The sequence below is a fragment of the Phenylobacterium sp. genome, from assembly GCF_037189685.1.
GTDB lineage: Bacteria > Pseudomonadota > Alphaproteobacteria > Caulobacterales > Caulobacteraceae > Phenylobacterium.
In genome coordinates, this window is record NZ_JBBCIT010000028.1 from 115343 (window position 1) to 173013 (window position 57671).

General features: G+C 69.0%; 44 protein-coding genes (2 of these 44 running past the window's edge). 23 read left to right on the top strand and 21 right to left on the bottom strand.

The features are described 5' to 3' along the window. Together WG212_RS16270 and WG212_RS16275 are read left to right on the top strand one after the other, a co-directional pair. A protein-coding gene (locus WG212_RS16270) for an SDR family NAD(P)-dependent oxidoreductase (RefSeq protein WP_337188164.1) crosses the window boundary here: on the top strand, positions 1–227 show its end. The gene continues 697 nt to the left of window position 1, outside the view; only the last 227 of its 924 coding nucleotides appear in the window; its start codon lies beyond the left edge, outside the window; the stop codon is at positions 225–227. An 839-nt stretch (positions 228–1066) separates the two neighbouring features. After that, positions 1067–3190 (top strand): TonB-dependent receptor, encoded by a 2124-nt coding sequence (locus tag WG212_RS16275; protein ID WP_337188165.1) that lies wholly within the window; start codon positions 1067–1069, stop codon positions 3188–3190. Between the two features lie 247 nt (positions 3191–3437). Here the strand turns inward: WG212_RS16275 and WG212_RS16280 are convergent, their stop codons facing one another. The 4 genes from WG212_RS16280 to WG212_RS16295 are packed head-to-tail and all read right to left on the bottom strand — an operon-like array spanning position 3438 to position 8545. Further along, positions 3438–4667 (bottom strand): thiolase family protein, encoded by a 1230-nt coding sequence (locus WG212_RS16280; RefSeq protein WP_337188166.1) that lies wholly within the window; start codon positions 4665–4667, stop codon positions 3438–3440. 5 nt (positions 4668–4672) lie between these two features. Beyond that, complete coding sequence (locus WG212_RS16285; protein WP_337188167.1) at positions 4673–5314, bottom strand: nuclear transport factor 2 family protein; 642 nt, start codon at positions 5312–5314, stop codon at positions 4673–4675. A gap of 11 nt (positions 5315–5325) precedes the next feature. Further along, positions 5326–6285 (bottom strand): fumarylacetoacetate hydrolase family protein, encoded by a 960-nt coding sequence (locus WG212_RS16290; protein ID WP_337188168.1) that lies wholly within the window; start codon positions 6283–6285, stop codon positions 5326–5328. Positions 6286–6295: 10 nt separating this feature from the next. Continuing rightward, positions 6296–8545: a TonB-dependent receptor gene (locus WG212_RS16295; RefSeq protein ID WP_337188169.1), complete on the bottom strand. Its 2250-nt coding sequence runs from the start codon at positions 8543–8545 to the stop codon at positions 6296–6298. A 92-nt stretch (positions 8546–8637) separates the two neighbouring features. Here WG212_RS16295 and WG212_RS16300 point away from each other — a divergent pair, with 92 nt between their 5' ends. After that, positions 8638–9498, top strand: a complete 861-nt coding sequence (locus WG212_RS16300) for an alpha/beta hydrolase fold domain-containing protein (protein WP_337188170.1) — start codon at positions 8638–8640, stop codon at positions 9496–9498. A gap of 2 nt (positions 9499–9500) precedes the next feature. On the opposite strand, the gene WG212_RS16305 is transcribed toward WG212_RS16300, so the two are convergent. Beyond that, positions 9501–10106, bottom strand: coding sequence for a TetR/AcrR family transcriptional regulator (locus tag WG212_RS16305; protein WP_337188171.1), 606 nt, complete (start codon positions 10104–10106; stop codon positions 9501–9503). A 138-nt stretch (positions 10107–10244) separates the two neighbouring features. Between WG212_RS16305 and WG212_RS16310 the strand changes: the two genes are divergently transcribed. The 4 genes from WG212_RS16310 to WG212_RS16325 all read left to right on the top strand — a co-directional run bounded on the left by WG212_RS16310 (position 10245) and on the right by WG212_RS16325 (position 15520). Then, on the top strand, positions 10245–11753 hold the full coding sequence (locus WG212_RS16310) for an AMP-binding protein (RefSeq protein ID WP_337188172.1): 1509 nt from the start codon (positions 10245–10247) through the stop codon (positions 11751–11753). After that, positions 11750–12973 (top strand): MFS transporter, encoded by a 1224-nt coding sequence (locus WG212_RS16315; RefSeq protein ID WP_337188173.1) that lies wholly within the window; start codon positions 11750–11752, stop codon positions 12971–12973. Before WG212_RS16310 ends, WG212_RS16315 begins: the two co-directional genes overlap by 4 nt. A 302-nt stretch (positions 12974–13275) precedes the next feature. Beyond that, complete coding sequence (locus WG212_RS16320) at positions 13276–14568, top strand: hypothetical protein (protein WP_337188174.1); 1293 nt, start codon at positions 13276–13278, stop codon at positions 14566–14568. Beyond that, positions 14561–15520 (top strand): alpha/beta fold hydrolase, encoded by a 960-nt coding sequence (locus tag WG212_RS16325; RefSeq protein ID WP_337188175.1) that lies wholly within the window; start codon positions 14561–14563, stop codon positions 15518–15520. Before WG212_RS16320 ends, WG212_RS16325 begins: the two co-directional genes overlap by 8 nt. A 343-nt stretch (positions 15521–15863) precedes the next feature. Here the strand turns inward: WG212_RS16325 and WG212_RS16330 are convergent, their stop codons facing one another. Then, positions 15864–17345 (bottom strand): leucyl aminopeptidase, encoded by a 1482-nt coding sequence (locus tag WG212_RS16330; RefSeq protein WP_337188176.1) that lies wholly within the window; start codon positions 17343–17345, stop codon positions 15864–15866. 280 nt (positions 17346–17625) lie between these two features. Between WG212_RS16330 and WG212_RS16335 the strand changes: the two genes are divergently transcribed. Then, on the top strand, positions 17626–18672 hold the full coding sequence (locus WG212_RS16335; RefSeq protein WP_337188177.1) for a putative sulfate exporter family transporter: 1047 nt from the start codon (positions 17626–17628) through the stop codon (positions 18670–18672). 4 nt (positions 18673–18676) lie between these two features. Here the strand turns inward: WG212_RS16335 and WG212_RS16340 are convergent, their stop codons facing one another. Then, complete coding sequence (locus WG212_RS16340) at positions 18677–19717, bottom strand: ABC transporter substrate-binding protein (protein ID WP_337188178.1); 1041 nt, start codon at positions 19715–19717, stop codon at positions 18677–18679. 77 nt (positions 19718–19794) lie between these two features. Between WG212_RS16340 and WG212_RS16345 the strand changes: the two genes are divergently transcribed. From WG212_RS16345 to WG212_RS16365, 5 genes are all read left to right on the top strand, one after another. Beyond that, positions 19795–20904: a hypothetical protein gene (locus WG212_RS16345; protein WP_337188179.1), complete on the top strand. Its 1110-nt coding sequence runs from the start codon at positions 19795–19797 to the stop codon at positions 20902–20904. After that, a complete protein-coding gene (gene hutC / locus WG212_RS16350) occupies positions 20901–21635 on the top strand; it encodes a histidine utilization repressor (protein WP_337188180.1) in 735 nt (244 codons plus the stop codon). The genes WG212_RS16345 and hutC (WG212_RS16350) overlap by 4 nt, the downstream gene beginning before the upstream one ends. A 59-nt stretch (positions 21636–21694) precedes the next feature. Then, a complete protein-coding gene (locus WG212_RS16355) occupies positions 21695–22663 on the top strand; it encodes a 2-oxoglutarate and iron-dependent oxygenase domain-containing protein (protein ID WP_337188181.1) in 969 nt (322 codons plus the stop codon). A gap of 252 nt (positions 22664–22915) precedes the next feature. Further along, a complete protein-coding gene (locus WG212_RS16360) occupies positions 22916–25342 on the top strand; it encodes a TonB-dependent receptor (RefSeq protein ID WP_337188182.1) in 2427 nt (808 codons plus the stop codon). Between the two features lie 163 nt (positions 25343–25505). Then, positions 25506–26873, top strand: a complete 1368-nt coding sequence (locus WG212_RS16365) for a TIGR00366 family protein (RefSeq protein WP_337188183.1) — start codon at positions 25506–25508, stop codon at positions 26871–26873. 57 nt (positions 26874–26930) lie between these two features. Here WG212_RS16365 and hutU read toward each other — a convergent pair whose 3' ends face one another. Genes hutU through hutI form a run of 4 tightly spaced genes read right to left on the bottom strand, consistent with a single transcriptional unit; the run spans position 26931 to position 32152 of the window. Next, positions 26931–28598: a urocanate hydratase gene (hutU, locus tag WG212_RS16370; protein WP_337188184.1), complete on the bottom strand. Its 1668-nt coding sequence runs from the start codon at positions 28596–28598 to the stop codon at positions 26931–26933. Positions 28599–28605: 7 nt separating this feature from the next. Further along, positions 28606–29421, bottom strand: coding sequence for an N-formylglutamate deformylase (gene hutG, locus WG212_RS16375; protein ID WP_337188185.1), 816 nt, complete (start codon positions 29419–29421; stop codon positions 28606–28608). After that, on the bottom strand, positions 29418–30950 hold the full coding sequence (gene hutH / locus WG212_RS16380) for a histidine ammonia-lyase (protein WP_337188186.1): 1533 nt from the start codon (positions 30948–30950) through the stop codon (positions 29418–29420). The genes hutG and hutH overlap by 4 nt, the downstream gene beginning before the upstream one ends. Beyond that, positions 30947–32152, bottom strand: a complete 1206-nt coding sequence (gene hutI, locus WG212_RS16385) for an imidazolonepropionase (RefSeq protein ID WP_337188187.1) — start codon at positions 32150–32152, stop codon at positions 30947–30949. The genes hutH and hutI overlap by 4 nt, the downstream gene beginning before the upstream one ends. A gap of 84 nt (positions 32153–32236) precedes the next feature. On the opposite strand from hutI, the gene WG212_RS16390 reads away from it, so the two are divergent. Together WG212_RS16390 and hutC (WG212_RS16395) are read left to right on the top strand one after the other, a co-directional pair. Continuing rightward, on the top strand, positions 32237–33598 hold the full coding sequence (locus WG212_RS16390; protein ID WP_337188188.1) for a formimidoylglutamate deiminase: 1362 nt from the start codon (positions 32237–32239) through the stop codon (positions 33596–33598). Next, positions 33595–34308 (top strand): histidine utilization repressor, encoded by a 714-nt coding sequence (hutC, locus tag WG212_RS16395; RefSeq protein WP_337188189.1) that lies wholly within the window; start codon positions 33595–33597, stop codon positions 34306–34308. Before WG212_RS16390 ends, hutC (WG212_RS16395) begins: the two co-directional genes overlap by 4 nt. Before the next feature lie 26 nt (positions 34309–34334). Here hutC (WG212_RS16395) and WG212_RS16400 read toward each other — a convergent pair whose 3' ends face one another. The 8 genes from WG212_RS16400 to WG212_RS16435 form a co-directional block, all read right to left on the bottom strand. Continuing rightward, positions 34335–35513, bottom strand: a complete 1179-nt coding sequence (locus WG212_RS16400) for an acyl-CoA dehydrogenase family protein (RefSeq protein WP_337188190.1) — start codon at positions 35511–35513, stop codon at positions 34335–34337. Positions 35514–35515: 2 nt separating this feature from the next. Beyond that, positions 35516–36346 carry an enoyl-CoA hydratase-related protein gene (locus tag WG212_RS16405; RefSeq protein ID WP_337188191.1) on the bottom strand — a complete coding sequence of 277 codons (831 nt, stop codon included), beginning with the start codon at positions 36344–36346 and terminating at the stop codon, positions 35516–35518. Positions 36347–36356: 10 nt separating this feature from the next. After that, positions 36357–37589, bottom strand: coding sequence for a cytochrome P450 (locus WG212_RS16410; protein ID WP_337188192.1), 1233 nt, complete (start codon positions 37587–37589; stop codon positions 36357–36359). A gap of 30 nt (positions 37590–37619) precedes the next feature. Beyond that, a complete protein-coding gene (locus WG212_RS16415; protein ID WP_337188193.1) occupies positions 37620–38399 on the bottom strand; it encodes an SDR family NAD(P)-dependent oxidoreductase in 780 nt (259 codons plus the stop codon). After that, complete coding sequence (locus WG212_RS16420) at positions 38399–40048, bottom strand: AMP-binding protein (protein ID WP_337188194.1); 1650 nt, start codon at positions 40046–40048, stop codon at positions 38399–38401. Before WG212_RS16420 ends, WG212_RS16415 begins: the two co-directional genes overlap by 1 nt. Positions 40049–40220: 172 nt before the next feature. Then, positions 40221–41642, bottom strand: coding sequence for an MFS transporter (locus WG212_RS16425; RefSeq protein WP_337188195.1), 1422 nt, complete (start codon positions 41640–41642; stop codon positions 40221–40223). A gap of 8 nt (positions 41643–41650) precedes the next feature. Then, on the bottom strand, positions 41651–44233 hold the full coding sequence (locus WG212_RS16430; RefSeq protein ID WP_337188196.1) for a TonB-dependent receptor: 2583 nt from the start codon (positions 44231–44233) through the stop codon (positions 41651–41653). 55 nt (positions 44234–44288) lie between these two features. Further along, positions 44289–45410 (bottom strand): aromatic ring-hydroxylating dioxygenase subunit alpha, encoded by a 1122-nt coding sequence (locus WG212_RS16435; protein ID WP_337188197.1) that lies wholly within the window; start codon positions 45408–45410, stop codon positions 44289–44291. Positions 45411–45586: 176 nt separating this feature from the next. Between WG212_RS16435 and WG212_RS16440 the strand changes: the two genes are divergently transcribed. The 3 genes from WG212_RS16440 (at position 45587) to WG212_RS16450 (ending at position 50315) form a co-directional block, all read left to right on the top strand. Further along, positions 45587–46537 carry a LysR substrate-binding domain-containing protein gene (locus WG212_RS16440; protein WP_337188198.1) on the top strand — a complete coding sequence of 317 codons (951 nt, stop codon included), beginning with the start codon at positions 45587–45589 and terminating at the stop codon, positions 46535–46537. Between the two features lie 110 nt (positions 46538–46647). Next, positions 46648–47436, top strand: coding sequence for an SDR family oxidoreductase (locus WG212_RS16445; RefSeq protein WP_337188199.1), 789 nt, complete (start codon positions 46648–46650; stop codon positions 47434–47436). Between the two features lie 170 nt (positions 47437–47606). Next, positions 47607–50315, top strand: a complete 2709-nt coding sequence (locus WG212_RS16450) for a TonB-dependent receptor (protein ID WP_337188200.1) — start codon at positions 47607–47609, stop codon at positions 50313–50315. Between the two features lie 56 nt (positions 50316–50371). Here WG212_RS16450 and WG212_RS16455 read toward each other — a convergent pair whose 3' ends face one another. Next, on the bottom strand, positions 50372–51130 hold the full coding sequence (locus WG212_RS16455; RefSeq protein WP_337188201.1) for an SDR family oxidoreductase: 759 nt from the start codon (positions 51128–51130) through the stop codon (positions 50372–50374). A gap of 354 nt (positions 51131–51484) precedes the next feature. Between WG212_RS16455 and WG212_RS16460 the strand changes: the two genes are divergently transcribed. Next, complete coding sequence (locus tag WG212_RS16460; protein ID WP_337188202.1) at positions 51485–51805, top strand: 2Fe-2S iron-sulfur cluster-binding protein; 321 nt, start codon at positions 51485–51487, stop codon at positions 51803–51805. Between the two features lie 83 nt (positions 51806–51888). Here WG212_RS16460 and WG212_RS16465 read toward each other — a convergent pair whose 3' ends face one another. After that, on the bottom strand, positions 51889–52719 hold the full coding sequence (locus tag WG212_RS16465) for an enoyl-CoA hydratase-related protein (RefSeq protein ID WP_337188203.1): 831 nt from the start codon (positions 52717–52719) through the stop codon (positions 51889–51891). Positions 52720–52957: 238 nt separating this feature from the next. Here WG212_RS16465 and WG212_RS16470 point away from each other — a divergent pair, with 238 nt between their 5' ends. The 4 genes from WG212_RS16470 to WG212_RS16485 all read left to right on the top strand — a co-directional run. Beyond that, positions 52958–55333 carry a CoA transferase gene (locus WG212_RS16470; protein ID WP_337188204.1) on the top strand — a complete coding sequence of 792 codons (2376 nt, stop codon included), beginning with the start codon at positions 52958–52960 and terminating at the stop codon, positions 55331–55333. A 210-nt stretch (positions 55334–55543) separates the two neighbouring features. Then, complete coding sequence (locus WG212_RS16475) at positions 55544–56596, top strand: hypothetical protein (RefSeq protein ID WP_337188205.1); 1053 nt, start codon at positions 55544–55546, stop codon at positions 56594–56596. Positions 56597–56758: 162 nt separating this feature from the next. Next, positions 56759–57367: a VOC family protein gene (locus tag WG212_RS16480; protein WP_337188206.1), complete on the top strand. Its 609-nt coding sequence runs from the start codon at positions 56759–56761 to the stop codon at positions 57365–57367. Between the two features lie 211 nt (positions 57368–57578). After that, a protein-coding gene (locus tag WG212_RS16485) for a TonB-dependent receptor (protein ID WP_337188207.1) crosses the window boundary here: on the top strand, positions 57579–57671 show its 5' end (the start). Its footprint extends 2115 nt past the window's final position; only the first 93 of its 2208 coding nucleotides appear in the window; its start codon is at positions 57579–57581; its stop codon lies off the right edge, out of view.

A 57671-nucleotide genomic window follows, 5' to 3' on the forward strand; every position in this document is an offset into this window, starting at 1 on the left:
ACGGCCCCGAGGTGATGCCGTGGGAGGTGCAGATTCGCCAGGATGGCGCCGCGGAGCCCGCCAGCGGCGTCCACGTGGCGTCGAGCAGCATGCTGTCGCGCAACGAGATTCTCGCCGTCGGACAGGAGCAGGGCTGGCGGACGGTCAGGTGCGAACGGGGCGGCGGGCCACGCGCAGGCCGGGCCCCTGAAGCGAGGGGAGCGCGATGTAGGGAAACAGTCTCTTAATTCATATATGAAATAATTTCAGAGACTCGCGGACTCTTCGGCGCCCCTGCAAACGAGGGGAACCCCCGCGCGGACGAACAACGCCGCCGGTGTCGATCGACGAGCCTGCGAAGCAATCGAGCGCCTGGCTGCAAGGGCCCGGAAGTCGCGCCAAGCATGAATGGCCACCGCACCCCGACGGCGGGAAAGCGTCATTCAGGGCCCGGCCGGCGCCCGCCGGAATGCGCCCTTGGATCTTCGGCGCGCCGGCGGCCCCTTCCCGCGTCGCACGACGGCGCGCCTCGACGCCACCGAGCGCCCCCCGTCAAGGCGCGGAGCGCGATCGGCCAATTCCGTTGTGACGCAACGGACTCTTCGGCTTGAACGGATTTGTAGACGCCCTTTGACGGCGCGCGCCCTGGCTTTCGTACGCTTGAACCCCCGTCCAAAAACACGGTTGTCCGCGCTCGGGTTATATTATAGGCTTAAAATAATTTCAGGGTCGGACGACGGATGCTCGCTTCCTCCGTTGGGGAGGCCGGCTCGAGGTCAAGGCGCGGCGGCGAACGGCTCAGGAGGAGACGCGAGCGCTCAATTCGGCCCCGCGCCGTTGAACGCCCGGCGAAATCCTTGGGCTCACGCGATGCTCACTCAATCGAGCGGGCCGCTTACTTCAGAAGTACAGAAAGAAGGGGGAATAAATGGCGGATCGACACGATGAAAATCTCCAGCGGGAGACCTTGAAATTCGCGATGCGCGTCAGTCGCGCGAAGATCCTGGCGCTGCTGACGACCTCTTCCCTGGCGAGCCTTTCGGGCGTCTCGGCCGCGAGCGCCGCCCAGGCGGCTGGCGAGGTCTACGTGCCCGAGGTGGTGGTCACGGCTCAGAAGCGGGCGGAGAGCCTGCAGGATGTTCCGATCTCGATGGAGGTCGTGTCCGGAGCGAAGATCGCCGACTTCGGGGTCACCGACTTCAAGCAGATGATCCGCTTCACGCCCAATGTCTCGGTTCTGACCACGGCGGGCAACGACGTGATCTATATCCGCGGGTTCGGTTCGCCGCCCACGAACTACGCGTTTGATCAGTCGGTCAGCATGTATCTGGATGGTGTCTACGCCGGGAAGAGCCGGCAGGCCCAGGCGCCGCTGTTCGACCTCGAAAGGGTCGAGGTCCTGCGGGGCCCGCAGGGCGCCCTTTTCGGAAAGAACACCCCGGCCGGCGCCGTCAGCCTCGTGAGCGCGGGGCCGACCTCGACTTTCCAGGGAGCCGTCAACGGGCTGTACAACTTCGACCTCGACGGGGGTGAGGTGAATGGATTTGTGGCCGGCCCGATCGGCGACCATCTGGGCGCCCGCCTTGCGGTCCGACTGGTGGATCACAAGGGCTACATCCGGAACGATTTCAACGGAAACAAGGAGCCCAGCAACGAGATGGCGTCGGCGCGGCTGACATTGCGATATGCGCCACGCGACGACTTCGACTATACGGTGAAGGTCGAGTATTCGGACCGCGACGTCAAAGGTGGCGCAAACGTCTCGAGCCCGCTGACCACGCCACAGCAGCCGAACATGTTCCGCTTCGGCGGGGACAGCGCCCTCGGTCTGGAACGTTCGAAAGCCACGTCCTGGCTGGTCAGCGGCACCGGAAACCTGCAACTGGGCGACTTCACCCTGACGGCCCTGACCGGATACTCCTTCTTCCGCGCCAACGTGGTGACGGGATTCGACCAGGCGCTCCCCGGAGGCGGCGTCACGCCGAACTCGGTGTACACCAGCTATCCTGAGCACTTTGAGCAGACGTCACAAGAAATCCGGCTTTCGTCCCCCGACCAGCAACGCCTGAAGTATACAATCGGCGCATACTATGATCGGTCCATCTACCACCTGACTCAGTTCACCGGATTCGATATCCGGTCGATTCCCTACTTCGGCCTGCATCAGAACCGGTTCAAGCAGGTCGCGGAGACTTTCTCCCTGTTCGGTCAGGCCGAGGTTTCGATCACGGAAGCTCTCCGCGCGGTCGGCAGCCTGCGATACACGCAGTCCGATAAGCGCGGGACATTTGGAGGACGTCTGGTCTTTGGCCCGTTCGCATACCGGCCGATCACGACTGCAGTGGGCCGCATCGACGAAGACTACCTCGATCCCTCCATCAACCTGCAGTACGACATCGCGCCGCGCATCATGGTCTATGCAGCCTATGGTCGCGGATCCAAGTCCGGAGGACTTGTGTCGAACACCTATGGGACCACGAACGCGACCTTCACCTTCAAGCCCGAACGGTCGACGAACTACGAGGTCGGCGTGAAGTCGACGCTTGATGACGGGCGGCTGATCCTCAACGCGGCGATCTACAATACCAAGTTCAAGGACCTTCAGGTGTCCACCTACGACCCGGCCCTTCCCGGATTCCGGACGGGGAACGCCGCCAGCGCACACTCGCGGGGAATCGAGGGCGCCCTGGCCTGGCACCCGATGCAGAACCTGGACTTCACCCTTTCGGCCGCCTACCAGGACGTGGAGTATGATGACTATCCTGGCGCGAGCTGTCTCGCGAGCCAGCCCGTGACGCAGTGCAACCCCGCCTCTCCCGCCAGCATCGCGGCCAACAACATCGGCGGGGCCACCATCTCGCACGTGTCGAAATTCAGCGGGAACTTCACCGCGCACTACCGCCACGAGCTGGGCGACGGCAACGTGATCGACTCCATGCTCACGGTGCATGGGCGATCCAAATACTTCAACGCCGACAACCAGCATCCGCTGTACGGCGTTCAGCGCGGATATGCGAAGGTGGACGCCAGGGTCCAGTACGGTCCTGACGACGAGAAGTGGTACGTCGCGCTCGTTGGGAAGAACCTGACAAACGAGAAGACTGTCGGGAGCGCGACCACATTGCCGGTTCCCCTGACCGCCGTGCCAAGGGCGTTCCTCTACCTGGACGAGACGCGAACGATTTCGATCGGAGCCGGGATGAAGTTCTAAGGCCGGCTCAGTTCCTCGTACGGCCCCGGGCGTCAGCGGCTTCGTATGCCGCCACGCCGGGGTAGCCGTCATCGTGGGCGGTCTTCAACGCCGTCCAACCCTCTGCGGTTTGGGACACATAGGCCGCCTCGCAGGCTTCGCGCCGGGCGTGCAGGCCGTTGAGGTCCTGCTCCAGCCCTCCCCCGAGACTTGCGGGTGTAGATCGCGCAGGCGCTGATGGCGCGTCGCGGCGCGCCGCCTCGCAAGCTCATCGGGAGAGGATCGTGACCGCGCAGGCGGCCTCCTCCACGCCCCAGAGACCACCGCCATTTTCGGCGATGGCCACCATGGCGTTGTCGACCTGTCGGCTGCCGGCCTCCCCGCGAAGTTGCGTCACAAGCTCGAAGAGCTGGCCAAGACCGGTGGCTCCGATCGGATGGCCTTTGCTTTCGAGCCCCCCCGACGGGTTGATCGGAAGGCGCCCCCCGATCGCGGTTTCGCCGCGCCGAGCCGCGGCGGCGCCGTCGCCGGGACCGCACAGCCTCAGATTCTCCGCTTGGATCACTTCGCCGACGGCGGTCGCGTCATGGAGTTCCGCGACGTCGACATCCTCGGGACCCAAACCCGCTGCCTCGTAGGCGCGATCCCCCACAAGGCGTCCCAGGTGGCGTTCGAGATCGTCGCTGCCCCGGTTCTCAGAGGACCCGAGCACGCAGGCCCTCACCGCCACCGCGCGGGAGCCCCCTCCCAGGCGCCGCAGGCCTGCCAAGGTACAGACCACCGCCGCCGCCGCACCGTCCGAGATGGGCGCGCACATCGGAAGCGTCAGCGGCCAGACGATCCCGCGCGCCCTCATCACCTCCTCCACGCTGAAAGCCTTGCGGAACTGGGCGCGTGGGTTGGCGACCGAATGGGCGTGGTTCTTCGACGACACGGCGGCGAACTCCTCCACGCTAGAGCCGTACAGCCGCATGTGCTGGCGGGCGAACGCGGCGTAGACATCCATGAAGACGCTGCGCGGCTCGCTGGGCGGCGGCAACATCGCCTCGTCCATGCCGCCCAGCTCGACCAACCGACGCAGGTTGGCCGCCGGATCGGCCACGTCCCATCCGGCGTCGAAGAGAGCGAACGATCGCGACCGGTCGGGATGGGTCATCTTCTCCACGCCCACGGCCAGCACGATGTCAGCGGCCCCGGCGCGCAGGTGGTCGATCGCGCCGTGCAGCGCGGTCGTGGCGCTCGCGCAGGCATTCTCGACGTTTACGATCGGAATGCGTTCGAACCCAAGGGGCCGTAGCGCCGCCTGGCCGCGGATCATGTGCTGGCCTTCGAGGGCGCCCTGTCCGGTGTTGGCGAACCAGACCCCCTCGACAGCCTTGAGGTCGCAGCCCGCGTCCGCCAGCGCGTCGGTGATCGCCGCCGCGGCGAGGTCGCGGACCGTCAGGCCGGAATGGACGCCGAAGACGGTCATCCCGACCCCGGCGGCGAAGATGTCCATCCCGACTAGAGCACCTTGCCCAGCGCGTAGAAACCGGCCCAGAGATCGGCGATCGGCGCGCGCGCCTGCGCAAGGTTGGCGAGGTCGAAGCCGACGTAGACCGGATCGTCCGGGTGACGGGCGCCGCGCGGAAGATTGTTCTCCGGCCCGCGGTTGGCCGCGCCCCGCTCGCCGGCCAGCATGGCGCGCAAGTCCTTGGCCCGATAGAGCCGGTCAAGGTCGGTGGCGGCGGTGCGGATGAGGATCTTCCACACACCGTCGCGCTTCTCGAAAATGTCGAGGTAGCGGCCCTCGTGGCAGAAATCGAGGAATTCGTCGCCCTCGCGCAGGCGGTGGATCACCGCCCACTGCGACTCGCAGAACGCCCTGTCGCCCTCGAGGTCGATGATCGTGTTGGTGATGGCGTGGCGGCTCGCCTCGATCTTCCGCAGCACCGGGATCACGTAGTCGCAGAACTCGTGGGCGTTGCCGCCGAAGAAGCCGTGATCGTCGAAGCCGTCGGACCAGTAACAGTCCTTGAACGCCTGCAGGTCGCAGCGGTCGGCCGCGCGGCAGTAGCGGTGGATCACGTCGCGGATGGCTTCGCGGTCGCGCAGTACGCCCAGTTCCTTTTCCAGGGCCGCCAGGCGGGCCTCGACGTCGCTCATCAAGTTTCTCCCTAAGCTTGTCCGGCGGCCAAGACGCGGTTGCGGAGGCGGCCGATGCCGACGATTTCCAGTTCGACCTCGTCGCCGCTCTCCAGCAGGCGATCCTGTTCGAGGCCGCAGCCGCCACCGACCGTGCCCGACCCGAGGATCTCCCCCGGGTGCAGAGTCTCGCTGGTGCTGATGAAGCTGATCAGGTCCTCGAACGAATAGGTCATGCTGCTGGAGTGCCCCTCCGAGCGGACCTCGCCGTTCACGCGGGCGATCATCGCGGCGTCGTACGGATCGAACTCATCGGCGGTGACGATGCAGGGGCCCATGGCGTTACCGTTGTCGAAGTCCTTCGACTTCGACGGGCCGAGCCCGCTGGTCATCTCGAAGCCCTGGGTGTCGCGGGCGCTGAAGTCGTTGAAGATCGTGAAGCCGAAAATGTGGCCGGACGCATCCGCCTTCGAGATGTCGGTCCCGCCGCGGCCCAGGACGCAGCCCATCTCGAGCTCGTAGTCCATGGCCTGGGAATAGGCCGGCCAGACGACCGTCGTCCCGGGGCCCGTCACCGCGAACCGGTTGGCCTTGTAGTAGATCGGCCGCACCTTGAAGACCTCGGCCATGCCCTTGTGGCGCAGGCTGGGCTCGGTCAGGCCGGCCCGCCGCATCGCGGCCTGCGTCGAACCGATCAGGTGGCCCTCGAAGCACATGCAGTCTCGCAGCTGAACCGGCCGCGGCAGCGGCGCCAGCAGTGTGACGTCGGCGAGCGGCCGGGCCATGTCACTCCGCACGCCGACCAGCTTCCGAGCCTGATCGAGGCCGGCCGCGCCGGCCTCGATCAGATGCTGCATCGACTCGAAGTCCTCGCGGGGGAAGCCCGCCGCGGCGGCCTGCGCCGCCTGCAGGTCGAGAACGCCGTTGTCGTCCAGCAGCACGCCGAGACGACTGCGCGTCGTTCGCGGTTCGACGAAGGTGACGAGTTTCATGCGGCCCTCGCTAGAAGTCGTAGGCGACCTTGGCGCCGAAGGTCCGCGGCTCGGCCCAGATGTTGCGCTGGGCGTTGCCGGTCGAATTGAGCGCCTGGCGCCGGTAGCGCTGGTCGGTCAGGTTGCGGCCCCAGACGCCGACGGTCCAGTTCCCCACGACGTAGTTGGCCGACGCGTCGAAGAGACCGAGCGCGTTGTCCGTCGAGTTGGGGTCGACGGTGTTGTTGTCGGTCTCGAAGAAGATCTTGCTGCGCCACGCGTAGGACAGGCGCGCGCTGGCGCGGCCCGGCCCGATGTCCTTCTCCAGCACCGCCGCGACGCTGTAGGAACTCTTCGGCGCGCGGGGCATCCGGTTGCCCGTGAAGTCCAGGCCCGGCCGGAAGACGTAGTCCTTGAAGCGGGCGTCGAGGTACGCGTACGAGAAGTCGAACGAGAGCATGTCGTTGACGATCGCACGGCCTTCCAGCTCCAGACCCTCGATCTTGCTGTCGGCGGCGTTGCCCACGACGATCAGCGAGGCGACCGGCGGCGGCGCGGGCACGAGGCGCAGCAACTGCAGATCCTTGTAGTCGATGCGGAACGCGGCCGCGTTCAGGCGCAGGCGCCGGTCGAAAAGCGTCGACTTGATCCCGATCTCGTAGGACTTGGCGTCCTCGGGGTCCGCGACTTGCTCGGCGGCCAGCGCGGTCGTGGCGAAGAACTGGAAGGCGCCGACCTTGTAGCCGCTGGCATAGGTCGCATAGGCCATGATGTCGGGCGTGAACTTGTAGCTCAGGCTGAGCGAGGGATCGAAGGAATCCCACTTGCGGGGCACCTCGAGGAGGAACGGCACGACGCCGATCTTCACCGGCGCGGTGTTCTGGGAGTCGTACAGGACGTCCTTCCTGTCTTCGCTGTAGCGGGCGCCGAGGGTGGCGGCGAACTTGTCGGTGAAGTTCCAGGTGAACTGCCCGAACAGCGCGACACTCTCCGAGACCGCCTTCACGTGGAAGGTCCAGGTCGTCGGGCCCCCGCCCAGGACGCGCAGCAGCGCCGCGGGCCCGAACACCAGGTTGTCACGCCGGTCGTCGATCTCGCGGCCGTAGTAGGCCCCGATGAGCCAGCTGGCCTTCTCGCCTTCGTAGCTGGCGCGGAACTCCTGCGAGAACTGCTCGGCGTCATCGGTGACGGGGTTGGTGTAGAACGGCAGGGAGCTGCCATCGATGTCGTTGATCTCGTCGATCTTCAGCTTCCGCGCCGCCGTGATCGACGTCAGCGTCACCTCGCCCACCGTGTAGTCGGCGGTCACCGAGGCTCCGTACATCTTCTTCTTGAGGAAGATGTTGGTAACGTCGCTGTACGGACGCAGCACGTCGTCGGTGACCGGCGGCACGGTGAAGCCGGGCGCCAGGGCGCCGGGGCCGAGGCCTTGCGCGAGCGGCTCGGTGACCAGGATCAGCGGCGGGCCGTCCATGTGCGTGTAGTCGGCGGCGAGCTTGATCTGAAGGTCTTCGGCGGGCGCCCAGTTCAGCTTGCCGCGCAGGCTGATGGAATCCTCGCTGCCGCCCCGCACGCCCGTGTTCACGCCGGCGAGGCTCCGCGTCGGCTGATAGCCGTCGCGGTAGTTGTAGGCCACGCTGAGCAGGCCCTGCAGCTTCTCGGGCACGAGGGACCCGGAGACGGAGCCCGAGAGATTGTAGAGGTTGTCGCCGGAGACCTTCGAAGCGCCGATCCCTGCTTCGAAACGGCCTTCGAAGGTGTCGGTCGGATCGCGGGTGATGATGGAGATCGCGCCGCCGATCGTGTTGCGGCCATAGAGGGTGCCCTGGGGTCCCTTCAGCACCTCGATGCGCGCCACATCCTGGAGTTCGACCAGAAGGCCGCCGAAGCGCCCCTGGTAGACGCCGTCGATGAACGTGCCGACCGAAGGGTCGCTGCCGCCGTCGTAGGAGCGCGTGCCGATCCCGCGAACATAGATGAGCGGCCGAGAGCGATCGGGCGCCTCGAAGTACACGTTCGGCGCCACGCGGGAGATCTTGGCGATGTCGGTGTAGCCGGCGTCGGCGAGGGCTTCGCCGGTGTAGGCGCTCACCGACTGGGGAACCTCCTGCAAGGACTCCGCCCGCTTGCGCGCGGTCACGACCAGTTCCTCGATGGTGGAGGAGTCGCTGGCCGCGTTCTCCGCGGCCGCGGCGACGCCGGCTGGGCCGGCGCTCAGCGCCGCGACGGTGGTCAGCAGCAGCGCACGGTGACGCAAGTCTCGCGCAGGATGGCAGCGCATACAGTCCTCCCCCTAGTTATCGAACCGCTTCTCAAGAGCGATCTCGCTTGGTACTAAATTGGGTACAATATTACCCTTCAGAGGTCAACAGCATGCCTAGCCCCGAATTGCAGGCCTTCATCGAGGAGGTGCGGCGGACCCGGAGAGCCCTTCTGAACAGCGACTACGACCCGGTGGCTTTCCGCACGGCCCTGCCGCCATCCGCGCTGGAAGCCGCCTCTCATATCGAGGCCCTGCGGTGCGCACGGATCGAACACCGCCCGCCCGAACGCGACGGCCGGCTGTTGGCGTATGTGAGCGGCGGCGGCTTCTGCTTCGACGCCAACGACTCGCACCGCGCCTTCGTCGATGACATCGCCGGCCGCATCGGCGCGAGCGGCTGTCTGGTGCGCTATCGCCTGGCGCCCGAAGCGCCCTTTCCCGCCGCGCTCGACGACGTGGACGAGGCGCTCGACGCCCTGTTGAGCCGGCGCCGGCCGCAGGAGGTCTTGCTCGCCGCCGACTCAGCCGGCGCTGCGCTGACGCTCTCGGCGCTTATGCGCCGCCGCGATCGCGGCCAAGCCATGCCGGCCCGTCTCGTCTGCCTGTCACCGCTGACCGACATGGCGATGACCGGCCGCTCCAACGTGTCCAACGCCGAAGCCGATCCACTCTTCGGCCCCCAGGCCGTCATCCACAAGGTCTGCAACTACCTGCAGGGCGCGCTGCCCACCCGGCCTGACGCGTCACCCTACTGGGGCGACCTGACCGGCCTTCCGCCGTGCCTGGTGCTCGCCGGCACGACCGAGGTGATGCGCGACGACTCCGTGCGCCTGGTCGACAAGGCGCGCGCCGCGGGCGTCGAGGCCGACCTTCAGCTCGTCGAGGATGCGCCCCACACCTTCCCGCTGATGACCCTGCCGGAGTCGCTGGCCGCGCGCGACGTCATCGCAGGGTTCCTGCGGGGCGACTGACGTCAGGAATCGGCGGTCGGCGCAACGATGCCGTTCAGGAGCAACACGTAGAATTCGGAGAAGGCGTCGCTAAAGCCGATGCCGGCGCGGTCGAGCACCTCGGGTTCGTTGATCCGGCCGACGGCGGCGAGGAACATCTCCGCGACCAAAGCCGAATGCACGGCGCGGAACCGGCCCCGGCGGATCCCGTCCTCGATGATGTCGCGCAGCACGTTCGTGCGCTCGCGCTGATGGTTTTCGAGCAGCGCCATCGCCGGGCGATAGCTTTGCAGGTCTTCCAGAAACACACCGCTGGCCGTGCGCGATTCGGCCACGCCCGGCTCCAGGTAGGCGACCAGGCGGCGCTCCGGGTCATCGTGCTCCAGCGCACCGGCCCAGCCCAGGTGGCGGATGCGGTCCAGCCACCGCTGGACGACCAGAAGGAACAACTCCTGCTTGCTGGGCGCGATCTCGTACAGGGTCCGCTTCGAGCACTTCAGCCGGCCCGCCAGGTCGTCGACCGTCACGCTCCGGAAGCCTTCCTGCATGAAGAGACGTTCCAGGGCCTCGACGAGATCGCGGTGACGCTCGCTGCTCGTGGGCAAGCGGTCCGGCCGGGCTTGCGGCATGGTCTGCGGTCCTCCTAGCCGACCGGCGCCACGAATAGCCCGTCCTCGCCCGTCCGCCAAACGCGGCGCCTTCAGCTCTTTACAGGTAATTTAGTACCCATAATAGTACCGCAACATTCTTTTGGGGGCGGAAGAGTCATGGATGAATTGACGTCGGCGGCGCTGCTCCTGAGCGCAATCCGCAACCATGGCGACCGGCCGGCGATCACGTTCGGTGGAACCACCCACACCTATGCCGACATCGACGCCGCCTCCGACCGGGTCGCGGGCGCCCTGGCGGCGCTGGGGATCGGCCGCGGAGACGCGGTGGCCCTGCATCTCCGCAATGGGCCGGAGTACGTCCTGAGCGAACTCGCGATCCAGAAACTGGCGGCCATCCGCGTCCCGCTGAACGAACTCATGGCTGCGCCGGAACTCTCGCACTGCCTCGAGCACAGCCTCGCGAAGGCGTTGATCGCCCACACCTCGCTGCCGGAACCCGACAGCACAATTCCCGGCCTCATACGGATCAGCGTCGCGGACGAGGCGGCGCAGCGGCCCGGCCAGATCGCCTGGGAAGACCTCCTGTCCGGTTCGCCGCTGTCCACGCCGACGCACGCCGCCGCCGCGGACACCGCGATCCTCGCCTATACGGGCGGCACCACGGGACGGCCGAAGGGCGTGCGGCACAGCTACGGCCGCATGGCGATAAACCTGCTGGCGCATGTGGTCTGCGGCGACATCCGGAGTGACGAGGTGATGCTCCTCACCACGCCTCTGCCGCACTCCGCCGGATATCATCTGGCCGCCTGCCTGCTGCAAGGCGGCCGGGGCGTCCTGGAGCGGCGGTTCGACCCCGTGGGGGTGCTCGCCACCATGGCCCGGGAAGGGGTGACCTGGACCTTCGCGGTCCCGACCATGCTCTACCGCCTGCTCGACGGCCTCGGCCCCGACGCGCCCGACATCTCCCGGCTGCGCACCGTCGTCTACGGCGCGGCGCCCATGAGCCGGCAGCGGCTCGAGGAGGCGTTGCAGCGCCTGGGGCCGGTGTTCGTGCAGATCTACGGCCAGACGGAGTGCCCGAACTTCATCACCACGCTCAGCAAGCAGGATCACGCGCGGGCGGACCTGCTCGCCTCGTGCGGCCGGCCGGTCCCGTTCGTGCAGTTGCGGATCGCGCCGGGCGACGACACCGAAGGCCAGGTCGGCGAGGTCGAGGTGCGCTCACCCTACCTGCTCGAGGAATACTTCCGGGATGCGGAGGCCACCGCCGCGGCGGTGGAAGCGGGCTGGCTGAGGACCGGCGACATCGGCTTCCTGAACGACGGCTACCTGTTCCTGGTCGACCGGGCGAAGGACATGATCATCAGTGGCGGCATGAACGTCTATTCCACCGAGGTCGAAGCCGCGCTGCGATCGCACCCCGCCGTGGCGGAGGCCGCGGTGGTCGGCGTGCCCGACGCGGACTGGGGCGAAGCCGTCACCGCGATGGTCGTGACCCGCGATCCCGTCACCGAGCCTGAACTCAAGGCCTTCGCGCGCAGCCGTCTGTCGGCCTACAAGACGCCCAAGCGCATCGTCTTCCTGGGCGGCCTGCCCCTCACGGCCTACGGAAAGATCGACAAGAAGGCGCTGCGTCAGCGCCTCGTCGAGGGGCGCGCGCCGTGAAGCCGCAGGCGCTCGGCTGGCCGCTCACGGTCCTGTTCCTGGCGAACCTGGTGGCCAGCATCGACCGCACCGCGCTGGCGGCCCTGCTTCCGGCGATCAAGCAGGACATGACGCTCAGCGACACCCAGCTCGGCATCCTCACGGGCATCGCGTTTTCCGCCTTCTACGCGATCTTCGGCCTCCCCCTCGCGGCGCTGGCGGATCGCGGCCACCGGCCCCGGCTGATCGCAGCGGCGCTGGTGTTCTGGAGCCTGATGACCGCCGCCACGGGGCTCGCGAAGGCCTTCGTCCACCTGGTCGCCGCCCGGATGATGGTGGCCGTCGGCGAGGCGGGTGGCGTCCCGGCGTCGCACTCCCTGCTGAGCGACCTCACGCCCGACCACCGCCGCCCGGCGGTGCTCGCGATCCACACCGCTGCCGGCCCACTCGGCTCGCTGCTCGGCCTGGCCGGCGGAGGTCTGCTCGCGGCCACCCTGGGATGGCGCGACGCCTTCGTCGTCCTCGGCCTCGTCGGCCTTCCCGTCGCGGTCCTGACCTTCTTCCTTCGCGAGCCGCGCACTGCGGGCGCCCGGGCGGACGGGATCGAACCACGCCCGAAGGCCGGGACGCTGCTGGGTCGTCGCTCCTTCCAGTTGCTGCTGGGCGGCTTCGCGCTCGGGTCGTTCGCGATGAACGGGCTGCTGCAGTGGCTGCCCAGCTACCTCGGGCGCGCCTTCGAGATGGACATCGCCCGCGTCGGGGTCCAGTTCGGTCTTGCCTACGGCCTGGGCGCCATGGCCGGCATGCTGGCCGGCGGCGCGGTCGCGGGGCCGCTCATGCGCCGCGACACCGGCTGGGCCCTGCGGCTCGCCAGCATCTCCTACCTCGTGGGCGCGCCCTGCCTGCTGGCGTCGCTGCTGGCCCCCAGCGCGCCGATCGCGCTGGCGCTCATCTTCCTGGGCTCGGCGTCGGCGTCCGCCGCCTATGGCCCGGCCTTCGCGATGATCCAGATCATCGCCGAACCCCGCCTGCGGGCGTTCGCGACCGCCTCGTCGCTGTTGGTCTCCAACCTCGTCGGCGCCGGGCTCGGCCCGCTGGCCGTCGGGATCCTCAGCGATAGCCACGGCGGCGCGCCGGCGCACGCGCTGCGCTTCGCGCTCGTCAGCCTCTTCCCCGTCCTGATCTCGCCGGCGCTGCTCTACTGGCTGGCCATGAAGCGGCTTGCCTGGGAGACCCGGTAGGACTGGACGCGGATGTCGCGCCAGCAGCAGACAATGGAAGGAGCGGACGTTCGAACGCCCGGCGCAGCTCTGACCGCTCTCGCCCCCTGGCCGACGTCCCGGGCTCGGCCGGTTTGGCCCCACCCGCCCAGACGTATCCGCTCAGGCGTATCCGCCGCCAAGGTAGGCGCCCGCGCCGGCGGCGGACGTCGCCATCGTCGGGTCCGTCGCGACTCCCATATCGGCGAGGCGCGGTCTCTTCCCGTGGTTGCCGACTTGGCAGTAAGCTCGGCTTGCGGGCGTGCTGAACAGTAGTGGACGCGATGGACCTTGTGGAAATGCGACTCCAGGGGATCCGTCCCCTCCGAGGTCTGGGCAAGGTCGCGCGCGAGCTGGGGACGCCGCTCACCCTCATCGGCGGGACGGCTTCGCGAGCGGCGATGCGACTCGCGCGGCGGCCCGGCGGACGGTTCGATCTCTTCGACCTCGTGCCGTTCAGTTCCGACATCGACCTGGAGTACGACGACGGCCCGGAACGTGGCCCCGAGGTGTTGCAGGCGATCCACGAGCGCGTGCCGTTCGCCAGTTGGTTCCGGTGGTCGCTGATCGATCGCGAGCGGGCGGCCAAAGCCGCGGCGCAGCGCGAGATGAGCACAGTCGTGCCGCTGCGGCGCATACGATTTTCGACGCACTGCCCGCCGGAGATCAGCCCGGAGGCGCTGAGCGACCTGGAGACAGGCCGGGTGAGCTTCCGGCGCCATCCGAGGTTCGAAGCGTTCGCGCACGATGGACAGGCGCCCGACGCTGAGATCTTCGGGCTGATGATGGCGCTCAACGTCGAGGCGGATATGCGCGCGGTGGACGGGGCCGCCCCCGGCCTCGACGAGACAGATGCGCTCGAATGGCTGCAGAAAGACGGCTGGAACGACCTGGTCAGGATCCTGGGCGACCCGCGCCTGATCGGGCGGTTCTGGACCTTGTTCGCCACTCGCTGGTCGCTGGCAGGCCCTGAGGGACCGGTCTTCGAAACGCTCACCCGGATGGCGAAGGACGTGGGAGTGCTGGGGAAACTGAACTTCGATCCCCGGTCCGACGCTCCGATCGGGCTTTCGAAGCTCAGCCGGGCAGGGCTGTTCCGCGCGCCTCAGCTGACGCCGGAGGTGTTCACGGGCCCCCAGGCGGCAAGCTCTTTCATCGGGGTAATGAACGATGTGATCGGCGCCATGGGCCTTACCCGCCGCATCAAGGCTCCCGAGGAGGCGATCGACCCATCGCTCGAACTCGTCGCCGTGGCGCCGTGGGTCACGATCGAGAAGTTGCCCAAGGACGGCGAGGTGTCCAAGCCCGTCGACGCCTTCGAAAGCGGTCTGGACGACGAGTTCATCCAGTTGTCGTGGCCGCACCAGGGCCGGATCAGCAAGAGCGGCCTCACGGCGCAGCTTCTGCCCTACGGCCAGCGGTCCAGCTCGACGTCGTTCTCATCCGTGCCGGCGGTGGGCGGCGTGGTCGGGGAGAGGGCCTGGATCCGCATCCGGCTCGACGATCTTTCGGATGGCCAGGACAGCACCGGCCCCACGACGGCCGGTCTCGTCATCCTGCAGGCGCGTCATGATTGAGCCCGCGCCCCGCCATGGGTTGCGGGAAGTGCGGCCCGGCTCGGACTCGCACGCTGTCGTGGTGCTGCACGGCATCCGGCAAACCGCGCAGGACGTGCGGCCGTTCGCCGAGATGATGAGCGATCGCCTGCATGGCCCCAGAATCCTGGTCTACGGCTATGACCACACCCATGCGCTCGTACGGAACGGCAGGGTCCTGCACGAACGCCTCGAGCGTGAGTTGCCGAAGGGGCGCATCGACCTCGTCGGCTACAGCATGGGCGGCCTCGTCGCCCGGTTGGCCGCGAGCGAGGACGCGGCCTCGAGGATCCACACGGTCGTCACGCTGGCGACCCCGAACCGGGGTTCATTGTCGAACACGGAACTGACCGCCCTCGGGCAGATCGGTCGACAGGCCTTCGAGACGCTCCTCTCGCCGCTCATTCCACGCAGCGAGGGCGTCAAGGACCTGACCAAGGCCCGAGAGATCATGCGGCGCCGCAGAAAGCGGCTGATGAACGGCGACCGCGCCTTCACCTTGGACGGCGACAAGCGCCGTTACGTCAGCATTCCGGCGCTCTGGTACAGCGAGGACAAGGCCGTCTTCCAGTTCGGCCCGTCGCTCACGATGTCGGGCCTGATGGCGGCCTTCAAGCTGGCCGCCCTGAAAGTGAAACTGGAGGCGATGAAGAAGTCGCACGACGGCATCGTCACCGAAAACTCCAACAACCTGACACTGGCGGACGGCAACGACTGGGCCGAGTTCCACCTGACCAAGCCGGGCGCGTCAAAGGCGCCGCCGCTATGCCACGCCGTCATCGACGACTGCGACCAGCATGACCATATGTCGGTTCTCCGCGAGGAGGCGGTCGCCGAACTGGTGTGCGCCCTGATCGACACGGCGGACTGGCGGAACCTGAAGACCGATCGCCCCGGACTCGTCAACGCCCGGCTGCATCCCTTCGATATCTAGGCGCGCCGACCCCCAGCCCCGGGCGACCGCCTGATCCGCCGCGACCGGCCCCCTGTCGACAACACCGGCCTGCAGCGCCCTCACCTCGCTGAAGCCGCTTACCGACACGATACAGCCTGTCACGCCCTTCCGATTCTGCGCCGGGATGCGCGTCCCAGCGTGGACGTCGTGATGGCGGCCGGTTCGCTCCGGCTGCGTCCACCGCCACACGGTCAGCGAACTCGGCTCCGTCGGGTCGACTCGCTGCTGGAGCCCGTTCACGCGGCGGGATTTCCAACCAAGGTCCAGGATGGGTCCAGCAGCGTCGAACTGCGAAACACCTCCCGGCAGCGTATGCGCGACATCAGGATTCGAAACGCCGGCGCACCAGTTCATCCAGGAGGCGCACGCCGAAGGCGTTCACCCCCGGCCCGGACGCGAGACCCGCCGCACGCGTATCCCAGACCGGCGCCGAGATATCCAGGTGGGCCCAGGGGCCGCCCCCGGCGAACCGGCGAAGGAACCGGGCGGCGATGCTCGCCCCCCCTTGCCGCCCGATACCCAAGGCCACGTTCCGGACATCGGCCCACGGCGTCTCGATGTGCCGATCGTAGCTTTCCGGCATGGGCAGGCGCCATAGTTGCTCGCCGCAGTTCCGCCCCGCCGAGAGCAAGGCGTCCGCCAGGTCATCGTCCTCGCAGAACAGGCCGCCGTAGTCCTGGCCCAACGCGACCATCACCGCCCCCGTCAAGGTGGCGAGATCGACCATCGCCCGAGGCTTGAAGCGCGTGTGCGCGTACCAGAGGGCGTCCGCCAGGACCAGCCGCCCTTCCGCGTCGGTGTCCACGACCTCGATCGTCTGCCCCGACATCGAGCGCACGACGTCGCCGGGACGCTGCGACGCCCCATCGACCATGTTCTCGGCGAGCGCCAGCACTGCGACGACGTTGGCGCGGGCGCGACGACGCGCCAGCGCCACCATCGCGCCGGCGATCGCGCCGGCGCCGCCCATGTCCCACTTCATCTCCTCGAGGCCGGCGGCGGGCTTGATCGAGACGCCGCCGGTGTCGAACGTCACGCCCTTGCCGACCAGCGCGAGGGGCGCTTCGTCCGGGTCGTCGGCGCCGGTCCAGCGCAATACCGCCAGGCGGGTCCCCGCCGCGCTCCCGGCGCCCACGCCGATCAAGGCGCCCATCCCCAACGATCGCAGTTCCTCTTCGGCGAGCACCTCGACAGACAGTCCGGGGCGTTCGAGCGACAGGAGACGCTCGCCGAACGCGACGGGCCCCAGCACGTTGGCAGGCTCCGAGATCAGATCCCGTGCGAAGAAGACGCCTTCGCGAAGAGCATCCAGCGGGGCGAAGGCGGCCCGAACGGCCGCCACGTCCTCGAAGACGGTCTCGAGCCGTGACAGGGACGCGGACCTGGCGACGTCCGGCGTCGTCCGGTGCCGTTCGAAGCGATAGCCCGCGAGCGCGGCGCCAAAGGCGGCGAAGGCCGCCGGCGCAGGATCGCCGCTGGGAAAATCGAGGATCAGCCGACGCGCCCCGAAGGCCTCCGCCGCACGCAGCGCCTCTGCACCGGCCCGCTCCGCCGACCGTTCGCTCCAGTCGAGTTCACGCCCTGCGCCGACCAGGATCACCGCAGCCCCACCGGCCGCGGAACAGGCCGGCAGGGTCAGGGCGCCTCGCGCGCCGGTGAACCGGCCGCCCAGCGCCTGCCGCAGCACGCCCGAGGCCGTGTCCAGCCTCTCGGCCTGGGGGGACAGCGCCGCCCCCTCGAAGACGACGACCGCCAACGCATCACCCGGCCCCGGCTTCATGCCGGTCACGAACTCGATGTCCAACCCCTGCCTCCTGCATCCGGCCGCCACGATATCCGCGCGACAAGCCCAGCGTCGCGGCCAAAGCGGGCCGCCGCGCGGAATTGCCCATCCCGTCGGGCGCCGTCGGCGCTGCGCAAAGGCGCGGCGTCGGGCTTGGATGGCGATCCGTCCCGCCCTTAATGTCTAGACATTATCAGACAAGCAGTCGAGCATGATGGCATCGCGGGGGACCCATGCGGCGCAGCCGGACCGATCAGACCCATCACCGAACACGGCCGCGCAGCGGTCGGGGCGCCGGCGCATGAGACCTGCGACGCCGCCGGAGCCGGCGCTGGATACGGCAAGCGGGTGGCTCGGGCTGGCGCGCCTCCACGCCCCCGGCGTCGTCCTGACCCTCATCATAACCTGGGCGGCGTTCGGCCTCAGGACCGTCGAGAGCCTGCAGGCGCTCAGCCCCCTGATCCTCGCGATGATCCTCGGCATGGCGATCCGCAACCTGATCGGCGTGCCCGACGCAGCGCGGATGGGCGTCGTGTTCAGCCAGAGGCGCCTGCTCCGCATGGCCATCGTGCTCCTCGGTCTACAGTTCACCATCGGCCAGATTGCGCTGATCGGCCTGCCTGGCCTGGGGGTCGCCGTCGCGGCGCTCGGCGCCACCTTTCTGTTCTCGCTCTGGCTCGGACGGCTCCTGGGGATCGAGCGCGGCTTCGCCGTCCTGATCGCGGGCGGCGTCTCGGTGTGCGGCGCATCGGCGATCACGGCGTTCAACACCGTGGTTCGCGCCGACGACGAAGACGCCGCCTACGCCGTCGCCGCGATCACAGCCTTCGGCGCCCTGGCGATGTTCGCGTTTCCGCTCGCACCCGCCCTGCTGGATCTCACGCCCCGGGCCTACGGCGTCTGGACGGGCGCCGCGGTGCACGAGATCGCGCAGGTCGCCGGGGCCGGATTCCAGAACGGTCCAGCCGCGGGCGAGGCGGCGATGGTCACCAAGCTCAGCCGCGTCGTGCTCCTGGCGCCCCTGGTGCTGGTCTTCGCCTGGGCGTCGCGGCGGACCTGGGCGTCGGGCGGGGCCGGGCCGTCGGCCGCCGCCGCGCCCCCCTGGTTTCTGTTCGGCTTCATGGGGGCGGTGGCGTTCGCGAGCCTGATCCCCCTGCCGTCGCTGATCGTCAAGACTTCGGCGGAGCTCGTCACCTTCCTGATGACCATGGCCCTGGCGGCGATGGGGCTCGAGGTGGACGTCACGCGCCTGAAGCGCAAGGGAGTCCGGCCGCTGGTCCTGGCGGGCGCGGCGTCGCTCTTCATCGCAGGCCTCTCCCTCGGCCTGGTCAAAGCCTGGGGCGTGTGAACGCCTACCCGCGCAATGCGCGGGCCGCCGCCAGCGGTCCCGGGACGATCAGGGCGTCGAAATCGACCGCCGGCGGTATGAAGCCGCCGTCCACGAGATGATCGTATTTGGCGCGCAGCAACGTGACCCGGCCGGGTTCGAGCGAGACATCCAACTGACCATAGATACGGTCGGAGTAGGCCGCCTCGACGAAGTCCTCCGGCAGTCCGGTGTCCACCGCGATGATGCGGCGCATCTCCTCGACGTTGTTCCGCGCCCAGGCGTCGGCGTCCAGCAACCGCGCCAGCCAGCGCGCCACGATGTCGGGGCGTTCGTCCACCAGCGCGCCGCTCGCCGTCAGCACCAGGGGGTGTCCATGCTGTGTATCCCCCTCCCGCTCGGGCGCGGCGAGGTCGATGACCGTCGTCAGGCCGAGGAAGGCGTCCAGGATCGCCCCCATCGCCGCGTCGCTGTAGAGGACGTCGACCTCTCCCGCCATCAGGGCGCGAACCTCTTCCCGCTGGACCGCAAACTGGCTGCGCGCGCCCCACAGGGACTGGCCGGCGCCGCTGCCCGTGACAGCATCGTCCGCATAGGCGCGGCGGATCTCGACCTCCACGAGTTCGACGTCGTCGAACGAAAGCCCGGCCAGATGCAGAGCGTGCCGGTATCCGGCCAGGACCAGGGCGCGCCACCAGTCGGTGTCGTCGTTCAGCCGCCGCGGCAGGGAGAACCGGCGGCCGCGCAGGTCCTGCGGCCCGCGGACGCCGGACTCGGGCAAGGCGTAGAGCGCCGCGGCGCGATCCGGCCAGGCGACGCCCAGCACCTTCAGGTCAGACCCCCGGGATGCGGCCACGAACGGCGGGACGTACCCGCCGAACCTGAAGGAGTTCGCCTGGGTGTGATTGTAGTGGGAGAGGTGGACGGCGCGATCGTTCGAAGAGGCCAGGGACCGCACGTCTATTCCATCTGGGCGGAATTCGTCCGCCAGCCAGCCGTTCCGGATCGCGACGGACGCAGCGGTCGGCGCCGGACAGCGCGTGAACCAGAGGGTGTCGATGGACATCGGAGCCTGCCTTGACAACTGTATATACAACTGAACAGACTTGCTCATGCCTCCGCAAGCCCTCGATGGATGAAATCTTGACGATGGACGCTCTCAGCGGTCGACAGGCCGCCGCCGCGGCCGAAGGCGCTCGCAACCTGCTGATAGACTGTGCACAGGTCAAAGCCGGCGACGATGTCCTGCTTCTCACCGAACCGCCCGGCCTCGGGCATTACGACGACGACCTCGGCCCGTATCTCGCCACCGCCGCGGAAGCGCTGGGCGCAAGGACCCGCCTCCTGGCCGTGCCGCCGGTGGCCGGGCCGGCTGAGACGCCCGCCGAGGTCATGGCGGCCATCGGCGCGGCCGACCACGTGATCTTCCTCACGCGCACCGGAGACCAGCTTCGCTTCCACCCTCTTCCGGGCGTGGGCTCCAAGACCATGTGCTACGCCCTGGACTTCGAGTACCTGGAAGACCGGTTCGCGACGACGCCCTTCGCGCTTATGACCGAACTCCAGTCCCGGTTGTCGCGCCGCCTCGCCGCCGCGGGCAGCTATCGCATCACCTGCCCGAACGGCACCGACCTGGCCGCGAAGATCGTTCCCGACGACGCCCGCGCAGGCGACTTCACGGTGCGGACCTTCCCGGCGATGATCCTGCCGCCATTCCCGGCGACGGCGGCCAGCGGCGTGCTCGCCGTCAGCCACGCCCTGACCTCGACCTACATCCACGACTATCCCGACAGCGTGATTCCCCTGCCCGAGACGGTGCGCCTGACGATCGAGGCCGGCCGGATCGTCGGCATAGGCGCCGAGCCTGCGCTCGCCGCCAGGATCGAGCGACAACTCACGCGCGTGGCGGATCTGTTCGGCGGCGAGGCCCGGAGCCTGAACTCCTGGCATTGCGGCCTGAACCCGGCGACCTACTACGCGAGCCCGGCCCTGACCAACATCGACCGATGGAGCGGGATCGCCTTCGGAAGCCCTCGCTACGTGCATTTCCACATGTGCGGCGATGCGCCGGGCGACGTCTGCGGGCAGGTCTTCGACGCCACCATAGAACTGGACGGCGAGGTCATCTGGGACCGGGGCCGGCTCGCGTTCTTCGAAAGCCCGGAGAATCGCAGGCTGATCGAGAGCTTCGGCCTGGACCCTACGTCGTTCACCACCCCGCGGCCCCTGGGGCTCGAAGGGGCGTCCTCGTGAACTCCGCGGCGAAGACGCGATCGCCCCCGCTCTACGAGCAGGTGAAGGAGGAGATCCTGTCGCGGATCGCCAGCGGCGAGTGGCCGCGCGGCGCGCGCCTGCCCTCGGAACATGAACTCGTCGAGCGGTTCGGCATCTCGAGGATGACGGTCCACCGCGCCCTTCGGGAACTCTCCGACAAGGGCGTGATCGAACGCTTCCAGGGCGTCGGCAGTTTCGTGGCCGCACCCACGCCGCGATCCGACCTCGTGTCGATCAGCGACATCAGCGAGGAGATCCACAAGCGGGGCAACAGCCATCGGGCCCAGGTGGTGGAACTGGGCGCCATCCGGACCAACATCGAACTGGCGACCACCTTCGAGCTGAATGTGGGCGCGAGGATCTTCCACTCGGTGGTCGTCCACTTCGAGGAGGATTCGGCCATCCAGCTGGAGGAGCGGTTCGTGAACCCCACCTTCGCGCCCCACTACCTGGAGCAGGACTTCACCCAGATGACGCCCGGCCGATATCTGCAGGACGTCGGCGCGGCGACCGAGGTCGAACAGATCCTCTATGCCGCCCTGGCGGACGAGCGCACGCAGGCTCTCATGGGTGTCGGCGCCGACGAGGCCTGCCTGCTGCGCATGCGGCGAACCTGGGTGGACGGGGTCGCCGCCACCAAGAGCTTCTTCATCTATCCGGGATCCCGCTACAGCCTCGGAAGCCGCTACAAGGTGCCGGCCACGACATAGAATCGAATTGCCTATACAACTGAACAGCGCCTAGGCTCCGACCTTCGGAGGAGGTCCAGATGTCAAGCGCCGCAATTCCCCTTATCGATTTCGCTCCCGCCCGGTCGGGCGATGCGGCGGGACTGGCCGCCGTGGCCCGGCAGATTCACGAAGCCTGCACGGCGAGCGGCTTCTTCTACATCACCAACCATGGGGTGCCGCAGGCGGTCATCGACCGGGCCGTCCGGGTGATGCGGGCGTTCTTCGATCGGCCGGCGGAGGAGAAGCGCGGGGTCGCGGTGAACAGCATCCACCGTGGCTGGCACGAAATCGGCGGGGCCTTGATGTACCAGGCCAAGAAGCCCGATTTCAAAGAGTTCTTCGGCATCGGACTCGAACTGCCGGCCGACGACCCTGACGTCCTCGCCGGGCAAGCCCTTCGCGGCCCCAACAACTGGCCTGCGTTCATGCCCGAGGTGCAGGAAGCGTTCTACGCCTACTACGAGGCCATCGGCGTCTGCGGGCAGGATCTTCTGCGCGCCGTCGCCGTCAGTCTGGACATCGACCCGGACTTCTTCGTCGGCCGCTATCGGAAGCGGATGCAGCGCACGCAGGCGGTGTTCTATCCGCCTCAGCCCCCCCAGATGGGCGACGATCAGTTCGGCGTGGCTCCGCACACGGACTATGGCTGCATCACCCTGCTCTGGCAGGACGATATCGGCGGCCTCGAGGTGCGCAACCTCGACGGCCGGTGGATCGACGCCCCGCCGATCGACGGATCGTTCGTGATCAACGTCGGCGACCTGCTCGCGCGGTGGTCGAACGACAGGTTCGCGTCGACGCCGCACAGGGTCGTCAACCGATCCGGGAAGAAGCGGATGTCGATCGCCACCTTCTACGACCCGGACTACTCCGCCGTCGTCGATCCTCTCGACCTCGGCCTCAAGAACGCGACGGCGCGCTACGAACCCGTGGCCGCGGGCGACTACATCCTCGGGCGGATCGACGACTCCTTCAAGTACCGGTCACAAAGCACGAACGTCGCATAACGAGAGGCGGCGCCGGCTCTGGCCAAGCTTATTCCTATTTGATAGATAGACTTTAGACGCACCAAATTCGTGCATACATGCCTATACAAATGCACATATGATTGCTCCAGGTTTTAGAGGGGTTTCGGAGCAGGAAAGTCTCGCCGCTGCGAGTTGTCTAGATAACTATCGTCCGGACGCGGCGGGCAGGGGCCTTCAGGAGTGGCGTCATCAGAAATCGGACGGCAGCGTCCAATAGAACGGGGAATCTGAATGAAATACGCCTTCGCACAGACGAGCCTTCTGGCGCTCGCCGCGAGCCTCGCGGCCGCACCTGTGTACGCTCAAGGCGGCGCAGGCGAGACGGCCATCGACGAGATCGTCGTCACCGGCACCAAGCGCGCCGACGTCACGGCCCTGTCGTCGGCCACGCCGGTCGACGTGGTCAGCGCAGAGGCTCTGGGAACGAACGGTTCCCCCACGCTCGTGCAATCCCTTCGCACCCAGGTTCCGTCGGCGAGCTTCTCTCAGGTGGGGGGCATCATCGGCGCACGCCTGGCCAACTCGGTGTCGCTTCGCGGCCTGCCGGCCGGCAACACGCTGGTGCTCGTGAACGGCAAGCGCCGCAACCCGACCGCCAAGATCTCCACCGGCAACGAATGGAGCCGCGGCTCCCAGCCGGTCGATCTCAACGACCTGCCGCTCGAAGCCGTGGCGCGCGTCGAGGTGCTCCGCGACGGCGCCTCGGCCCAATACGGCTCCGACGCCGTGGCCGGGGTGGTCAACGTCGTGCTCCGGGGTAACGAACCCGGCGGCTTCGTCAGCGCCACCTATGGAGAGTTCTACAAGGGCGACGGCGTCAGCCGTGACGTCGCGGGATGGTACACGGTTCCCCTGGGCGACAGCGGCTTCCTCAATGTCACCACCCACCTTCGCAACAGCGGCACGACGGATCGCGACAACCCCGACATCCGCACCTACTTCTTCCCGGGCGACCCCCGCGAAGCGCTCGTCGATAAGGATTTCGGCTTCTACGGCAATCCCAACGCGCGCTCGGCGGTCAGCAGCTTCAACAGCGAGTACGATCTGGCGGAGAACCTGACCGTCTATGGGTTCGGCACGGCCGCGTACCGGAAATCGATCACCAAATACATGATCCGTCCGGCGGCGGACAACAACGTCCGCGCGCTGTTCCCCGCAGGTCGAATGGCCCAGGTGGCCTACATCTTCCGAAACTACGACGTGGCTGGCGGGCTCAAGTACGACGCCGGCGCCGCGGGGACCTTCGATTTCAGCCTGGAGTACGGCCACGGCCGGCAATCCTCCAGCATGTACAACTCCCAGAACGCCACCTTCGGCCTCGCCACGCCGGACGACTTCTTCCTCGGAAACTACAATCAGGAACAGTTCAACGCGCAGCTCGACTACGTGCGCGAGATACCCGTCAGCTTCTCGAAGTTCCCCATCACGCTTTCGGCCGGGGTCGGCTATCGCGAAGAGACGTTCTCCATCGACGCGGGCGACTTCGCGTCCTACGCCGACGGCGGCGTGCCGATCCTCGACGGCCCCAACGCCGGGCGCCGTCCGAGCCCGGGCGCGGCCGACTTCGCCGGGCTCCAGCCCGCCGACGCGGGCAAGTACAACCGTGAGATCCTGAGCGCCTATCTGGGGCTCGAGCAGCAGTTGACCGAACAGTTCCAGCTCGGCGCCGCCGTGCGCTTCGAGGACTACTCGGACTTCGGCTCGACCGTAACCGGCAAACTCTCCGGCCGGTACGACTTCACGCCCGCCATCGCGGTCCGCGCCAGTGTCTCGAACGGCTTCCGCGCGCCCAGCATGGGGCAGGTCGGCGCGTCGCAGACCACCTCGCTGTGGATTCAGCCGCCGACCGGCCCTCAGTTCCTCGGCGTGTCGGCGTTCTATCCGGTGACGAACCCGGTGGCGCGCGCGCTCGGCGCGCAGGATCTGGAGCCTGAGAAGTCCACCAACTTCTCCGCGGGTCTGGTTCTGCGCCCCGCGCCGGGCCTGTCGCTGACGGTGGACGCCTACCGGATCGAACTCGATGATGTAATCCTGCCGGTGGACAACCTGACCGGGGCGGCCATGGCCTCGATCCTGGCCGGCTTCGGCGTGACGAACGTCAGCGCGGTCCGCTTCTTCGCCAACCAGGCCGACATCACGGTCAAGGGCGTGGACGTCGTCGCGCGCTACAACTGGTCATGGGACGGCGTCGGCGAGTTCGGCGCCACCCTGGCCGCCAATTTCAACGACGTCGGTATCGACACGATCAAGGCGAACCCGCCGGCTCTGGCCGGCACCGGCCTCGTGCTGGTGGGCCGCGTGTCGCAGGGCTACCTCACCCAATGGGCGCCCGACAGCAAGGTCACGGCGGCGCTGAACTACACCTCGGGCCCGTTCGCCGTGGACTTCACCGCGGTGCGCTACGGCAAGTACAAGAACACCGTCGCCAATCCCGCCAACGATCAGGTGTTCAGCGCCCAGTGGGTGGCCAAGCTCGCCGTCTCCTACAGCTTCTGGAACCAGACCAAGATCACCGTGGGGGCCGACAACCTCTTCGACAGCTATCCCGACCGTCCGCTCCCGCAGAACCGCTTCAACGGGTTCAACAACTACGATCTCGTGGCCCCGGAAGGCGGCAACGGCGGATACTACTACGTCTCGGTCAGCAAGCGCTTCTGACCGGTCGATGCGCGGGCCGGGCTCCTGGCCCGCGCATCCGACGGTTTGATGTCTCGGCGCGACGGGATCGGGCGCTATCGTCCTCTTCCGCCGCGCCTTTGCCACATGCCCCGCTCCGCGCGTGCCCCGGCATGCCCGAGGCGCCCATAGAGGAGGTCGCGGCGTGAAGCTGCGGATGCCCCACACGCTGGCGCTCCTGCTGGCCGTCATGGTGCTGGCGCTGGTCGCCACCTGGTTGCTGCCGCCCGGCGTCTATCAGATGGCCGAGGCCGCGAACGGACAGAAGGTCGTCGTTCCCGGCACCTACGCGGCTTTCCCCGATCGCACCTATCTGCCGCCCTGGACCCTCTTCACGATCATTCCCAAGGCGTTCGCCTCGGCCCAGGGCGTGATCTTCTTCGTCATCCTGATGGGCGGCGTGTTCGGCGTCCTCCAGAAGACCGGCGCCATCGAGGCGGCCATCGGGCGGACCATGATCCGCTTCCAGGGACGCCAGACCCTGCTGATCTTCTTCGGCATGGCGATCTTCACCCTCCTGTCGGCTTCGTTCGGCATGGCCTCGGAGTACATCGCCTTCACGGCGATGCTCGTCGCCCTGTGCGCCGCCGTCCGGCTGGACGCCATGACCGCCAGCGCCATTCTGCTCGTGGGCTATGGCGTCGGCTACGGCGCCTCCACCACCAACCCCTTCACCGTCGTGGTCGCCCAGGAGATCGCCGGCGTGCCGATCGGCTCGGGCCTGTGGTTCCGGGTGATCGTTCTGGCGTTGGCGTTCCTGGTGGGCTTCCATCACGTCTGGAGCTACGCGCGCCGGGTCCGCCTGGACCCCGCGCGCGCGCTTGCCCCGCCGCCGGCGACCGACCGGAGCGCGCCGTCGGACTTTCCGCCCATGACCCTCACGCGCGCGCTCGTCCTGGGTGCGCTCGGCCTCACCGTCGTCGCGCTCGTCGCGGGCATCGTCCTGGCCAGGTGGTCCCTGCCTCAGGTGGGCGCGCTCTTTCTCGGCCTCGGCTTCAGCGCGGTGCTGATCGCGCGCCTCAGGATCGACGAGGCCTGCGACGCCTTCCTCGCCGGGGCCGCCAGGTTGACGGGCACGGCCCTCCTCGTCGGTGTCGCCCGCGCGATCGGCCTGATCCTCGAGGACGGCCAGGTTCTGCATACCCTCGTGTTCATGACCGCGACGCCGCTGGCCGCCCTGCCGGCCGAGGCGTCGGCCGTCGGCATGTTCCTGATCCAGGCGTTCCTCAACGTCTTCATCCCGTCGGGCAGCGGGCAGGCGTTCGCGACCATGCCGATCATGGCCCCGATCGGAGATCTCGTCGGCGTCTCGCGCCAGGCCTCGGTCCTGGCGTTCCAGTTCGGGGACGGCTTCACCAACCTGATCATCCCCACCAACCCGTTCCTGATGGCGATCCTGGGCCTGACCGGCGTGACCTACGGCGCCTGGGTCCGCTTCGTCTGGCCGCTGATGGTGAAGCTGATGCTGCTGTCCTCGGCCGCGATGGTGGCCGCCGTCGCCCTCGGTCTCTGACGCCCACGACCTCTGGCCTCCTGGCCCCCCGAAGCCACGGCTTCGGGGGGCCAGGCTTCAGCCGAGGATGCCGGGCAGGTCGAGCTTCTTCTCGCGCGCGACGTCCAGCGCGACCTCATAGCCCGCGTCGGCGTGGCGCATGACGCCCGTCGCCGGGTCGTTCCAGAGCACGCGCTCGATCCGCCGCGCCGCCGCCTCGGTGCCGTCGCAGACGACGACCATCCCCGAATGCTGCGAGAAGCCCATGCCCACCCCGCCGCCGTGGTGGAGGGACACCCAGGTGGCGCCGGAGGCCGTGTTCAGCAAAGCGTTCAGCAGCGGCCAGTCCGAGACCGCGTCCGAGCCGTCCCGCATGGCCTCGGTCTCCCGGTTGGGCGAGGCGACCGAGCCGGAATCGAGGTGGTCTCGGCCGATCACGATCGGCGCCTTCAGCTCGCCGCTCGCGACCATGTCGTTGAAGGCCAGCCCCAGCCTGTGCCGATCGCCCAGGCCCACCCAGCAGATGCGCGCCGGCAAGCCCTGGAACTTGATCCGGCGGGCGGCCATGTCGAGCCAGTTGTGCAGGTGCGGGTTGTCCGGGATCAGCGCCTTCACCTTGGCGTCCGTCCTGGCGATATCCTCCGGATCGCCCGATAGCGCCGCCCAGCGGAAGGGCCCGATCCCGCGGCAGAACAGCGGGCGGATGTAGGCCGGCACGAAGCCCGGGAAGTCGAAGGCGTTGGCCACGCCGGCTTCCTTGGCCATCTGGCGGATGTTGTTGCCGTAGTCGACCGTCGGCACGCCCGCGGCCTGGAAGTCGAGCATCGCCTGGACATGCTCGGCCATCGACGCCTTGGCGGCCTCCTCGACCTGCTTGGGGTCCTGGGCCCGCATGGCGAGCCAGCGCTCCAGCGTCCAGCCCCTGGGCAGGTATCCGTTGACCGGGTCGTGGGCCGAGGTCTGGTCGGTGAGCAGGTCGGGCCGCACGCCTCGCCGATACAGTTCCGGAAGCACCTCGGCGGCGTTGCCGAGCAGACCGACCGAGATGGGCTGCTTGTCGTGGACCGACTGCTCGATCCAGTCCAGCGCCTGATCGAGGTCTTCGGTCGACCGGTCGAGGTATCCCGTGCGCAGGCGCATCTCGATGCTCGACGGCTGGCACTCGATGGCGAGGCACGACGCGCCGGCCATGACCGCCGCCAGCGGCTGCGCGCCGCCCATCCCGCCCAGACCGGCCGTGAGGAGCCAGCGCCCGGAGAGGTCGCCTGCATAGTGCTGGCGACCCATTTCCACGAACGTCTCGTAGGTGCCCTGAACGATGCCCTGGGCGCCGATGTAGATCCACGAGCCCGCGGTCATCTGCCCGTACATCGCCAGGCCGGCGCGATCGAGTTCGTTGAAGTGATCCCAGGTCGCCCAGCGGGGCACCAGGTTCGAGTTGGCGATCAGGACCCGGGGCGCGTCGGCGTGGGTGCGGAACACGCCGACCGGCTTGCCGGACTGCACGAGCAGCGTCTCGTCGTCTCCGAGCCTGCGCAGGACCTCGACGATCCGGTCGAAGCTCTCCCAGTCCCGCGCGGCGCGGCCGATGCCGCCATAGACGACCAGCTCGTCCGGACGCTCGGCGACGTCCGGATGCAGGTTGTTCATCAGCATCCGCAGCGGCGCTTCGGTGAGCCAGCTCCGCGCCGAGCGCTCGGCGCCGGTGGCGGGGCGGATGATACGATTGGGATCCTTGCGGGTCATACAGGCCTCAAGACTGGGCGAAGGCGAGACACGCCTTCAGAACATTCACGAGCGCCGCGCGCATGGGCGCGGCCCGGGTCTCCGCGTAGGGCGTCGGCCAGGTCTGGGGCGTCGGCGGCTCGCGCGGATCGTCCATGTAGCCGCGACAGGCGAGCTCCATCTGGATCGCGTGGACGCCCAGGTCGGGCCGCCCGTAGCGGCGGGTCGTCCAGCCCCCCTTGAACCGGCCGTCGATCACATGACTGAACGGCGGGGTGTCACAGGCCGCCGCTACGGCGGCCGTCAGCGCCGCATCGCAACTCCGGCCCTGGTTGGCGCCCAGGTTGAAGTTCGGCAGCTCGCCCTCGAACAGCCGGGGGATCACCGACCGGATGGAGTGGGCTTCGTAGAGGACCACGGCGCGGTGGCGGTCGCGCAGCCGTTCGATCTCGGCGGCCAGCGCGTCGTGATAGGGGTCGAACCACGTGGCGCGCCGCGCCTCGATCTCCGCCGGACCCGGCTCGGCGCCCGGACGGTACAGGGGCTCGCCATCGAAGGTGGTGGTCGGGCAGAGTTCGGTGGTGGCCTGCCCCGGATAGAGGCTGGCGCCGGTGGGATCGCGGTTCACGTCGATCACGGTGCGAGATATCCGCGTGCGGACCGTCGTCGCGCCCAGGTCCGTGGCGAAGTCGTAGAGCCGGTCGATCCACCAGTCGGCGTCCTTCCGCGCGAGCCAGGGGGAAACCAGTCGCGGCTCCAGCTCGGGCGGGATTTCGACGCCGGTGTGCGGAAAGCTGACGATCAGCGGCGCTTCGCCGCGACGCACTTCGAGCCAATCGGTCATGCGACCCCCGGCAGAACCACTGCGCCCGCCGCGCGCACGACGTCCCCGGACATCACCAGCCCGTTCGCCGTCTCCATGTCGGGATGGAAGTGGCGGTCCTCGTCCAGGCGAGGGATCCGGCTCCGCAACAGCCTGCGCACCGCCTCGAGGGGCGCGCTGGACGCCAGCGGCGCGTGGAAGTCGCATCCCTGGGTCGCCGCCAGCAGCTCTATGCCCAGAACGGCGCCGGCGTTCCGCGCCATCTCCAGCAACCGGCGGGCGCCGTGGGCGGCCATCGAGACGTGGTCCTCCTGGTTGGCGGACGTCGGGATGGAATCCACGCTGGCCGGATAGGCGCGCTGCTTGTTCTCCGAGACCAGGGCCGCGGCGGTGACCTGGGGGATCATGAAGCCCGAGTTCAGGCCCGGCTTCGGCGTCAGGAAGGCCGGCAATCCGGAAAGCGCCGGATCGACGAGCATGGCCACGCGCCGCTCGGCCAGCGAACCGATCTCACAGATCGCGAGCGCGATCATGTCGGCCGCGAACGCCACGGGCTCGGCGTGGAAGTTGCCCCCCGAGAGCGCCTCATCGCCCTCGACGAAGATGAGGGGGTTGTCGGTGACGCCGTTGGCCTCCGTCGCCAGGGTCGTCCCGGCCTGGCGCAACAGATCCAGGACAGCCCCCATCACCTGCGGCTGGCAGCGCAGGCAGTAAGGGTCCTGCACGCGCTCGTCGTCCACCAGGTGCGAGGCGCGGATCGCGGACCCGGCCATCAGGCGGCGCAGCGCTTCCGCGGTCTCGATCTGTCCCGCGTGTCGGCGCAGGGCGTGGATGCGGGGATCGAAGGGCGTATCCGACCCCTTCGCCGCTTCGATGGACAAGGCGCCGGTCACCAGCGCCGTCTGGAACAGGCTCTCGGTCTCGAAGAGCGCCGCCAGGGCGTTCGCCGTTGAGAATTGCGTCCCATTCAGCAGCGCCAGCCCTTCCTTGGGACCCAGGGTGAGCGGCGTCAGGCCCGCGGCGGAGAGCGCTTCGGCGGCCGGCATGCGGGCGCCTTCGAAATCGATATGCCCCACGCCGATCATGGCGGCGGCCATATGCGAGAGGGGGGCGAGATCCCCCGAAGCGCCGACCGAGCCCTGGGACGGCACGACCGGCATGAGCCCCCGCGTCAGCATGGCCTCCAGCATCGCCGTGGTCTCGAGCCGCACGCCCGAGGCGCCCTGCGCCAGGCTCGCGAGCTTGAGCGCCATCATCAGCCGGACGACGGGCTCGGGCGACGGATCGCCCACGCCGGCCGCATGCGACAGGACGATGTTCCGTTGCAGGGTCTCGAGGTCCGCCGCGTCGATCCGGACGCTCGCGAGCTTACCGAAGCCGGTGTTTATCCCGTAGATCGGCTGGCCCTTCGCCAGGATTCGCCGGATCGCCTCCGCGCCCGCCAGAATCGGCGCGTGGGACGCCGGATCGAGCGTCGCAGCGGCGCCGCGATAGATCGCCCGCCACGCGGCGAGCGCCGTCTCGCCCGGACGCAGGACCGTCACTGTCATTCACCCCTCCAGACGCGCGCATGGAGCGGGTTGAATCCCATGCGGTAGACAAGTTCGGCCGGCCGCTCGACATCCCAGATCGCCAGGTCGCACCGCTTGCCGGCCTCCAGCGAGCCGGTCTCGTGGAGCAGGCCCAGCGCACGCGCCGCTTCGCGCGTGAACCCGGCCAGGCATTCCTCGACCGTCATCCGGAAGAGGGTGGCCGCCATGTTCATGGCCATCAGCGGCGAGGTGAGCGGCGAGGTGCCCGGGTTGCAGTCGGTGGCCAGCGCCATCGGCACGCCGGCCGCGCGCAGCGCCTCGACCGGCGGACGCCGCGTCTCGCGCGTGAAGTAGAAGGCGCCGGGCAACAGCGTGGCCACCGTGCCCGCGCGCGCCATGGCGGCGATGTCCGCCTCGGTGAGGTGTTCGAGATGATCGGCCGAGAGCGCGCCGAACGCGGCCGCCAGGGCCGCCCCCTGGAGGTTCGACAACTGTTCGGCGTGCAGCTTCACCGGCAAGCCGTGCGCCCGCGCCGCGCTGAACACACGCCGGACCTGCTCGGGCGAAAACCCGATGGTCTCGCAGAAGGCGTCCACGGCGTCGGCCAGTCCGGCGGACGCCACGGCCGGTATCATCTCGTCGCAGACGAGATCGACGTAGGCGTCGGGATCGTCCCTGAACTCGGGCGGAGTCGTATGGGCGCCGAGGAACGTGACGCGCACCCCCACCGCGCGCACGTCGCCGAGCCGCCGCGCCACGCGAAGGCACTTCAGCTCATGCTCGCGCGAAAGCCCGTAGCCGGACTTCACCTCGACGGTGGTGACGCCTTCGGCCAGGAGGGCGTCGAGGCGGGGCAGCGTCGCGGCGAGGAGCGCCGCCTCGGCGGCGGCGCGGGTGGCCGCCATGGTCGAGACGATCCCGCCCCCGGCGCGGGCGATCTCCTCATAGCTCGCCCCGTTCAATCGCAGCTCGAACTCGTGGGCGCGGTCGCCCGCGAACACCAGATGGGTATGGGGGTCGATCAGGCCGGGCGTGATCCAGCGTGCTTCGCAGTCGACGACCTCGGCCGCCTCGAACCCCGGCGCGCCGTCGGCCGGGCCTGCGTAGAGGATCCGGCCGCCGGACGCCGCGACCAGGCCGCGATCGACCACGCCCAGGCCCGGCCGCCCTGGGGCGAGCGTGGCCAGTCGCGCGTTCGTCCAGACCGTGTCGCAGCGCAAGCGATCACCCTCGCCACACATGCACGCCTCTTGCAGCGCGCGCCAATAAGTATAGACATATTTTCATCCGCCAGGGGTTGTCCAGTGACCAGAGCGCATTTCTTCTTCGACCAGGCCCTGCTTCCGACCGGGTGGGCGCGCGGCGTTCGAATGGAGGTGGACGACGGGATCATCGCAGCCGTGGACGCCGGCGCCGCGATCCGGCCGGGCGACCTCCGCCACGGCGTCGCCCTCCCCGGTCTGTGCAACCTCCACAGCCATGCGTTCCAGCGCGGCATGGCGGGGCTGGCCGAGATCCGCGGTCCGGCCGGCGACACGTTCTGGACGTGGCGCGAGGTGATGTACCGGTTCCTGGACCGGCTGGACCCGGACATGGTCGAGGCCATCGCCGACCTGGCCTTCGCGGAGATGCTGGAAGCCGGCTTCACCCGCGTGGGCGAGTTCCACTATCTGCATCAGGCGCCCGACGGCGCGCCGTACGACAACCCCGCCGAACTGACCGACCGGATCGTGGCGGCCGCGTCCGACACGGGGATCGGCCTGACCCTGCTGCCGGTCTTCTACGCGCATTCGGATTTCGGAGGCGCGCCGCCCAAACCCGGCCAGCGCCGGTTCATCCACACGCTGGACAGCTTCTCGCGGCTGCTGGACGCCAGCCGCGTCGCCGCCAGGCGACTGCCCGACGCGCGCGTCGGGATCGCCCCCCACAGCCTGCGCGCCGTCACGCCCGATGAACTCGCCGTCCTGCTGGACGCCGCCGGCGACGCGCCTGTCCACATCCACGCCGCCGAGCAGGACAAGGAGGTCTCCGACTGCGTCGCCGCCCTGGGCGCGCGGCCGGTGGAGTGGCTGATCGCGAACGCGGCGGTCGACGCCCGCTGGTGCCTGGTGCATGCGACCCAGATGACGGCCGCAGAGACGCGCGCGCTGGCCCTGAGTGGGGCCGTGGCGGGACTATGCCCCGTGACCGAGGCCAATCTGGGGGACGGCGTGTTCGCGAGCGAGGCGTACCTGACCGCCGGCGGACGCTTCGGTCTGGGGACGGACTCCAACATCCACATCGACGCCGCGATGGAGCTCCGCAGCCTGGAGTACGCACAACGCCTGTCGACGAAGGGCCGCAACGTGCTCGCCGACGCGCCGGGCGCCTCGACCGGCGTCAGCCTGTTCCAGAAGGCGCTGGCGGGCGGCGCCCAGGCGCTCGCCACCGACGCCGGGCTCGCGCCCGGCGCGCCGGCCGACTTCCTGACTCTCGATGAGAATCATCCGAGCCTCTTCAATCGCCACGGCGACGCCCTGCTCGACAGCTGGGTCTTCGCGGCCGGCCGTGAAGCTGTCGACGGCGTATGGCGGCGAGGTCGTCAGGTGGTGCGCGACGGTCGGCACGTGCGGCGCGCCGAATTCGTCGAACGCTACAGGCTCGCGCTGAGGAGGCTACTGGATTGACCGCGTCGCGGCCGCTGCATCAGCGAATTCGCGGGGACATAGAAACGCGCATCCGCTCGGGCGAGTGGCCGCCGGGCTACCGGGTTCCGTTCGAGACCGAACTGATGGCCGAATACGGCTGCGCGCGGATGACCGTCAGCAAGGCGATGTCCTCCCTCGCCGACGCCGGCCTGATCGTCCGGCGGAAACGCGCGGGCTCGTTCGTCGCGCCGCCCAAGATGCACGCGCCGGTGCTGAACATCCCGGACATCCAGTCCGCGGTGCTGGCGCGCGGCGAGGCCTACACCTTCCGCCTCCTGTCGCGCCGGATCCGGGCCGCACGCCGCAACGACGCCGACGAACAGGCGCTGGCGGCGGGGGGCCGGCTGCTCGACCTCGAAGGTGTGCATGACGCCGCGGGCCGGCCGTTCGCGCTCGAGCGCCGCCTGGTGAGCCTGAAGGCGGCGCCGGACATGGCGAACGCGGCCTTCACCGAGCGTCCCCCTGGCGCCTGGCTGCTCGAAAACGTGGCCTGGACGGAGGCCGAAAGCCGCATCGGCGCGGTGAACGCCGACCCTGAAATTTCGCGACGCCTCGCCCTCGACCCCGGCACGGCCTGCCTCGTGGTCGACCGGAAGACCTGGCGGACCGGAGAGCACGTCACCCGGGTGCTGCAGATCTTCCCCGGCGAGGTCTTCAACCTCGTCGCCCGCTTCGGCCCGGACCCCTGATCCGCGGCAGCGCGCATCCCCACGCTCTACCTGGCGGGCAGTCCCAGGATGCGCTTGGCGATGACGTTGTCCTGGACTTCGGTGGTGCCGCCATAGATCGACTTGGCCTTGTCGGCGAGCCAGTCGCGGACGGCGTCCAGTTCGTCGGGCCCATAGGCGTCGCCGGACCAGCCCAGGCCCTGTCCGCCGAGGATCTCGATCAGCAGTTCGCGCCGCCTGGCCGAGACCGCGGCCGCCGCGTTCTTCACGACCGAGTCCAGGCCGGCCCTCGCCTGGTCGGCGCGGCTTTCGGCGCGCAGGCGTTCCAGCATCAGCGCCAGGGTGCGCGCGTCGACATCGTGGGCGGCGATCCGCGCGCGCAGGTCGCCGTCGCGCAGCCGCCCGTCGGCGTCCGTCCCGCCATAGGCCTTGGCGCGCGCGGCCAGCGACACCGCCCCGGCTCCGCGCGCTCCGCCGATCCCCGTGCGCTCGAACTGCAGGAGGCGCTTGGCGATCGCCCAGCCGCCATTCAGGGGACCGACCAGGTTCTCCTTCGGGACGGCCACATCCGTGAAGAACACCTCGCAGAAGGTCGACCAGCCGTAGATCAGCGGAATCGGCCGCGCCTCCACACCGGGCGAGCGCATGTCGATGAGCAGGAAGCTGATGCCCTCGTGCTTCTTCGTGGTGTCGGTGCGGACGAGACAGAAGCACCAGTCCGCGTAGTGGGCGCCGCTGGTCCAGAGCTTCTGGCCGGTCACCCGGAAATGGTCGCCGTGATCCTCGGCCCGGCACTGGAGGGCGGCGAGATCCGAGCCCGCGCCGGGTTCGGAGTAGCCCTGACACCAGCGGGTCTCGCCGCGGGCGGCGGGCGGCAGATGCCGCCGCTTCTGGGCTTCGTCGCCGAACTCCAGGAGTGTGGGACCGAGCAGGCTGACCGACATGCCGACGATGGGGTTGGCCGCGCCGATCCGCGCCATCTCGTCGGCCAGCACGCTGGCTTCGTCACGCGACAGCCCGCCACCCCCGTAGGCCAGCGGCCAGGTGGGGACACCCCAGCCCTTCTCGCCCATCCGCCGCTTCCAGGCGACATGGTCCGGATGGGTGTTGGGCGGGCCGTGGACATCCACGGCCTGCAGGGCGGGATCGGCGGCCAGCGCCACGGGAAAGTTGGCGGCCAGCCAGTCGCGCGCCTCGCGGCGGAAGGCGGAGAGCTCTCGTGACATGGTCAGTCGCCCAGGGCCTCGGGCCAGTCCTTCGTCTTCGAGAGGGTCCACGCCGGCGGCCTCCGCTCCACGAACGACATGACGCCCTCGCGCGCATCGGGCTGGCGGCCGGTCCAGTCGAACATCTCGCGCTGGAGGCGGGCCGCCTCGGACCAGCCTTCGGTGAGGAAGTCGTACATCAGCCGCTTGGTGATCGCGACCGACGCGGGCGCCGTGTTCTCGGCGATGTCGCGGGCCAGTCCGAGCGCCGTCTCGAGAACCTGCTCGCGCGGAACCGATCGGTGCGCCAGCCCCATCGCCTTGGCCTCGGCGCCGTCGAAGATGCGCCCCGTCAGCAGGACGTCCATCGCCGGCCCATAGCCGATCATCCTCGGGATGGTCCAAAGCAGGTCGGCGTCGGGCATGACGCCCCGGCGGTTGAAGACGAAGCCCAGCTTCGCGTCCTCGGCCACCACGCGAAGGTCCCACATCATCGGCAGGGTCAGGCCGGCGCCGACGGCCGCGCCGTTGATGGCCGCGATGATCGGGGTGCGCATGCGATAGGGTTGGACCTTCTTCGCCATTCGCGCGGCGTCGGCCTCCGAGCCCATGCCGCCGCTCTCCGCCCCGGCGAAGGTGTCGCTTCCGCCCGACAGGTCGGCGCCGGCGCAGAAAGCCCGGCCTGCGCCCGTGACGACGACGGCCCGGACGGCGTCGTCGGCCTCCGCGGCGGCGAACGCGTGGTTGAGCTCGGCCTGGAGCCGGAACGTCCAGGCGTTCATCCGCTCCGGCCGGTTCAGGGTGACGAGCGCCACCGGCCCGCGACGCTCGACCAGAATCTGTTCGTAGGTCATCTCGGCGGCCTCAGGCGTGGAGCCGCACGGGCAGGCGTTCATAGCCCTTGATGAAGGTGGAGTAGACCCGCTGCGGAGCCTCCATGACCTCCACGCGCCCGAAGCGTTTGAGCACTTCCTCCCAGACGATCCTGAGCTGGAGCTCGGCCAGGCGGTTGCCGACGCAGCGATGCACGCCGAACCCGAACGACATGTGCTGGCGGGGCCGCTCGCGATCGATGACGAACGCCTCGGGATTCTCGATCACGGTGTCGTCGCGGTTGCCCGAGACGTACCACATCAGCACCCGGTCGCCCTTGCGGATGGTCTTGCCGTGCATCTCCACGTCGGCCAGCGCCGTGCGCCGCATGTAGGCGATCGGCGTCTGCCAGCGGATCACCTCGGGCACCATGCTGGCGAGGAGAGCGGGATCGGCCAACAGCTTGTCGTACTGTTCGGGGAAGTCGTTGAGCGCCACCACGCTGCCGGTGATCGAGTTGCGGGTGGTGTCGTTCCCCCCCACGACCAGCAGAAGGATGGTGCCCAGGAATTCCTCAGGCGTCATGTTCCGCGTCACGTCGCTGTGGGCCAGCATCGAGATCAGGTCGTTGCCCGGATCCGCATTGACCCGCTCGTTCCACAGGCGGGCGAAGTAGGCGCCGCATTCCATGAGTTCGGCCTGGCGCTGCTCGGCGGTCGCCACATAGGCGGAGCCTGGCTCGCTGGACGCCACATTCGACCACCGCGTCAGCTTGCGCCGCTCGTCGAACGGAAAATCGAACAGGGTCGCCAGCATCTGGGTGGTGAGTTCGACCGACACGCGGTCCACCCAGTCGAACGTCTCGCCCACCGGCAGGTCGTCCAGGATCTCGGCGGCGCGCGAACGGATCAGGCCTTCGAGACGGGCAAGGTTGTGCGGAGCCACGATCGGGCTGACCACCTTGCGGTGGGCGTCGTGACGTGGAGGGTCCATCGCGATGAAGCCCATGTTCTGGAACTTGGGCTTGTCGCTGAGGGCGATGCCATCCTCCGACGAGAACACCTGATGGTTCGAGTTCACCTCCAGGATGTCGGCATAGCGCGTGACGGACCAGTAGGGGTTGGGCTCGCCGGCCGCGCACCAATGGATCGGCGCCTCCTTCCGCAGGCGTTCGAAATAGGGCCACAGGGTGTAGTCGCGGAAGAGTTCGCGCCGGTGGACGTTGATCTCCTCGAGCGGCGTCGCATAGGCGTCCGCCCGGGCGGCTTCCAGGGTGTCGATCACGGGCGCCTCCGGGTCTGTGGGCGGGAAGGTTCAGGCATTGCGCACCATCAGCCCGCCATCGACGCGGAGGGTCACGCCGGTGACATAGGACGAGGCGGGGAGGCAGAAGTTGAGGATCGCGTGCGCCACTTCGGCGGGATCGCCATAGCGGCCCAGCGCGGTGCGGCGCCGGGCGTAGATGGTCTTGTTGTCATCCGGGATGGCGGCGGTCATGCCGGTGTGGATCGGCCCCGGGCAGATGCAGTTGACCGTGATGCCCTCGCGCCCCAGCTCGACGGCCAGCGATCGCGTCAGGCCCGTCACACCCGCCTTGGCGGCGGAATAGATGCTTCCCGGCGAACTCGCGCCGAGGGCTTCGGTCGAGGCGATGTTGACGATGCGCGGGGCCTCCGAGCGGCGAAGGTGCGGCAGGGCCGCCCGGATCATCCGCTGGTGCGAGCCCAGCAGGATGGGCAGCAGGAAGTCCCAGGCCGCGTCGTAGCGGCCGTCGTCGATCTTGAGCACACGGGTCGTACCGGCGTTGTTCACAAGGATGTCCAGCCCGCCGAAGCGCTCGGCCACGGCGGCCGCGACCGTCTCGATCGCCTGGCCGTCCGCCACGTCGAGCGCCCATCCGACCGCCTCCCCGCCCTCCGCGCGGATTTCCCCGGCCACACGATCGGCGTCCTCCTGGGCCCGGTCGGTCACCGCGACCCTGGCGCCTTCCCGCGCGAAGACGTGGGCGGTGGCGCGGCCGATGCCGCTGGCCGCGCCCGTGATCAGCACCACCCGGCCCTGCACCGAGCGGCTGAGCTCTGCGACGAACGCCATCAGCGCGCCTCCGCGGCGGCAAGGGCCTCGACGGCCGCGGCTCGGGCCCAGGCGTAGTCCGCCTTGCCGTTGGGCGCACGCCGCACCTCCCGGACGAACACGACGGCGCGCGGGCGCTTATAGTCCGCAATCCGGGCGCGGACGGCGGCGATCAGACCTTCCTCGTCGGGAGCGTCCTCCGAGGCCGTGGAGACGACCGCGACGATGCGCTCGCCGAACCGCGCGTCGGGCAGGCCCACCACCAGCGCGTCGGTCACCGCCGCGTGCGCCTTCAAGGCCTCCTCGACCTCCTCGGGGAAGACCTTCTCGCCGCCCGTGTTGATGCAGTTCGACCCGCGGCCCAGCAGGATCAGCCCCCCATCGGCGGCCACCTTGGCGAAGTCGCCGGGGAACGAGTAGCGCTGTCCGTCGATCACCCGGAAGGTGGCGGCGGTCTTCACCGAGTCCTTGTAGTAGCCGATGGGCGAGAAGCCGCCGTTGGCGATCAGGCCGACCTCGTCGGAACCGGGCGTGACTTCGCGGCCGTCCTCGGTGAAGACCCTGGTGCTCGGGTTGGCGACAAACCGCGCCGTCTCGCGGGGCGGATGGGCGCGCGAGACCGTCGAGTTGGCCATTCCGCCCTCGCTGGCGCCCATGCTGTCGGTGATGGTGATGTCGGCGAAGCGGAGGAGGCCCTCCTTCATCTCGCGCGAGAACATCACGCCGGACGACAGGATGCGCCGAAGGGACGACACGTCGTAGGGCCGTCCCGCCGCCTCGGCCGCTTCCAGCGCGGCGAGCATCGGCCGGGCGAACGCATCGCCCACGATGGTCAGGTCGCTGATCCGTTCCGCCGCCACCAGCCGCCAGAGCGCGTCGGCGTCGAAGCCCGTGTTGCGGAAGACGACGGCGCAGCCTCCCAGCGCGTGGGGCAGCAGCACCCCGCCGTTCAGGCCGGTCCCGTGCATCAACGGACACGCCGGAGCGCTCACCGGCGCGCGGCCGTCGGCCTGGAGTTGGCGCACCGCGATCTGAAGCTGTTCGCGGGTGGCAGGCCGCGGGAGACCCACCCAGTCGAAGCCGGCCAGCATCGCGCGGCTGTAGTCGCCCTGCCGATACATGACGCCCTTGGGCATGCCGGTGGTGCCGCCCGTGTAGAGCATCCAGATGTCGTCTTCCGAATAGTCCCCGGGCGTGAGCGGTGGATACGTCTCGACCAGGGTTTCCAGGCGCGCCGCCCGGGTCAGGCGGAGATCCGAGTCGTCGTCGATCTCGACCAGAAGCTTCAACCCGGAGAGCGCCGGCAGCACGGCGTCCAGCCGCGGCCCGAACTGGGCGTCGAAGATGACCGCCTCGGCGTCGGCGTTGTCGAGGAGATAGGCGAGTTCCTGCTCGGCGTAGCGATAGTTCACGTTCACCGGCACGCAACGCGCCTTGACCACGGCGTAGAGCGCTTCGAGGTAGGCTGCGGAGTTGTATCCGTAGATGGCGACCTTCGAATCGGGCCCGAGACCGGCCGCCACAAGGGCGCTGGCCACCCGCGCGGCCCGTTCCTCGTAGCGGCGCCAGGTGCGCCGGAGCGGGCCCTCCACGACCGCCGGGGCGTCCGGGACCGCTTCGGCTATCGCATCCCACACGGCTGCGAAGTGCCAGGGCATCGACGCGCTCATCGCAACGCCCCTTCGCCGCCGGTCACGTGACGCCACATACCGCCTCTTCCTCCCCCTGAAGCCGGCGCATGCGACCGCGCCGACGTTTGCCCAACCGTGTCAGAAGCCCCCGTCCCCACAAGCGAAACGGATGACCGGACAGGTGAGCTGGGTTCAAGCGTGGCCCCCGGCGTCACCCCCGGGCCTCCAGCGCGCGGGTGACCTCGGCTTGCCGGCTGCGGCTGAGCGCATAGGGGATCATCAGCAGCATGCCGAAGACGACGACCACCGCCACGCAGGGGCCGTAGGTGATCCCCAACCGCTCCAGCGCGTCGGCCGGCACGGCGCCCGGCTCGGCCTTCTGCGGAAAGCGGATCACGTCGATGACGACGCCCGCCACGGCCCCTCCTACGCCCAGCGAGGCCTTGCGGCAGAAGGCGACCACGCCGAAGAAGAGGCCCTCGGGCCGGCCGCGGTGCTTCAGGTCGTACTCGTCGGCCAGGTCGGCCACCATCGCGGCCGAAACCACCACCGAAACCGAGCCGATGGCGCCCGACAGGAACGCCGCGCCGATCAGCAGGGCGAGCAGTTCGGGCGCTCCGTTGGGCGGCGCGAGGTCGACGAGTCGCAGGATCGTGGGACCGACGCCCAGCCCGACCGCGCCGGCGATGCTGCCGACATAGGCCACTTTCTTGTCGAGGCGGTGCGCGGCCGGGCGCGCCAGCGGAACCCCGAGCATGAAGCCCAGCATCGACGCGTAGAAGATCCACTGCACCTCGCCCGGCGGCAGCCGCCAGAAGTAGGTGTTCATGTGCAGCGCCAGCGCGCCCTGGACGCCGTTGTAGGTCGACATGATCAGGATGGCGCCGAACAGCGCCCGGAACGACGGGGACCGCACCGCGCGGCCCAAGGCCCGCAGCAGGCCCCCGTCGCCCTTCGCCGCGCTGGCCGGATGCTCGGCGGCCAGGCGCAACGCGACCCTCTGGGTGCCGAGGGCCGAACCGATGACGAAGACGATCACGAGCAGCCCCAGGGCGGCGGCGAAGGCGGGATAGGCCGACGGGTCGAGCTGGCCGTTCTCGAAGCCCTCGCGGTTGGCGAAGAAGACCGCGAAACCCAGCCCCATGCCCACGAGGCGTCCGACATAGCCGAAGAAGACCCTCGATCCTCCGATCGCCACCCGCTCGGCGAAGTCGCGGCTGAGTTCCGCCCCCAGCGCCATGTGCGGCACGAAGTAGAGCGTCATGGTCAGCCGCGCGAGGATCGTGAACCCGGTCAGCCACAGGAACAGCGGGAAGGTCGCCAGGTCGGGCGGACTGAACAGGCAGACCAGGGCGATCGCGAGCGGGACCGGCGCGGCGTAGAGGAACGGATGCCGCCGCCCCAGCCGCGTGCGCACCCGGTCCGACCAGTCGCCCACGATCGGGTCCGAGACCGCGTCGAACATCAACGCGATGAACAGCGCCGCCCCGGTCAGCGTCCCCGGCAGACCCACGACCTGGACATAGAAGAAGAACAGGAACGTCTCGAGCGCGGCGCTCTTGATGCCTTCTCCGACCTCGCCCACGCCGTAGATCAGCCGCGTCCGGAACCCCAGTCCCACGCCCTGCGACATGCCGGAGCCTACTCGCCGAAGGCGTAGCGCAGCTCGACGCCATAGGTGCGCGGCTCGCCGTAGATCTTCACCGAGTTCCCCAGCGAGTGGAGCTGGGTGATCGTCGTCAGGCCATAGTTGCGGTCCGTCAGGTTGTTGACGAAGAGCGCCGCGCTCACGTTTCCACCGCCGATGCGCTTCCAGTCGGCGCGCAGATTGATGCGCTCGAACGCCTTCTGGGAGATCGCGTCCCGCGTGACCTCTCCATACTGCTGCACGGTCCGCTCGGCCGTGTCGCTGAAGTAGCGGCGGGACTGCATGTAGACGGTGGCCTGGACGCTGGCCTCGCCCAGCCGCTCGTCGATGGGCAGGGCGTACTTCACCGTGGTGCTGCCCTGGTGCCTGGAGACGTTGGCGAACGGATTGTTCGAGAGATCCAGCAGGCACAGCGCGGCCGTCGACTGCGGCAGGCAGCGGGCGTCGCCAGGCCGGATCAGGCCGAAGGGGTCGGCGGCCGTATAGTCGGTGAAGCGCGCGTCGGCGTAGGCGTAGTTGAACGACAGGCTCCAGGGCCCCGTCATGAACTGGCCCTGCAGTTCGAGGCCGTCGATCTTCGCCGCCGCGGCGTTGACGATGTAGCTCACGGCGATGTTGTTGACCGAGGCGGCGAAGGTCCGCTGGATGTCGCCGTACCGCGTGGAATAGGCGGCGGCGTTCAGCCGGCCGACGACCGGGCCCAGGCGGAAGTCGTACTTGGCGCCCAACTCGTAGTCACGGACCGACTCCGGCGCGTAGGTGGGCGTGAAGTTCGGCAGGCCTATGGCCAGGGACCCCAGGTTCACGCCGCCCGGCCGGTAGCCCTTGCGGGTGGCGGCGTAGACCAGCAGCTCGGGGGTGACCTGGGCGTCCAGCGAGAGGGTCGAATTGTACCCGTCGCTCTTGGTGAAGCTGCGCGTCCGGGCCCCGGGGACGATGCGGCCGGTCGGAATGTCCGTCAGAGCGGTGCGCGAGAGCACCTCGGCCCGGTCCCACGATTTCCGCACGCCGCCGGTCAGGTGCAGCGCCGTGAGGAACGGGGCCACGCCGCCGATGTCCAGCGTGCCCTGGGCGTTCACCGCACGCTGGGTCGTGAGGCCGCCATCCGGGAACGGGAACGAGGGATTGTAGCCCAGCGTCGCCAGCGTCACGCCTGAGTTGACCCGGTTCATGTTGCGCACGCCGTCGGGGTTCTGCACGCCGGGCGCGCGCTGGTAGAAGCCGCCCAGGCTCCAGACCAGCAGGCCTTCGCCCACCTCGCCGCGGAGCTGGGTCTCGTTGGTGTAGACCTTCTGGTAGGGGCCGACGCCGAAGACGACCCGGTTTCCGACCTGCTGGCCCGACACAGTGAAGGCGTAGGCCGACGCGGGCGAGACCGAGAGCGTGTTCTGGATCAGCCCGCCCAGGCCGTCGGTGTTCCAGAGCGTGGCGCCCTTCGCCGCCTGGAAGCCGAAGATGTTGCGCAGGGTGACGGTGGTGAAGCCCACCTTGCCGAAGTCGATCTCCGACTGGTTCACGAAGGTGAGCTTGCGCAGCGTCTCGCGCAGATCCAGCGAGGGATCGTGCGGCGTCGAACGCACCGCGTCGCCGCCCTGGCTCGTACGGGCGAACTCGGCCTCCAGCGCCGGGCGGAACGTCGCCGCGATCCGCAGCCGCTGGTCGATGCAGGCGTTGAGATTCGGCGACAGGCCCGCGGCCACCGCCTGGTTGCAGGCCGCGCCGAAGGCGGCGGTCCCGGCGGTCAGCCCGTTGGGCGCGTTGATGTCGGCCGGCAGGTTGAACAGCCCGAGCGTCGGATTGATCGCCGAGAGGATGGGGGCGCTCGGAGCCTGGTCGACATCGTAGTAGTCGAACACCGAATAGGTGCGGAACCAGCCCTTGCGCCATTCGGCGCTGACCCTGGCGTTCTCCGTGTGGGTCTCGTTCAGCCGCGCCGAACTGCCGAGCGCCTTGGTATAGCCGTCGAGGTGATTGCGGTGGACGGCGATCCGGATCGCCAGTTCGTCCCTGACGATCGGGATGTTCAGCACGCCCGTGATGCGGCTCAGCCCCCGGTTTCCCTGGGCGACGTCGAACGATCCCGCCAGGCTGTCGAGGTCCGGGCGCACCGGGGTCACCAGCACGGCGCCTGCGGTGTTCGCCCGTCCGAACAGTGTGCCCTGCGGCCCGTTCAGCACCTGGACGTTCGCGATGTCGTAGAAGGGCGCGGCGCTCTCGGTCGGACCGCCCGGGATCTCCGCGAAGTACACCTGGGTTCCGCCTGCGAGGCCCCGGATCGAGAAGGCGCCCGAGAGCCGGCCCAGGGCCGTCGTCATCTGCACCGAAGGCGCCGCGAACATCACATCGGTGACGCTGACGATCCCGCGCTCCTTCGCGGCCTCGCCGCCTATGGCGGTGACCGCCACGGGCACCTTCTGGATGTTCTCGTCGATGCGGCGGGCGGTGACCACCACCTCCTCGACCGCGGGCGGCGCATCGGCCCCTTCGGCCCAAACCGGCGTCGCGGCTCCCGCGAGGGCGACTCCGGTCATCAGGAACGCAAGGCGCGATGGCCCCTGGACGGACTGTTTCCGCATGGCTTCCCCCTTAGTTGTTGTCTGGTTTCGGCCCCGCAGCGGCGCGGGGACGTGGTCAGGCCGTATCGGCCAGCGCGGCGTGCAGGGTCCTGTGGAAGTGGGTGATGGCCCCTTCGAACCGGCCGAACACGAACGTCTCGTTGCCCCGGCTGGAAAGGCCCCGCTGGATCGACTCCACGATCATCCGGTCTTCCTTTTCGCCCTCGAGCCCGAACGCGATGCCCTTGTCGATCGCCTCGCGGTGGACGGCCAGATCCTCGGCGCGCGCCAGGGTGTAGCGGTGGTAGTGGGTGAGCCCCGGCGCGACGGGTTCCAGGACCACCATCAGAATCCGCCGGGGCAGGGTGGCGATCATCACGTTCGGGAACAGGTGGTACAGGTAGGTGAGCTTGCTCTCGGTGTCCCAGGTATCCTCGGGTGCGCCGCGCAGCCGCTCGATCGTACGGTACGGGAAGGTGACGCGGCTGTTGGCTCCGAACGCCTCGACCAGGGCCAGGTTGTCGAACTGCGCCGGGTAGAAGGTGTCCCTGTGCGTCGCGTAGATATGGTAGCCCTCGAGGAAGCCCTCGGCGCAGACCTTCCAGTTGGCCTGGGTCTCGCGCAGGACGTCCGAGATCAGCTCGTGGGTCGGCCCGAACAGCGTGGGCAAGGTCGCGACATAGGCCGCGTCGTCGCGATCCCCGGGCTCCTGGTTGATATAGATCAGACCGCCGTGCTCATACGCCCGGACAGGCGTCAGGCCATGCCTCGCCTTGTCGAGGCCTGGGAAACCATGCTCGCCGGGGATGCCGCGCAGCGCGCCGTCCAGGCCGTAGGTCCAGCCGTGGTAAGGGCAGACGAACGACTTCTGCTGGCCCGCGCCGCAGGCGACCTGCGCACCCCGGTGCCGGCAGGCGTTGCGGAAGGCGCGCACGACGCCGTCGGCGCCGCGAACGGCCACCAGCGGCACGCCCGCGGCGTTCCGCGCCAGGTAGGAGCCCGGCGCGGGCAGCATGGCCGAAGGGCAGAAGGCGACGGGAATGCGCCGCATGAGCGCCCGTTCGGCTTCGAACCGCTCGGCGGCGAGATAGTTCGCGACCGGTTCGCGCCAGATGTCGGAACTGAGGTCGGTGGTGCCGTTGTCGATATGGTCGAAGACCCGGGCGACGACCTCGGTCTCCGCGAGCAGCGTCGTCATTCGCGGCCGTCCCCCTGTAAACTCGGGTGTTGAAACAATGGCCCGAGAACGCGTCAGAAGGCCCTGAGCGACAAGCGAAACAGGCGGCGGAATAGCTGAGCCCGGCTCATCTATGGAGGGGCCCCGGCGACGGGCCGGCTTGACCTGCGGACCCGGCCCGGCTCCGTTTGCCGCCGATGTCCAGCAACCCCACATCCACGTCTCCCCGCCAGCAACGCGCGGTCGAGGCGCCCCGCGCGCCGACACATCTGACCTCGGCCCTGCTCCTGTCCCTTCAGGCGTTCGACTGGGCCGTCCGGCTCGGCAGTTTCCGCGCGGCCGCGACGGCGCTTCACCTGACGCCCTCGGCGGTCAGTCACCGCATACGCAACCTGGAGCGGGTGATCGGAGACCGGCTGTTCACCCGCGCGAACCGGATGGTGCGGCCCACCCGGGCCGGCGTGGCGCTGGCGGCGATCACGGCGGGCGCGTTCACCGAACTGGCCCGCGCGACGGCGCACAAGGACCTTTCGCCGTCGCATACGCGGCTGAAGCTGGCGGTCATGCCGGCCTTCGCCTCGGCATGGCTGCTGCCGCGGCTCGGCGGATTCGTCACGGCCAATCCCTCCGTGGAGATCTCGATCGAGAACGTCAGCCGGGGCATCGACTTCGAGACCGAACTGTTCGACGCCGCCATCTGTCCCGGAGACGGCGACTGGCCGGGCCTGAGCGCCACGCACCTCATGGACATCTTCACGACGCCGGTCTGCACCGCCGAGATGGCGCAGAGGCTGAAGCTGGGCGCGCCGGAGGACCTCGAGCGGGCCACCCTCATCCAGGTGACGACCTACCCGCTGGCCTGGCCGCTCTGGTTCAGCGAGGCCGGCGTCGGCGAGATCAAGCCCAGACAGACGCTCTGGGTCGACAGCTACACGACGGCGCTCCAGGCCGCCGAGCAGGGCATCGGCGTGGCGATGGGACTGGAGCCGCTGGTCTCGGAACGGCGGGACGGCGAGCCTCTGCGACAGCCGATCCCGATCCGCCACCCCAACGGCAGCTACTGGCTGGTCCACCGGCCCAACGACCAGGGCCGGGCGGGCCTTCGCGCGTTCCGGCGCTGGATCATGAGCGAGTTCGCCGAGGATTGAGGTCGAGATGAGCGCGACTCATCGATCGCTGCGCCCGTTTCGCTTGTTGCTCCCACCCCCGCGCCTATCACCCGACGGGCAATCGCACAGGCGGCGGCGCGGAGCGGAAGATGAAGATCGCGGGCAAGGTCGTGGTGGTCACCGGCGGGGCCGACGGGATCGGCGCGGCGCTCTGCCACCGCTTTCACGAGGAAGGCGCGGCGTTCATCGCCGTGGCCGACCGCAATGAGGACCGCGCCCGCGACGTCGCCCGGACCGTTGGCGGCGCGGCATACGCCCTGGATGTCGCCGACCGCGCCGCCATCGAGGCCCTGGTCCACGAGGTGGAGGCGCGCCACGGCCGTATCGACCTGTTCTGCTCGAACGCGGGGGTCGGTGACGCCGACCCCGACCCCGCCTGGGCCGTCTCGGCGCCGGACGAGACCTGGAACAGGCTCTGGCATATCAACGTCATGGCCCATGTGTACGCCGCACGGGCCGTTCTGCCGGGAATGGTCGCTCGTGGCGGAGGATATCTGCTGCAGACGATCTCGGCGGCGGGCCTGCTCTCGCAGGTGGGCGGCACGGTCTATTCCGCGACCAAGCACGCCGCGGTGGGCCTGGCCGAGTCGATCGCCATCGCCCACGGCGGCCAGGGCGTGGGGGTCTCGATCCTCTGCCCGCAGGGCGTGGACACGGCGATGCTGCGCAACAGCCGGCAGGGCGCCGATCGGCCCGACGGTGTCCTCACCCCCCGGGAGGTGGCCGACAGCGTGATCGAGGGCCTGGAGGACGAACGCTTCCTGATCCTGCCGCACCCGCAGGTCGCGGGCTACATGCAGCGCAAGGCGGCCGACTACGACCGGTGGCTGGGCGGCATGCGCAAGCTGCGTGCGCGGATGCTGTCGCGCAACCCCTGATCATCGCCGCCGCCAGGGGATCGGTGAATCCCCGTCACCCATGCGATCACGCGTTTCGCTTGTGACCGGCCGGCCTGCTGGCGAGGTTCAGCTCGCGTCCGACGGTGGATGCGAAGCGCCAACGGCTCCAACCGCAGAGAGCCGAGTCTTGCAGCAAAAGGGGGATTCAGATGGCCAGGATCTGGCTCGTTTCGGCGTCGACGGCCGTGCTCGCGGCGACCTTCCCGCAGGCCGCCGCCGCGCAGGGCGACTCCATTCTCGAAGAACTGATCGTCACCGCGCAGAAGCGCGAGCAGTCGGTGCAGGACGTGCCGATCGCCGTTTCGGCGTTCTCTCAGCAGGCGCTGAAGGCCCAGGGCATCGACGGCCCGGGGAACCTCGTCCAGTCGGTCCCCAACCTGACCTTCACCCGCCGCTCGCAGCGCACCAACTTCCAGATCCGCGGGGTGGGCGCCCAGCTCGTGGCTACGGGCGGCGACGACGGGGTGGGCATCCACCACAACAACGTGCCGCTCACCTCCAACCGGGCGGCGGACGCCGAGTTCTACGACGTCGAGCGCGTCGAGGTGCTGCGCGGCCCCCAGGGCACGCTCTATGGGCGAAACGCCACGGGCGGCGTCGTCAACGTCATCACCAACAAGCCGGTGCTGGGCGACTTCCAGGCCGATGTCACCGCCGAATTCGGCAACTACAACAGCATGAAGCACCAGGGCTTCCTGAACCTTCCGCTGGGGGACAAGGTCGCCCTGCGTGTCGCCGCCTTCGGCCTGGATCGTGACGGGTACACGACCAACACCCTGAACGGCCAGGACATCGACAGCCGCCAGATCTGGGCCGGCCGCGTGACGCTGGCCTTCGAGCCTGGCGAACGGTTCCGCGGATTCCTGCTGTGGGACTCCTTCGCCGAAGACGACACCCGCGGCGCGCGCAAGCAACTCTGCGCCAAGGACCCGGGCCTCACGTCGGTGCGCGGCGTGCCGACCGGCGTCGCCCAGGCCGTGCTGACCTCGGGCTGTCTGCCGGTGTCGGTCTTCGACGACGCGAGCTACGGGTCGACCAACTACCTGGCCACGTTCCCGGGCATCATCGGCCGGCAGGTGGGCCTCCAGACCGTGGATGCGTTCGGCGGCAAGACGATCTCCCGCGACCTCCGCGAAGCCGAGGTCTACGGGCGGCCGGTCTACAGGCCGCGGGCCGAGATCTATGAACTCAACCTCGAATGGGACGCGACCGACGCCCTCAAGATCACGTCGCTCACCAGCTACAACGAGAACGAGACCTACAGCCTGGGCGACTTCGGCGCCGTGCGCGCCTCGGTCCCGTTCGCCCCCTCCCCGCTCGCGCCTGCCGGCCTGCTGACGGACGGCCAGTTCGGGACGACCGATCGCGCCCAGAGCCAGTCGGGGAGCGTAGGCCACGCCGAGCAGTGGACCCAGGAGCTGCGGTTGCAGTCGAACTTCGACGGGCCGATCAACTTCAACGTCGGAGGCATCTACCTCGACTACAAGGCGACCTCGATCGCCTACTTCGCGTCGAACATCGCCACGGCGGCGGTGCGGGTGATCAACCCGGCGGCCTATGTCGATCCGCTGAGCAACCCCGACTTCACCGGCCACAACTACTTCGTGAACGAGACCGAGTACGACCTCACGTCGAAGGCGGCGTTCGGGGAGGTTTACTGGAGGGCGGCCGACGACCTGCGGGTGACGGTGGGCCTGCGCTACACCGACGACAAGAAGCGCACGCGGGGCTCCGGCGCCACACTGTTCGCGGCGGGCCGCGGCCCGCTGTTCGGGCCGTACCAGGATGTCCGCTTCAAGGAACTGACCGGCCGATTCAACGTCGACTGGTCCCCCGACCTGTCGTTTACCGACGACACTCTCGTCTACGCGTCCTACGCCAAGGGCTACAAGGGCGGCGGCTTCAACCCGCCCGGCGTCGTCGCGCTGGGGCTGGCCGCCTCGTACGACCCCGAATTCGTCAACGCGATCGAGGTCGGGGCCAAGAACACGCTGCTCGACGGCCGGCTGCTGCTGAACGTCACGGCCTTCCACTACGACTACAAGGGCTATCAGATCGCCCGCAGCGTGAACCGGTCGATCTTCAACGAGAACGTCGACGCGACGATCAAGGGCCTGGAATTCGAGAGCGTCTGGGAGCCGTTGGACGGCCTGCGGCTCAACGCCAATCTCGGCTACCTGGACACCCGCATCAAGGACGGACGGGGCGTCGACACGTTCAACCGCACCCAGGGCGACCCGACCTACATCTACGGCAACTCCACCGCCGGCGGCTGCATCCTGAACGCCCAGGGCGTCGCGGCGGTGCTGCAACAGGCTGCGGGCCCCGCCGCCCTGGCGGCCGTGGCGTGCAGCGGGCCGGCGGCGCTCTCCACCCGCCTGGCCACCGCCGGGATCGCACCCGCCACGGCGGCGGCCCTGTCGGCCGGCGTCTACAGCTACGGCGCCGACGTCGCCCTCTATTCCTCCGGCGCCGGCGAAGGCGTGATCCAGGACCTGAAGGGCAACGACCTGCCCAATGCGCCCACATGGACGGTCTCGCTCGGCGCCCAGTACCGCTGGGTGTTCGCCAACGGCTGGAGCGCGACGCTGCGGGGCGACTACTATCGGCAATCCTCGACCATGATGCGCTACAACAACGCCGCCTTCGACAGGGTCCGCGCGTGGGACAATCTGAACGCCAGCCTGATCGTGGATCTCCCGGAACATGACCTGTCGATCCAGGCGTTCGTGAAGAACATCCAGAACAGCGACACGATCGTGGGCTTCGACATCGCCGACGAGAACGTGGGCGCGACCCGCGAGGTGATCGTCCTCGACCCGCGACTGTACGGCGTGTCGATCACCAAGCGCTTCTGACGCGGCCCTCCTCTGAAACAGCCGCCCCGGGCCGGTCCGCTCGGGGCGGTCTTCCGTCAGGCGGTGTGGCCGCCATCGATCACGATGGACTGTCCGGTCATCCAGCCGCCGGCCCGCGACCCCAGGAAGACCGCGGCGCCGGCGATGTCGTCCGGTTCGCCCAGCCGCCGCAGGGGCGTATCCCGGCTCGAGCGTTGCTCGGCCTCGGGGGTATCCCAGAGGGCCTTGGCGACATCGGTCTTCACCAGTCCGGGCGCGATGCAGTTCACCCGGATGTTGTGAGGCGAGAGCTCCTGGGCGAGGTTCCGCACGAGTTGCATGTCCGCCGCCTTCGAGATCGCGTAGGCGCCCAGGACACCCGTGCCTCGCAGGCCCGCCGTCGACGAGACGATGACGATGGCGCCGCCGCCGCGCGCCTTCATCTCGGGCGCCACCATGTGGATCAGCCAGTGATTGGCGACGATGTTGTTGTCCAGGACCTTGCGGAAGGTCGCGTCGTCGATGTCGGCCATCGGCCCATAGTAGGGGTTGGAGGCCGCGTTGCAGACGAGGATGTCCGCCGGACCGAACACCTCGCGGGTGGTGTCCACCAGCCGGCGCAGGTCGCTCTTGGACGAGATGTTGGCCGGAACCGCGACAGCCTGGCCCGGCCGCTCGGCGCTGATGGCCCGCGCGGCCGCCTCGCAGGCGTCGGCCTTGCGCGACGAGATGACCACGCGGGCGCCGTGCTCGGCCATCCGTTGGGCGATGGCCAGCCCGATCCCGCGCGACGAGCCGGTGACGATGGCCGTGCGGCCGGTGAGATCGAACATCATGGCGCTCCTCGGGCTGTGTCCGGAACGCTCGCAGACACTATGCAGGAAGGGGGCGTCAAGCATCCGAAGCGGCCATATCCGCGCGATCCATTCATCATTTCTGACCCTGGAGAAACGCGCTCCCCTCGCCAGTCGAGGCGACGTCAACACCAGACGGATTTCTTGATACCTGTTATTTTACATATATTTGATGAGACTCCCTCCGGAGAGTCCTGACCCGCGCCTCTCACGGCCGCCCAACGATTCAGGCGGCCGAACACATGAGTGGTTCTCACCGATCGGAACGTGGCTTTCTCTTGTGGGAGAGGGGTCCGGATCGCCACAACTCCCGCCTGTCAGTGGAGCGTCGGAACGATGGTCAAGGTCGTCTATGTGGAGCACAGCGGAGCCCGTCACGAACTGGAAGGTCGCGAAGGATCGACCGTGATGGAGACGGCCGTCCGCAACAACGTGCCCGGCATCGACGCCGACTGTGGCGGCGCCTGCGCCTGCGCGACCTGCCACGTCTACATCGACGGCGCCTGGCGCGACCGGACCGGCGCCCGAACGCCGATGGAAGAGTCGATGCTGGAGTTCGCCGAGGGCGTGGACGCCAGCAGCCGGCTGGCCTGCCAGGTCCGGCTGACGGCCGAGTTGGACGGCCTGGTCGTGCGCCTGCCGGAAAGCCAGCACTGACCCGCATTTCTCCCGCGCCCGCCACCTCCCCGGCGACGCGGACGACCCTGGCCCCGGCGCGCACGCCGCGTCGGGGCCGTCTTTCAGGCTCGGTTCGGCGTCTGGCCGGCCCGCTCGCCCCGCAGGCCCTTCATCGCCAGTTCGACGGTCGATACGCGCCGCCCGTCGCCCTCCCGCCAGGCCGAACCCGGGAGGTTGAGCAGAGCCTGGATGTCACCCACGGAGTCCTGGATGGCGTTGGTGAAGCCCTGGGCGTCCTGCGCCTTGTTGATCTGCACCTTGCTGAAGCGCAGCACCTCGGGGCTGTTCTCCGCCACGCGGCGCGCCCAGGCATAGGTCTCCCGTTCCAGGTCCGGGCCGGGCAGCACGCGGTTCACGAGCCCATAGGCCGCCGCCTCCCGCGCCGTGATGAACCGGCTCTCGAAGCACAGCTCCTTCGCCCGGCGCATCCCGATGTCCCACGGCAAGGACATGTATTCGACGAAGCCGCCCAGGAACTGCGCCTCCTCGGCGGCGAAGACCACGTCCATGGCCGCCGCCAGCATCCAGCCGGCGTAGATGCAATAGCCCTCGACCATCGCCACCGTGGGCTTGGGGAAGTTGCGCCATTTGAGGACGAGGTCGCAGGTGTAGTGGCGGAACTGGTCGTAGGTCTCGACGCCGGGCCGGGCGCCCAGCGCCTCGCGATAGGCGCGGCCTTCCGGAGTGCCCAGGTCATGTCCCGTGGAAAAGACCCCCTGGGATCCCCGCACGATCACCACCCGGACGGCGGCGTCCTGCCGCGCCAGGTCGAAGGCCCGGTCGATCTCGTCCTTGGTCCGGAAACTCTGCGCGTTGCGGTACCTGGGCCGGTTCAGCGTGATGATCCCGAGCGGGCCATCGACCTCGTATCGGATGTCATGGAAATCGGTCACGAAGGGGCCCCCTGCCGCCCACTCGGGGGCAAGCCGAGTTTCGGATCGGGCCCAGGCGGCCACAAGCAAAACCGGCACGCGGTACGGGTGAGCAGGGCTCACCCATCGGCGCGGCCGGTTCTCTTGTGCGCGACGCGACTTCTGACACCCTGTCGGCAGGGTCAGGGACATACGGAGGCGTCGCCGCCATGACAGGCGTCTTGCATCGCAGCCCGTGCGCCAGGACGGAAGGAGCTGCGTGACCGACGCCGTCGCACCCCTCGCCGGAATCCGGGTGATCGAGCTCGCCGGCGGCGTTCCGGCCGCCTACTGCGCGAAGCAGTTCGCCGCCTGGGGCGCCGATGTGGCGGTCGTCGAAATGGGTCGGGATTCGCCGCTGCGGAGCCATCCGCCCTTCGCCGACGGCCGCGACGGGAAGCCGACGTCGCTTCTCTGGGAGTGGATCGCCGCCAACAAGCGCGCCGTGCGGATCGACGGCGACGCCGCTCTCCGCGACCTTCTGGCCGCCGCGGACATCCTGGTGACCGACCTCGACGCGGAGGCGCTCGGCCGCCTCGGTGTCTCGCCGCTTGCGGCGCTCGACGGGGCGTTTCCATCGCTCTGCGTGGTTTCGGTCACATCGTTCGGCCTTTCGGGGCCCTACAGCGACTTCCGTGGGCCCGGCCTCGTGGTGGAGGCGCTCTCGGGCTATCTCGCCCTGAACGGCCTGCCCGACCGCGCGCCCCTGCGATCGCCCGGGCGCCTGACCGCCTACGCCGTGGGGGTGAACGCCTTCGTCGCCGGCCTCGCCGCCTGGCTGAAGCGGGAACGGACGGGCCGCGCCGAGCGGGTCGAGATCTCGGCGATGGAGACCGTGGCCAGCATGGCGCCGTTCCTCCAGGTCCAGTATTCGGGCCGCGAAAGGGGGCGGGAAGGCGGGACGGAGAGTGGTGTTCGGCTCCTGCCCTGCCGCGACGGCTGGCTCTCGCTAGCCGTCAACGCGCCGGCCTCGAGGGACACGCTGGCGGAGATCCTCGAGATCGCCCCGGAGGCGTTTCCGCCCGATCTCTACGAAGGCGCGCCGGCCGACGTGATCCGCAGGACGACGGCCTTCTTCGCGACCTATACCCGGCGGTGGCGCGCCGAGGACCTCTTCCTGGCCCTGACGGTCGGAGGCCTTACCTGCGGCAAGGCGATGAGGCCGGCGGACCTTCTCGACCTCGACCCGCTGCGTGAGCGCGGCTTCTTCCGCGAGAGCGACAACCCGCGCCTCGGTCGCCTGAGCTTCCCGGGCCCCCCCGCCGTGCTTCAGGATGCGGCCCCGGCGCCGATCCGGCCCGCGCCGGCCGTCGCATCCGCCCCCGACCTCCTGGAGTGGACGCCGCGCACGCCGCCCGCCCGAGCCGGCGATCCGGACGGGCCGCCGCTGTGCGGCGTCCGCATCCTCGATCTCACCCAGGCGTGGATCGGCCCGTTCGCCACCCTGCTGCTGGCCGACCTCGGCGCCGAGGTGGTGAAGATCGAGTCGCTGCGACGGCCCGATATCTGGCGCACCCTCCCCACGCGACCGCCGGCCTTCGAGGCGCCTCAGGCCGCGCCGCCCAACCGGTGCTGGTCCTTCAACAGCGTCAATCTGAACAAGCGCGACCTGACGCTCGACCTTCGCTCCACCGACGGCCGGGAGCTCTTTCTCCGCCTGGTGCGGGACGCCGATGTCGTCGCCGAGAACTTCACGCCCACGGTCATGGAGACCTTCGGCCTGTCCTACCCTCGTCTCCGCGAGGTCAGGGACGACATCATCATGCTGTCGTCGTCGGGCTTCGGGAAGACCGGGCTATGGAGCCTGTTCAAGACGAACGGGTCGGCGATCGAGGCCCTGGCCGGCTGGGACAGCCTGCACGCCTACCACGACAGCGACCCCGTCCTGATGGGCTTCTACCAGGCCGATGCGATCGACGGATTCCAGATGGCCGCGATGATCCTCGTCAGCCTGGTCCATCGCCAGCGGACCGGCCGGGGCGAGGCCATCGATGCGGCGATGCTCGATGCGTCGGTCGGCTACATCGGCGAGTTCCTGCTTCAGGCACAGGTCGGCGACGAACCGCGCCCGGTCGGAAACCGCAGCCTCCGGATGGCGCCGCACGGCGTCTTTCCCTGCGCCGGCGAGGACCGCTGGATCGCGATCGCCGTCCACGACGACGACGCCTGGCGGGCGCTGGCGGGCGAGGCCGGCCTGGCCGATCCGCGATACGAGACGCTCGAAGGCCGGCGGCGGTTCGAGGACGGCCTCGAAGCCGACCTCGCGGCGTGGACCCGCACGTTCGATCCCGACGACCTCATGCGGCGGCTGCAGGCGCGCGGCGTGGCCGCCGGCGTGGTGCGGGGCCCGCGCGAAGGCCTGGACGACCCGCATCTCGCCGCGCGCCGATGGTTCCGCCCGCTTTCGCGGCCCGACCTGGGACGCCAGATGTACAACGGTCCGACATGGCGCTTCGCCGGAAGCGCCCCGCTGCCCCAGGCTCCGCCACCCCGTCTCGGCGAACACAGCGAGGCCCTGCTTCGCGAGCTCCTGGGAATGGATGCCGACACGTTCGCACGCCTGAGGGAAAAGGGCGTCACCGGGGAGGTCGCCTGAGAGCCTCGCCGGGGTGGCCGACGGCGCGTCCCCAAGCCCGGTCGCCAGGCTTGCCGGCGTGGGGGGCTGCGGGGCCGCCGGAGGAACATCGGGGCGGACACCTCGGACGACTCCGGCGCGCGCGTCCCGCACGGCCGGCGCGGGCCGTTGACACGTCCCGGCGCCGCTCCTACCCAATACATTTAGAATACTAACTTTTCAGGTCGCCCCATGCTCCTCCCTGGCCTTCCGCTGCTGCCGACGACCATCGTGGGGAGCTATCCCCAGCCGGGCTGGCTGATCGACCGTGAAGGCCTGAAGTCCCGCCTGCCGCCCCGGGTCCGCGCCCAGGAGCTGTGGCGCATCAAGGATCCCCAGCAACTGGCCGACGCCCAGGAGGCGGCGACCCTGGTGGCGATCAGCGACCAGAAGCTGGCCGGCATCGACATCGTCGGCGACGGCGAGATGCGGCGCGAGAGCTACTCGAACCGGCTGGCGACCGCCCTGGCGGGGATCGAGACCGATCCGCCCGGCATGGCCATGGACCGGACCGGCGCCATGAATCCCGTGCCGCGCGTCGCGGGCCGGATCCGCCGCGCCGGCCCCATCGAGGCGCAGGACGCCGGCTTCCTGAAGCAGCGCGCCGGCGTCCCCGTGAAGATCACCATTCCGGGTCCCTTCACCATGACCCAGCAGGCTCAGAACGACCACTATCCCGACGCCCGCGCCCTGGCGCTGGACTACGCCGACGCCGTCAACGCCGAGGCGCGCGACCTGTTCGCGGCGGGGGTGGACATCGTCCAGCTCGACGAACCCTACCTCCAGGCCAAGGCCGACGAGGCGCGCAGCTTCGCGATCGAGGCCATAAACCGCGCCGTGAAGGGCCTGTCCGGCCTCACGGCCCTGCACATCTGCTTCGGCTACGCCCATGTCCATCGCGGGGCCTCCAAGCCCGGCGGCTACGCCTTCCTGGAGGAGCTCGAGGCGTCCGACGTCGACATCATCTCGATCGAGGCCGCCCAGCCGCGACTGGACCCCTCGATCCTGCGCGAACTGCCCACCAAGCACATCATGTACGGCGTCATCGACCTCAACGACCCTGAGGTCGAGACGCCCGAGACGGTGGCCGCGCGCATCCGCCAGGCGTTGCCCCACATCGACGCCGAACGGCTCATCGTCGCCCCCGACTGCGGGATGAAATACCAGAGCCGGGAGGTCGCCTTCGGCAAGCTGAAGGCGATGGCCGACGGCGCCGCCATCGTCCGGCGCGAGATCGGGGGTTAGCCGCGGGCGCCGCCCCCGGGCGGGACCTGGGCGCCCGGGACCTGCGCGCCCGGCCTCCCCGACAGGCGATGCAGACCGTCAATCAAATTGACGAATGCCGGCAAGGGGCGTTTAATTTCGCATCACAATGATCGAGCGTCGGCTCGAACCAGGGAGGACGACATGGCCCAGCCGGCCAATCGTGAGTTCGACATCCGTGGCGTGAACCACCTGGCGCTGGTCTGCAAGGACATGGCGAAGACGGTGGAGTTCTACCGCGACGTGCTCGGCATGCCGCTCGTGAAGACCATCGACCTGCCCAACGGCATGGGCCAGCACTTCTTCTTCGACATCGGCAACGGCGACTCGCTGGCCTTCTTCTGGTTCCCCGACTCGCCCGCCGCCGCCCCGGGCGTCGCGGCGCCGGCCCAACTCCCCGGCGGCGGCGACATCCGTTCGGCCCACGGCTCGATGAACCACATCGCCTTCAACGTCCCGGTCGAGAAGTTCGACGAATACGTCGAGAAGCTGAAGGCCAAGGGCATCGAGACCGGCCCGGTGCTGAACCACGACAACTCGCCCAACCAGGTGAGCCCCGACGTCACCGACGACGTGTTCGTCCGCTCGGTCTACTTCTGGGACCCCGACGGGGTGATGCTGGAATTCGCCTCCTGGACCCACGCCGGCTTCACCGAAAAGGACGTGGCGCACGAGGCCGTCGACGCCCAGGGCCACAAGTCGCGTCCGGTGGTGCTGAAGGCGCCTGCCCGCCAGCTCGAAGCGGCAAAATAGCCACACCCGCCCAAAACCGGGCGGCCCCGCGGCCGCCCGGCGCGGGATCGGTTGACAGAAACACTTAGTAATCTAATTATACATCTAAGGATTATCGGCGCGTGACCGCCCGGAGCCGGCCCCTTCAGGACCGGAACGCCGCTCGGAAACGCCGGATGCGGACCAGGTCGACCAAAGAACGTCGACGCGAATTTCAGAGGGGGAGGCGGCGATGAACGCCCGGATTCTATTTGCCACGACCATGCTGGCGAGCGGACTGGCCACGGCCGCGCTCGCCTCCGAAGACTTCGCCACCAGCGTCGTG

Bases quoted from the DNA above. Each gene is read 5' to 3' on its own strand.
- WG212_RS16280 (WP_337188166.1), bottom strand. From the start codon at position 4,667: ATGGACATCTTCGCCGCCGGGGTCGGGATGACCGTCTTCGGCGTCCAT.
- WG212_RS16285 (WP_337188167.1), bottom strand. From the start codon at position 5,314: ATGAGCGACGTCGAGGCCCGCCTGGCGGCCCTGGAAAAGGAACTGGGC.
- WG212_RS16290 (WP_337188168.1), bottom strand. From the start codon at position 6,285: ATGAAACTCGTCACCTTCGTCGAACCGCGAACGACGCGCAGTCGTCTC.
- WG212_RS16295 (WP_337188169.1), bottom strand. From the start codon at position 8,545: ATGCGCTGCCATCCTGCGCGAGACTTGCGTCACCGTGCGCTGCTGCTG.
- WG212_RS16300 (WP_337188170.1), top strand. From the start codon at position 8,638: ATGCCTAGCCCCGAATTGCAGGCCTTCATCGAGGAGGTGCGGCGGACC.
- WG212_RS16305 (WP_337188171.1), bottom strand. From the start codon at position 10,106: ATGCCGCAAGCCCGGCCGGACCGCTTGCCCACGAGCAGCGAGCGTCAC.
- WG212_RS16310 (WP_337188172.1), top strand. From the start codon at position 10,245: ATGGATGAATTGACGTCGGCGGCGCTGCTCCTGAGCGCAATCCGCAAC.
- WG212_RS16320 (WP_337188174.1), top strand. From the start codon at position 13,276: ATGGACCTTGTGGAAATGCGACTCCAGGGGATCCGTCCCCTCCGAGGT.
- WG212_RS16325 (WP_337188175.1), top strand. From the start codon at position 14,561: ATGATTGAGCCCGCGCCCCGCCATGGGTTGCGGGAAGTGCGGCCCGGC.
- WG212_RS16335 (WP_337188177.1), top strand. From the start codon at position 17,626: ATGAGACCTGCGACGCCGCCGGAGCCGGCGCTGGATACGGCAAGCGGG.
- WG212_RS16340 (WP_337188178.1), bottom strand. From the start codon at position 19,717: ATGTCCATCGACACCCTCTGGTTCACGCGCTGTCCGGCGCCGACCGCT.
- WG212_RS16355 (WP_337188181.1), top strand. From the start codon at position 21,695: ATGTCAAGCGCCGCAATTCCCCTTATCGATTTCGCTCCCGCCCGGTCG.
- WG212_RS16360 (WP_337188182.1), top strand. From the start codon at position 22,916: ATGAAATACGCCTTCGCACAGACGAGCCTTCTGGCGCTCGCCGCGAGC.
- hutU (WP_337188184.1), bottom strand. From the start codon at position 28,598: ATGACCCGCAAGGATCCCAATCGTATCATCCGCCCCGCCACCGGCGCC.
- hutG (WP_337188185.1), bottom strand. From the start codon at position 29,421: ATGACCGATTGGCTCGAAGTGCGTCGCGGCGAAGCGCCGCTGATCGTC.
- hutH (WP_337188186.1), bottom strand. From the start codon at position 30,950: ATGACAGTGACGGTCCTGCGTCCGGGCGAGACGGCGCTCGCCGCGTGG.
- WG212_RS16400 (WP_337188190.1), bottom strand. From the start codon at position 35,513: ATGTCACGAGAGCTCTCCGCCTTCCGCCGCGAGGCGCGCGACTGGCTG.
- WG212_RS16405 (WP_337188191.1), bottom strand. From the start codon at position 36,346: ATGACCTACGAACAGATTCTGGTCGAGCGTCGCGGGCCGGTGGCGCTC.
- WG212_RS16415 (WP_337188193.1), bottom strand. From the start codon at position 38,399: ATGGCGTTCGTCGCAGAGCTCAGCCGCTCGGTGCAGGGCCGGGTGGTG.
- WG212_RS16420 (WP_337188194.1), bottom strand. From the start codon at position 40,048: ATGAGCGCGTCGATGCCCTGGCACTTCGCAGCCGTGTGGGATGCGATA.
- WG212_RS16425 (WP_337188195.1), bottom strand. From the start codon at position 41,642: ATGTCGCAGGGCGTGGGACTGGGGTTCCGGACGCGGCTGATCTACGGC.
- WG212_RS16430 (WP_337188196.1), bottom strand. From the start codon at position 44,233: ATGCGGAAACAGTCCGTCCAGGGGCCATCGCGCCTTGCGTTCCTGATG.
- WG212_RS16435 (WP_337188197.1), bottom strand. From the start codon at position 45,410: ATGACGACGCTGCTCGCGGAGACCGAGGTCGTCGCCCGGGTCTTCGAC.
- WG212_RS16440 (WP_337188198.1), top strand. From the start codon at position 45,587: ATGTCCAGCAACCCCACATCCACGTCTCCCCGCCAGCAACGCGCGGTC.
- WG212_RS16445 (WP_337188199.1), top strand. From the start codon at position 46,648: ATGAAGATCGCGGGCAAGGTCGTGGTGGTCACCGGCGGGGCCGACGGG.
- WG212_RS16450 (WP_337188200.1), top strand. From the start codon at position 47,607: ATGGCCAGGATCTGGCTCGTTTCGGCGTCGACGGCCGTGCTCGCGGCG.
- WG212_RS16455 (WP_337188201.1), bottom strand. From the start codon at position 51,130: ATGATGTTCGATCTCACCGGCCGCACGGCCATCGTCACCGGCTCGTCG.
- WG212_RS16460 (WP_337188202.1), top strand. From the start codon at position 51,485: ATGGTCAAGGTCGTCTATGTGGAGCACAGCGGAGCCCGTCACGAACTG.
- WG212_RS16475 (WP_337188205.1), top strand. From the start codon at position 55,544: ATGCTCCTCCCTGGCCTTCCGCTGCTGCCGACGACCATCGTGGGGAGC.
- WG212_RS16480 (WP_337188206.1), top strand. From the start codon at position 56,759: ATGGCCCAGCCGGCCAATCGTGAGTTCGACATCCGTGGCGTGAACCAC.